Consider the following 51,849-nt stretch of genomic DNA (forward strand, 5'->3'; position numbering starts at 1 on the left):
CTGCGTTTGCCGGTTTCCGCAAAGTGGCGGAGCGCCGGCAGCAGCTGGTCAATTTGCGCTGACGTCAGGTGATAGCCCATCCGGTCGAAGACGCCGTTAACCGCCTGGCGACCGGAGTGTTTGCCCAGCACCAGCCGATAGCCGCGGCCCAGCAGGGCGGGGTCGATCGCCTGATAGCTCTCGCTGTCGCGCAGCAGCGCCGCGACGTGCACGCCGGACTCATGGGTAAAAACCAGCTCGCCCACCAGCGGCTGCTGGGGATCGACAGGGCGGCGGGTGGCGAGGGCCACCTGTTCGCACAGCGCCGGCAGGGCGGTGAAACGCACCCCGGTCTCGACGCCCAGGCAGCGCTCCAGCCCGAGCGCCACCGTTTCCAGCGCCGCGTTGCCCGCCCGTTCGCCCAGGCCCAGCACGGTGGTGTTTACGCTGGTGGCCCCGGCGCGTACCGCCGCGAGGGTGTTGGCGGTGGCCAGCCCGAGATCGTTATGGGCGTGCATCTCGAGTTCGCCGGGCCAGACGTTACGCAGGGCGGCGATCTGCGCCGCGGTGGTAAACGGGTCGAGGATACCGACGGTGTCGGCATAGCGCAGACGGGCAGCCCCCGCCTCGCCGGCCTGCCGGGCAATATCCCGTAGCGTCGCGTCGCTGGCCCGCGAGGCGTCCTCACAGCCAATGCAGACCTTCAGGCCAAGGGTATGGGCGAGGTGGATCAGACCCGTCAGCCGCTCCAGCAGCAGCGGTAAGCTCTCGCGCAGTTTGTACTGCCGCAGCTTGTCGGAGGCGGGGATGGAGATATCCACCCAGTCCATGCCCAGCTCGGCGCTCAGGCGAATTTCGCCGGCCTGCATCCGGCACCAGGTCATCAGCGTGGCGCCCGGAAGCTGACGGCGCACCAGCCGGATACGGGCGCACTCCTCCTCGCCCATCGCCGGGGTGCCGACCTCCAGCGCCTCGATCCCCGCCGCGTACAGCGCCTCGGCGATGGCGATTTTTTCGCTGGCCTGGAAGGCCACGCCGGGACTCTGTTCGCCATCGCGCAGGGTGGTGTCATTGATCAGTACGCGTCCCATTTTCGTCTCTCCGTCTTAACCGTAGACCGGCGCGAAGGCGCCATCCTGCAGGAGCGGCTGGCCGTTTCGCCAGTAGGGCGACAGGGCGCGCAGCCGGTCGATAACAGGAGGCAGGGCGGCGATGACGTAGTCGATCTCTTTTTCCCGGGTGTAGCGCGAGAGGGAGAAGCGAACGGTGCCGTGGGCCGCGGTGTAAGGAATATTCATCGCCCGCATGACGTGCGACGGCTCCAGCGAGCCGGAGGTGCAGGCGCTGCCGCTGGAGGCGGCGATCCCGGCCTGATTCATCAGCAGCAGGATCGCCTCGCCTTCAATGCACTCGAAGGCCAGATTAAGCGTGCCGGGCACCCGCGGCTGGCTGCCGCCCATCACCGTTACCGCCGGAATGGCGCTCAGGAGATGATGTTCAAGGCGATCGCGCAGCTGGCTTATCTGCGCCATGCCCGGGAGGTGGACCTGCGCCAGCTCGCTGGCGGCGCCCATGCCGACAATGCCGCTGATATTTTCCGTCCCGGCCCGCCGGCCATGCGCCTGGTGGCCGCCGCGCAGCAGCGGGCGAAAACGCGTTCCCCGCCGCAGCCAGAGGCAGCCCACCCCTTTGGGGCCGTGGAATTTATGCGCCGAGCAGGAGAGCATATCGATCCGCGTCTGGCTGAGCGCCATCGGGATTTTGCCCACCACCTGCACGGCGTCGCAGTGAAACAGCGCGCCCTGCTCATGGGCCAGCTCCGCCAGCTCGGGCACCGGGAACATGACGCCGGTTTCGTTATTGGCCCACATGATGCTGACCAGCGCCACGCGTGGGCTAAGCGCCGCCCGAAACTGCGCCATATCCAGAGCGCCCTGCCGATCCACGGCGATACGGTGGATCAGGTATCCCTGGCGCTCCAGCTGTTCGCACACCGCCAGGGTGGCGGGATGTTCGACCGCGCTGGTGATGATCTCGCGCCGCTCCGGCATCAGGGCCACCGCTGAGGCGATGGCGGTGGTCGTGGCCTCGGTGGCGCAGGAGGTAAAAATGATCTCGCTGGGGTAGTCGGCCCCGAGCAGAGCGGCCACCTGCTGGTGCGCCCGTTCAAGGGCGGCCTGCGCTGGCAGACCAAAATCGTGAATCGACGAGGGATTGCCGTAAAAGTCGGTCAAAAAGGGCATCATCGCGTCGAGAACCATCGGGTCGAGACGGGTGGTGGCGTTGTTATCGAGATAAACAGGTTTCATTGTGTCCCCCTGGGGTTAGTTAACCGCGGCCGGGGCCGCCACCACGTCCATGTAACTTCCGGTGCGCTCCATCAGCTTTTGCTGCAGCCAGGCGAGGGTCATGTCGGTCATCATGCAGCCGCTGCAGCTGCCGGAGAGGCTGACGGTGACCTGGCGCGGGGTGACGCTCACCAGCGTCATGTCGCCGCCGTCGGCCTGAATGTGCGGGCGCAGCTCGTTGATGGTATCGACCACGCTTTGCCACTGCGCATCGTGGGCCGTCTCCGCCGGCAGGGGGGCGGGCTGCTGTTGGGCGAGGATCGCCGCCAGCGCCAGCTCAATTTTTTCATGGCAGGCGGTACAGCCCCCGCCGGCCTTGGTGTAGTTGATCACCTCCTCGAGGGTGGTCAGGCCGTTGTTCACCACGGCCCGGCGAATATGTCCTTCGTCGACGCCGAAGCATTTACAGATCAGCTTGCCCTCCTCATGCTCCTCCTCAAGGCTTTCGCCGCGAAAATGGGCGATAGCCGCACGCAGCGCCTCCTGGCCCATCACCGAGCAGTGCATTTTCTCCGGCGGCAGGCCGTCGAGGTAGTCGGCGATCTGCTGGTTGGTGATCTGCCCGGCTTCGGTCAGGGTGTGGCCGATAATCAGCTCCGTCAGCGCGGAAGAGGAGGCGATGGCGCTGCCGCAGCCGAAGGTCTGGAAGCCGGCCTCCTCGATGATCTCGGTGTGCGGATCAACCCGCAGCATCAGGCGCAGCGCATCGCCGCAGCTTAATGAACCCACATCGCCCACCGCGTTGGCGTTGTCGACCACGCGCGCGTTGCGGGGATGAAAAAAATGGTCTTTCACTTTCTCGGAGTAGTTCCACATGCTGTCAGCTCCAGGGATGATGACGAAAACGCCGGGGCGCGGTGCACCGCAGACTGGCGGTGGTACTGTTCCCCAAGCAATTGCGGTACCAACGCATAAAAACCTTATTTGTTAATGACCTGGTGGGTTAACCACCCCCGACAGAGCCGACACTGTTGTGGCGTTTTGTGGGCTTTGTCACATAAACGACAGGCTCAGGGCTGCGGGTCGGGCTCCTCCCGCCACGTCTGCTCCTCCAGCAGGCGGTTAAAGCGCTGCGGATCGCGTTGCCGCGCGCTGCGGCGCTGCGCTTTTTCATACCAGGAGAGCTGGATCTCCTGCAGTAAGCCGAGGATGGTGGTCTGATCGGGAACCCGTTCGGCGCGGACGCCCACCTGCAGCAGCTGGCGAAAAACCGCCTCGCCAATCGCCACGCAGAACAGGGTGACGCAATCCTCCAGGGCGTGGATACGCTCGGCAATTTTCTCGGTCTGATGGCCGCTGACGACCGGGAACTCCACCACCCGCAGCAGGGTGACCCGATCCGCCTTGACGCCGTAGACCACCAGCCGCGGCGTGGCGCCAAAATGCTGATCGACATGGCGGTAATCGGAGCTGGCGAAGGCGACTTTCATCGACCACTCGTCGGCGTGGACCATCTCAAACTGACGGTTAATGAGCGGCATAATCGTCTCCTGGAGCTTGCTGGGGGTCGGCGCCCTGGCGAAGCGGCGATCGGTAGAGGTCGGTGTGGTGATGGCGGTCGCGCAGCAGATTGGCCAGCTCAAACAGCGTATCGCGCATGCCGGCGTACCCCTGGCGAACCCGGCGAAACTCGCCGAGCCGATCGAAAAGGGGAAAGCCGACGCGGATCAGCGGCAGGGCAAACTGCTCCGCCAGATCGCGGGCGTGAGAGTTAGCCACCAGCAGATCGGCGGGTTGCTGGCTCAGCAACTGCTGGAGATCCTCCAGATCCCCCGGCACCACCCGCTCGACCGGCAGCTGGCGCAGGCTGGGGTGGCTGGTGGGGGCGACCAGCGGGCCGGGCTGTATCCCCTGGCTGCGGGCGAAATCACACCAGGCCGCCAGCAGGTCGCCCTCCGCGGCCATCGCCATGCGCTGGCCCTGCAGCCACATATGGCAGTCGATCATCGCATCCTGCAGCTGGCCGCGCTGGCGCTCAATCCAGGCCGGTACGCGGCGCCCGGACAGCTTCGCCAGCTGATGGATAAAGGTATCGCAGTGGTCGAGGGTCATCAGGTGCGGCAGGGCGATCACCTCTCCGCGGCTGCGCTGGCTCAGGAGCGATGCCGCCCGCTGCAGCGACACGCCGATGGCGAAGCTGCCCAGACTCTGGCCCATCTGCGCAATCTGGCGCAGCGAGGCGCCGCCCTGGGTCAGGGGCGTAAAATCCCCCTGACCCAGGTGGCCATCCATCGACAGGGAGAGGTCCGGCAGGACCACCGGCTGCAGGCCAAAGGCCTCCACGCAGCGGCTCAGCCATTCGATATCCCCTGGCGAACAGAGGTGGCTGACCAGCAGGTTGACCCGCCGGGGACGCTGCCCCGGACGCGGCCCCGGCGCCACCCACTGCTCGATGATGCTCTCGATCACCGCGCTGTAGCCGTTTTCCATGGAGCCAAAAAAATCCGGGGTGTTGACGGTGAGGATCGCCACGCCGTGATGGCGGGGATGCGCCTCGCGAAACTGGCGTACCACCCGGGCGATATCGCTGCCCTGCGCCTCCGCCAGTCCGGTGCTGAGCAGCACAATGGCCTGCGGACTGTGGCGCTGGCAGAGGGTGTCGAGCGCGGTGAAGATATTGCCGTCGGCGCCCATGATCGTGGCGGTCGGATCCATGGCCGTCGACTGCAGGGGCACCGGGTCATGAAAATGCTGAATAAAGAAAACTTTGGCGAAGGCGCTGCAGCCCTGGGCGCCATGGACCAGCGGGATGGCCTGGGCCAGCCCAAGGCTGGCGAGGATCGCCCCGAGCGGTTGCCCGGTTTTAATCGGGCTCACCGCCAGCGGTTTTTCGCTACGGATAAGGTCTGCCATGGTGTTCTCCTAGCGCCACGGGGCGCGGGCATGCGTTTGCGGCCAGACGGGGCTGGCGAGGGTCAGACAGAGCTGGCGGGCGAGGGTGATGATGCCCTGGTAGCCAGCGTAGGCGTGCTCCCGCTCCTGATTGATATCGAGGAACGGCAGCCGGGCTTTCCAGGCGGTGTACATATTGCGTCCGCCGGCGATCATCAGATCCGCCTGATAGCGGTACACCACGTCGAGCAGGGTGCGGGCGTTGCCCTCCTCAAGCATCACCGCCTCGTCGCCCATCAGCTCCCGGATCCGCTGTTTGTCCTCCTCGGTGGATTTCCGCGTGCCGGTGGCCACCACGGTCATGCCGAGATCCTGCAGGGCCGAGACCACCGACCAGGATTTCACGCCGCCGGTGTAGAGCAGCACTTTGCGCCCGCGGAGCTGCTCGCGCCACGGCGCTAGCGCCTGCTCCGCTGCTCGCTCCTCGCGGGCGATCAGTGCCTCGGTGCGGCGGCACAGGTCGTCATCCCCCAGCAGCGCCGCCAGCTGGCGCAAGGCGTCGGAGGTGGCGCGGATCCCGTAGAAGCTGCCCTCAAACCACGGCGTGCCGTAGCGTAGCTCCAGCCCCCGGGCGACGTTGATCAGCGCTCGCGAGCACACCAGCATATTGGCCTGCGCCCGGTGCAGGGTCTGGATCTCGGCAAAGCGGCCGTCGCCGGAGAGGCTGCCGAGGACGCGGATCCCCAGCTCGTCGAGCAGCGGCTGGACCTGCCAGAACTCGCCGGCGATATTGAATTCGCCAATCAGGCCGATATCGTGGCGCTGGGCCGGGGCAAAGGGCGTGTTGTCCGGCCATGGGGCGGGTTCGCGCTGGCCAATCACCTGCCTGAGCATTACGTCGCCCGCCATCCGGTTGCCAAGATTTTTGCTGCCGTAGAAGCCGGCGGCGTCAATGGCGATGACCGGGACGCCGGTGGCGGTCTGCGCGGCCTGGCACACCGCCTCAATGTCATCGCCTTCCATCGCCGGTACGCAGGTGTTGTAGATAAAGACCGCCGCCGGGCGATAGCGGTCGACGATGTGACGCACGGCATGGAACAGGCGGCGTTCGCCGCGGCCCATAATCACATCCTGTTCGTTGAGATCGGTGGTAAAGCCGAGCCGGTTGAGGGCCGGGCCGGCGCTGACGCTGCCGCGGTTATCCCACGAGCTTCCCGCGCAGCCGATAGGGCCGTGCACCAGGTGCGCGACATCGGCGATGGGCAGGAGCGTTATCTGCGCGCCGTCGAAGGCGCAGCCGCCGGCGGTGGCGCCGGGCTTAGGGGCGCTGCAGCCGGATTTTTGCTTCTGGTTGTGCTCGCAGGCGGGTTCGTCCAGCAGCGCCAGAATTTCCTTTCCCTTCATAGTGACCTCGTTGACGGTGGGAGACCGGGGAGGTGATGCAATTCGCGCTCCAGGGAGAGGGGGGTTGATTTTTAAGGAAAAAGGGTTGTGGGCTTTGCGACAAAGGCAACAATCAGACAGGGGGGAGGCATGATTTATCGCGCTGATAACTGGATTTCAGACTGGTGAAAGGCGGGAAGGATCGATAAGGTGGAATATTCCGTTCACCGACCTTCCTCACTATTTCATCGCGCCCTCTGCGGGTGAACGGCATGGGGGGCGTTTCGCCCGCCCCCCATGACCCCCCGCATGGCGCTGAAAATTGCCGCTGCGCGGTCCGCTCCACTCCGGCTTCATCTGGCGGAACGGGCGGACTCGACATCCTTGTCTCGACCGCCCTCTGGCCGCCGTCCTGGCGGCCAGTCCTGGATGCGCGCCTGCGTTCTCGCCAATTTTCCTGATGCGCCTAACCCCCCGCTGTCACTTTTGTCCCTGTCCTGCGGCGCTTGCCTTGCTGAAAGAAATTACGCCCCCTGCGGGGGCAAAAAAAGGCCCGCGGGGTCGGCGGGCAACAAGCACAACACAACGATTAAAAAACACGCTCCTCCAGAGGGTTATCCCGGTTGAGGCGCTTCGCCAGCCACGGCGGCAAACGGCCGGCCAGCAGCGTATTGATCGCCTCGCACTGGGCCTGGATCGTCGTGCCCGGCGGCGCTTTCATCGGGTGGATCCGGTGGCGGATCAGCCGGGCGGCGGCGGGCCCGCCGATCTCCTGGCAAAACAGCAGCTGACAGTCCTCTATAAGCCGGGCGCGCATCTCGCTGGCGTCAGACGTCGCCGAAGGGGAGGCATAGCGGCGCAGATCCGCCAGCCAGCCGCCCTGGTCATCGAAGGCATAGATAAAAAACAGCCGGTTCTGGCCAAAATGACCATTGATGACCAGGCCATCCTGTGAACAGAAGGCGACCCGCAGCTGGGGCGTCCGCTGGGGTGACCGGGCGATGCGCAAATGGCCGGGCAGCACCCCCTGCAGGCAGGCGATGACCCGCGCCCAGCGGGCCGGGGACATCACCGCCGTCGCCGAAGGAAAGCTGGCGGCCAGCTGAGGCTGCGTCAGGGTGGTTAACCGTTCCGGGGTCAAGGTTTCGCCGCACTCCTGCGCCAGCCAGTCGACGACTTGCACCGGCTGCACCTCCGGCAGCGTCTGGAACAGCGCCAGCAGACGCCAGAAAAGGGTATCGTTATCGGACATTTCCAGCTCCTTATAGCAGCGTGCTGCGGGTGGCGCGCAGGCTTATCGGAAAGACCGGCCGCCCCGGCTGCGGATTGACGTAGTAGCGACGTCCCCCTTCAAGGGCAATCGCGCCGCCCCAGCGGTCCGTCTCGTCATGTTCGACCTGAAGCACCCGGGCCTCCAGATCCTGTTTGGCGATATAGGCATACAGCGCCTCGCCGCGCTCACGGAAAATCACGATGGGCATACTCCCTCCTGGCCCCGCCTGCGGCGGGGCGCCTGATGGTTAACGAACGAGGTCGAAGCTGTAATCGGTTTTGCCCAGCTGGCTGGTGTCGTGGTCCAGTTTTTCCAGCACGGCGTTCACCAGCGTCGTGACGATGTTCATCGCGCCTTCATAGCCCCAGGTGGTCTGGCGGTGCAGATGATGGCGGTCGAACAGCGGAAAGCCGAGACGGATCAGCGGCACTTCGAAGGCTTTGCCCTTCGCCAGGGTATCGCGCTGGATAAACTTGCCGTAGGAGTTACCGATCATAAAGTCCGGCTGACGGGTGAACATCAGCGACCGGAAGTGCCACAGGTCGCAGTTGATGAACACTTCGCTGTCCTGGCCGTAGGGCGAGGCGTCGAGCATTTTCTTCATCGCCTTTTGCCAGCGTTTATTGGCGTTATGGCTGAGGATCACCGTCGGCTCGCAGCCCAGCTCCAGCAGGAAGCGCGTCAGGCCCATCACGAAATCCGGATCGCCGTAGAGGCCGAATTTTTTGCCGTGCAGCCAGGTGTGGGAGTCCAGCATCATGTCCACCAGCCGGCCGCGCTCAAGGGTCAGGGCGTCGGCGATCGGTTTGCCGGTCAGCTGACTGACGGTCATCAGCAGCGCGTCGGTAGCGGCCAGACCCAACGGAACGGCTACCTCCGTGGCGGGCTGATTCCACATCTCCTGAACCACCTTTTTGCTTTTCACCAGCTGCCATGGCTGCAGCAGCAGGGTGTCAATGGCGTCCGGCGCGGTTTTGATCTCCTGCTGGCTGGTGCCGCCGGCGTACATCCGGTAATGGCCGTCGGCGGGGGTGTCGAGCACCTCTGAAGGGTCGGAGAGCAGGCTGCAGGGGACATCCATCTGCGCCATCATCCGCTTCAGCACGCGGAAGTTGCCGAGATAGGTCTCAAATCCGGTCACCAGATTGAGCTTTTGCAGTTTGCCCGGCTGCCCGGCGTAGTCAGCGGTAAAGGTCTTCGCGAACCCTTCGAACATATTGTCCCAGCCGGTGACATGGCTGCCGATAAAGCTGGGGGTATGGGCGTAAGGAATGGCGATACTGTCGTCAACAAATCCCTCTTTTTTGGCGTTGGCGATAAACGCCTGCAGATCGTCGCCGATCACCTCGGCCATGCAGGTGGTGGAGACGGCGATAATCTCGGGTTTATACAACGCGCTGGCATTCTGCAGGCCCAGATTCATGTTGTTGTTGCCGCCGAACACCGCCGCGTCCTCGGTCATCGAGTCGGAGACGCAAGCCACCGGCTCCTTAAAATGGCGGTTAAAGTAGGTGCGGAAATAGGCGACGCAGCCCTGAGAGCCGTGGACGTAGGGCAGGGTGCCGGCGAACCCCAGCGCGCAGAGTACGGCCCCGAGCGGCTGGCAGGCTTTGGCCGGGTCGACGGTCAAAGCCTCGCGCTGGAAGTTCAGCGCTTCATACTCGGCGGTGGTGGTCCAGGCAAATACCTCCTGGACGCGCTGCGCGTCGTGCGCCTCTTCAAGGCTCTTTTTGTTCTGGAACAGGGTCTGGTATTCATCCTGTTCAAACAGCGGATAACAGCTGTGAATTTTATCGATCGTTTGGCTCATGGTGTTCTCCTCCCGCGCCACAAATCGGTGGACTGACGGGACAGTGAAGGGGCAATCACGCAGACTTCAGCCACGGGGCAGTCAGTTCGTTCCACGCCGGATTGTTCAGGGTCATATCCATATCGCGAGCAAAGATGGCGAAGCCGTCATAGCCGTGATAGGGGCCGGAATAGTCCCAGGAGTGCATCTGGCGGAAAGGCACCCCCATTTTCTGGAAGATATATTTCTCTTTGATCCCGGAGCCGATGAGGTCGGGCTTCAGCGCTTTGACGAAGGCCTCCAGCTCATAGCTGCTGGCATCGTCAAACAGCAGAGTGCCCTCTTTCAGGTCCGGCAGGGTGCGGTCGTAATCATCGTTATGGGCAAACTCGTAGCCGGCGGCGATGATCTCCATCCCGAGATCCTCATAGGCGCCGATGACGTGGCGCGGCCGCAGCCCCCCCATGTACAGCAGCACTTTGCGCCCCTCCAGCCGCGGGCGATATTTGGCGATGATGGCCGCCATCTGTCCCTCATATTTGGCGATCACCGCTTCCGCATTGGCGCGAATGGCGTCATCAAATTGATCGGCGATTTTGCGCAGCGATTCGGCGATTTTGGTCGGGCCGAAGAAGTTATATTCCATCCACGGGATCTGATGTTTCTCCTCCATATGGCGGGCGATATAGTTCATCGAGCGGTAGCAGTGGACGAGGTTTAGCTTAACGAACGGGGTGTTCTCCATCTCCACCAGAGTACCGTCGCCGGACCACTGCGCCACTACCCGCAACCCCATCTCCTCCAGCAGAATGCGCGAGGCCCAGGCGTCGCCGCCGATGTTGTAATCGCCAATGATGGCGACATCATACGGGGTGCTGGCAAACGGCTGCCCTTCGCGGTTGTTCAGCACCCAGTCGCGCACCACGTCGTTGGCGATATGGTGGCCCAGCGACTGCGAGACGCCGCGAAAGCCTTCGCAGCGCACCGGGATCACCGGTTTATCCAGCGCCTTGCTGCTGGCGTTGGCCACGGCGCTGATGTCATCGCCGATGAGGCCCACCGGGCACTCCGACTGAATAGTGATCCCTTTGGTCAGCGGGAACAGCAGCTCCATCTCTTCAATCAATTTGCTCAGCTTTTTATCGCCGCCGAAGACAATATCGCGCTCCTGAAAATCTGAGGTGAAGTTCAGGGTGCCGAAGCTGTCGACGCCGCTGACGCCGGTATAGTAGTTGCGCCGTCCGGCGCGCGAGTACTGGCCGCAGCCGATGGGGCCGTGCGAGATATGGGCCATGTCTTTAATCGGCCCAAACACCACCCCTTTCGAGCCGGCGTAGGCGCAGCCGCGCACGGTCATCACCCCGGGCTGCGATTTACGGTTCGAGATAATGCACTTGCCGACGCTCTCCATCTGCGGATCGCTGATCATCATGTGCTTTCTGCGCTCTTTGCGCGCGGTTTCGGGAAACACTTCCAGGACTTCCTGGATGAGCGCAAGGTTACGTTCGCCTGTTGCGTTGGTCATGGTGAGGATCCTGTGCTCAGGCCGCGTTTTCTTCAGCGGCGGTTTTACCAATGATGCTGGTGTCTTCTTCTTCCATGATGCCGAACTCCATCAGCAGCGACTCCAGCTCGTCCATGGTGCAGGGGGTCGGCACCACTTTTTTGGTGTTATTGACGATCTTCTGCGCCAGCTGACGATATTCGTTGGCCTGCTGACAGGTCGGGTCGTACTCGATCACCGTCATTCGGCGGATCTCTGCGCGCTGCACAATGTTGTCGCGGGGAACAAAGTGGATCATCTGGGTGCCGAGCTTTTCCGCCAGGGCGATGATCAGCTCGTCTTCGCGGTCGGTTTTGCGCGAGTTACAGATCAGGCCGCCGAGGCGTACCTTGCCGGATTTGGCGTACTTCACGATCCCCTTGGAGATATTGTTGGCGGCATACATCGCCATCATCTCCCCGGAGCAGACGATGTAGATCTCCTGGGCTTTGTTTTCGCGGATCGGCATGGCGAAGCCGCCGCAGACCACGTCGCCGAGGACGTCATAGAAGACGAAATCCAGATCTTCTTCATAGGCGCCTTCTTCCTCGAGGAAGTTGATGGCGGTGATCACCCCGCGCCCGGCACAGCCGACGCCTGGCTCCGGGCCGCCGGATTCGGCGCAACGTACATCGCCATAGCCGATTTGCAGCACGTCTTCGAGCTCCAGATCCTCGACCGAGCCCACTTCCGCCGCCATCTCCATAATGGTGTTCTGGGCTTTAGCGTGGAGGATCAGACGGGTGGAGTCCGCCTTCGGATCGCAGCCGACGATCATTACTTTCTTACCCATCTCGGCGAGGGCCGCGACGAGATTCTGGGTGGTGGTGGATTTACCGATACCGCCTTTACCGTAGATAGCGCATTGACGCATGGTCATGGTGACTTCTCCTGTTGTTGAGTGTTTGCCAGCAGAGAAGTGCAGGGAACATACCAGCTGTGATTTTTTATGCAGTTATTTGATAAATAAGTATTTTCTGTAAACCGGCCGCGCCGGGGGCCTGCGCAAACGGCACAATAACGCCACCAAATGTGCGAAACAGAACAATTTCCCGCCACCGGCCCGGCGCGGCGCTTTGTCGCCTGTTCAACAGCTTGTCGCGCCCTGTGTCTTATTCCCCGCAATTCCGCCGGACGGACCTGCGCCTTTCTTCCCTTAACCTGTTGAATTAATAAGCGACAGGCGGCAATCCGCGAGCTGGCACAGGCTGTGCTTGAAGAGGAAACAGGGTTTGCCGCGGGCTGTCGCGGTAAAGAGAACGCTCACCTTCGAGGATTGAACGATGTCCGGAAACATGAAAACAATGGATGGCAACGCGGCGGCGGCCTGGATCTCCTACGCCTTTACCGACGTGGCGGCCATCTATCCCATTACCCCCTCCACGCCGATGGCGGAGAATGTCGATGAATGGGCCGCTAAGGGGAAAAAGAACCTCTTTGGTCGGCCGGTGCGCCTGATGGAGATGCAGTCTGAAGCCGGCGCCGCCGGGGCGGTGCACGGCGCGCTGCAGGCGGGGGCGCTCACCACCACCTACACCGCGTCGCAGGGGCTGCTGCTGATGATCCCCAATTTGTACAAAATTGCCGGGGAGCTGCTGCCGGGCGTCTTTCACGTTAGCGCCCGGGCGCTGGCGACCAATTCGCTGAATATTTTTGGCGATCATCAGGATGTGATGGCGGTGCGCCAGACCGGCTGCGCCATGCTGGTGGAGAATAACGTTCAGCAGGTGATGGACCTGTCGGCGGTGGCGCATCTGGCGGCGATCGCCGGGCGGATACCCTTTATCAACTTCTTCGACGGCTTTCGCACTTCGCACGAAATACAGAAGATCGAGGTGCTGGAGTATGAGCAACTGGCGGCGCTGCTGGACCGCCCGGCGCTGGAGCGCTTTCGTCGTCAGGCGCTGCATCCGGATCACCCGGTGATCCGCGGCACCGCGCAAAACCCGGATATCTACTTCCAGGAGCGGGAGGCCGGTAACCGCTTCTACCTCGCGCTGCCCGATCTGGTGGAAAGCTATATGGCGAAGATCACCGCGCTCACCGGGCGGGAATATCACCTGTTTAATTACCACGGCGCGCCGGACGCCGAGCGGGTGATTATCGCCATGGGCTCAGTGTGCGACACCGTCCAGGAGGTGGTGGATGCGCTGAATGCGGCGGGGGAGAAGGTGGGGCTGCTCAGCGTTCATCTCTATCGCCCGTTCTCGCTGGCGCACTTCTTCGCGCAATTGCCCGCCAGCGTGCAGCGCATTGCCGTCCTTGACCGCACCAAAGAGCCGGGGGCGCAGGCGGAACCGCTGTGCCTCGACGTCAAAAACGCTTTCTATCAACGCGACGATGCGCCGCTGATTGTCGGCGGCCGCTACGCCCTCGGCGGTAAGGATGTGCTGCCCAACGATATCGCCACGGTGTTTGACAACCTCAGGCAGCCGCTGCCGAAGGACGGGTTTACCCTGGGCATTGTCGATGACGTCACCTTTACCTCGCTGCCCGTCCGGCAGGAACCGCTGGCGGTCTCCCACGCCGGGATCACCGCCTGCAAATTCTGGGGCATGGGCTCGGACGGCACCGTCGGGGCGAACAAAAGCGCCATCAAGATCATCGGCGATAACACGCCGCTCTATGCTCAGGCCTACTTTTCCTACGACTCGAAAAAGTCCGGGGGGATCACCGTCTCGCACCTGCGCTTTGGCGACCGGCCAATCACCTCGCCCTACCTGATCCACCGGGCCGATTTTATCGCCTGCTCTCAGCAATCCTATGTCGACCGCTACGACCTGCTGGAGGGGTTGAAGCCGGGAGGCACCTTTTTGCTCAACTGTAGCTGGTCCGAGGCGGAGCTGGAGCAGCACCTGCCGGTCAGCGTCCGGCGCTATCTGGCGCAGGAAAAGATCGACTTTTATACCCTCAACGCCGTGGACATCGCCCGCGAGCTGGGCCTCGGCGGGCGCTTTAACATGCTGATGCAGGCGGCGTTCTTTAAGCTGACGGCGATTATCGATCCGCAAACTGCGGCGGACTATCTCAAGCAGGCGGTGGAGAAAAGCTATGGCAGCAAAGGGGCGAGCGTCATTGAGATGAACCAGCGGGCGATCGAGCTGGGGATGGCGGCGCTGCGTCGGGTGACGGTTCCCGCCCACTGGGCGACCCTCGAGGCGCCGGCGCCGAATGCGACAACCCTGATGCCGGACTTCATCCGCGATATTCTGCAGCCCATGAACCGCCAGCGTGGCGACCTGCTGCCGGTGAGCGCCTTCGCCGGGATGGAAGACGGCACCTTTCCCTCCGGCACCGCCGCCTGGGAGAAGCGCGGCATTGCCCTGGAGGTGCCGGTCTGGCAGCCCGACGGCTGCACCCAGTGTAACCAGTGCGCCTTCGTCTGCCCGCATGCGGCGATCCGCCCGGCGTTGCTGAACGCTGAAGAACAGGATACGGCGCCCGCCGGGCTGCTGAGCAAACCGGCCCAGGGGGCCAAAGACTACCACTATCATCTGGCTATCTCGCCGCTGGACTGCTCCGGCTGCGGCAACTGCGTGGAGAGCTGCCCGTCGCGCGGCAAGGCGCTGCAGATGGCCTCCCTCGACAGCCAGCGCGCGATGGCCCCGGTCTGGGACTACGCGCTGGGGCTGGCGCCAAAAGACAACCCGTTTCGCAAAACGACGGTCAAAGGCAGCCAGTTCGAAACGCCGCTGCTGGAGTTTTCCGGCGCCTGCGCGGGCTGTGGCGAAACGCCCTATGCCCGGCTGATCACCCAGCTGTTTGGCGACCGGATGCTGATCGCCAACGCCACCGGCTGCTCTTCGATCTGGGGCGCCAGCGCGCCTTCGATGCCCTATACCACCAACCACCGCGGCCACGGGCCGGCCTGGGCAAACTCGCTGTTTGAGGACAACGCCGAGTTCGGGCTGGGCATGATGCTCGGCGGCCAGGCGATCCGCCAACAGATCGCCGGGGAGATGACCCGCGCCCTGGCGCTGCCGGTCAGCGACGCGCTTCACGCCGCGATGCGGCAATGGCTGGCGCAGCAGGACGAGGGGGAGGGGACCCGCGAGCGTGCGGACCGCCTTAGTGCGTTGCTGGCGGCGGAAAAAGAGGGGGTTCCGCTGCTGGAGCAGCTCTGGCAGAACCGTGACTATTTCGTCCGGCGTTCGCAGTGGATCTTCGGCGGCGACGGCTGGGCCTACGATATTGGCTTCGGCGGTCTCGATCATGTGCTGGCCAGCGGGGAAGACGTCAATATTCTGGTGTTCGATACCGAGGTCTACTCCAACACCGGCGGCCAGTCGTCCAAATCGACCCCGGTGGCGGCGATCGCCAAGTTTGCCGCCCAGGGGAAACGCACGCGGAAAAAAGATCTCGGCATGATGGCGATGAGCTACGGCAATGTTTACGTTGCGCAGATCGCCATGGGCGCCGATAAAGATCAGACCCTGCGGGCCATCGCCGAGGCTGAAGCCTGGCCGGGACCGTCGCTGGTGATCGCCTACGCCGCCTGTATCAACCACGGCCTGAAAGCCGGGATGCGCTGCAGTCAGCGCGAGGCGAAGCGGGCGGTGGAGGCGGGATACTGGCACCTGTGGCGCTACCATCCACAGCGCGAAGCCGAGGGCAAAACGCCGTTTATACTGGACTCTGAAGAGCCGGAAGAGAGCTTCCGCGACTTTCTGCTTGGCGAGGTGCGCTATGCCGCGCTGCACAAAACCACCCCGGATCTGGCGGACGCGCTGTTCCGGCAAACGGAGGAGGATGCCCGGGCCCGTTTCAGGCAGTACCAGCGGCTGGCGGGGGAGTAGCAGGCAGCAGGTTAGCGATTTACGACTGCTGCATCACGTTCAGCAGCGTATCCAGCAGGCCGGGAAAACGGGCGTCCAGATCTTCCCGGCGCAGCGAAATCATATTCTCCCGTCCCTGAGGCCGCTGCCAGATCACACCGCTGTCGCGCAGGACGCGCCAGTGGTGGGTCATGGTGGACTTGGCCACCTCTTCCTGACGCAGAGCGTTACAGCTCTGCTCGCTGCCGTCGGCCAGCGTGCGGATGATCTCCAGTCGCAGCGGGTTGCCGAGCGCGGAAAGGACATTTTCCAGGCGAATTTGTTCTCGTTCAGGGTGATTGGCGATCATAATAATCCTGTGTCGGCGGTGGCGCGGCGCATGGCGGCCGCAGCCCGTATCGGCGGCTGGCGGCTACTATACCCAAACTCCTGTTCTCATGCCACGCGCGCCGCCGCAACCTGACCAATCATAATAATAGTAAAAACAGTTCGAATATACTCGTACAATTGTACTATCATAAGCGGCAGTGAAATGAACTGCGGATCATTCCGACCGCAGACTGACAGTCAAAACGACTAAGGACGCATCATGCCCCGACCCATCCCCCTCGAACGTTATCGCAACATCGGTATCTCCGCGCATATCGATGCCGGTAAAACCACCACCACCGAGCGCATCCTGTTTTACACCGGGATGAGCCATAAGCTGGGTGAAGTACACGATGGCGCGGCAACCACCGACTGGATGGCCCAGGAGCAAGAGCGCGGGATCACCATTACCTCGGCGGCGGTGAGCTGCTTCTGGCCGGGTATGGACCGCAGCTTCGAGCCGCACCGGATCAATATCATCGACACCCCGGGGCACGTGGATTTCACCATTGAGGTGGAACGTTCCATGCGCGTGCTCGACGGCGCGGTGATGGTGTATGACTCCGTCGGCGGGGTGCAGCCCCAGTCGGAGACCGTCTGGCGCCAGGCGAATAAATACCATGTCCCGCGGCTGGCCTTCGTCAACAAGATGGACCGCCCCGGCGCGGACTTCTTCCGCGTGGTGCAGATGATGATCGACCGCCTGAAGGCCAACCCGGTGCCGATTGTCATCCCCATTGGCGCTGAAGAGCATTTTACCGGCGTCGTCGACCTGGTGAAAATGCGCGCCATCCTGTGGGATGACGCCACCCAGGGCATGACCTTCAGCTACGGGCCGGTCCCTGACGATCTGCTGGCGACGGCCCGCGAGTGGCGGGAGAAAATGGTCTCGGCGGCGGCGGAAGCCAGCGACGCGCTGATGGACAAATATCTCGAAACCGGCGAGCTGGACGAGGCGGAGATCGTCGCCGGTCTGCGCCAGCGCACGGTGAAGGGTGAAATCCAGGCGGTGCTCTGCGGTAGCGCCTTTAAAAACAAAGGTGTGCAGCGCATGCTCGACGCGGTGGTGGAGCTGATGCCGTCGCCGCTGGATATTCCGGCGATACAGGGCGTGGATGAGAAAGGCCAGCCGGCGGAGCGCCATCCGAGCGACGATGAGCCGCTGTCGGCGCTGGCGTTCAAACTGATGACCGATCCCTACGTCGGCCAGTTGACCTTTATCCGCGTCTACTCCGGGACGCTGAAGAAAGGCGATGCGGTGTGGAATCCGGTGAAGGGCAAGAAAGAGCGCATCGGGCGTATCGTCCTGATGCAGGCCAACGATCGCCACGAAGTGGACGAACTGCACGCCGGGGATATCGCGGCCTGCGTTGGGCTGAAGGATGTCACTACCGGCGATACGTTATGCGACCCGGATGCGGTGATTACCCTTGAGCGGATGGAGTTTCCGGAGCCGGTGATTTCGCTGGCGATTGAGCCGAAGACCAAAGCGGACCAGGAGAAAATGGGCATCGCGCTGCAGCGGCTGGCGGCGGAAGATCCGTCGTTCCGTCTGCATACCGATGAAGAGTCCGGCCAGACGATTATCTCCGGCATGGGCGAGCTGCATCTGGAGATCGTTGTCGACCGGATGAAGCGCGAGTTTAACGTCGAAGCCAACATTGGTCGTCCGCAGGTCACCTACCGCGAAACCCTGCGCAAGAAAGTGACGGACGTGGAGGGCAAATTTGTGCGCCAGTCCGGCGGTAAAGGACAGTACGGGCACGTCGTGCTGACCCTGGAGCCGCTGGAGCCGGGCAGCGGTTTCGTCTTCGAGGACGCCACCAAAGGCGGGGTAGTGCCGCGCGAGTACATCCCTTCCGTGGAGAAAGGGCTGCGCGAAGCGATGGGCACCGGCGTGCTGGCGGGCTATCCGGTGGTTGACGTGAAAGCGACCCTGACCTTCGGATCGTACCACGATGTGGACTCCTCGGAGATGGCGTTCCGCATGGCGGCGATCTTCGGCTTTCGGGAAGGGGCGCGCAAAGCGGACCCGGTGATCCTTGAGCCGGTGATGCACGTGGAGGTGGAAACGCCGGAAGAGTACGCCGGGAATATCATGGGCGATCTCTCTTCCCGTCGCGGGATGGTGCAGGGAATGGAAGAGCGCTTCGGCAGCCAGATCATCCGCGCCGATGTGCCGCTGGCGGAGATGTTTGGTTATTCCACCACGCTGCGCTCGATGTCTCAGGGACGAGCAACCTACAGCATGGAGTTCCACCACTACGCGGAAGCGCCGCGCAACGTAGCGGATGAAATCATCGCCAGCCGCGCGAAAAGTTAAGCCAGTCATCCCGGGTAGCGGCTTCGCCTTACCCGGGCTACTCTGGCACCAGCGCCCAGGCCCGGTAAGGCGAAGCCGCCCCCGGGCAAAAAGGTAAGCACGAACCGGGGATGCAATGCCCGGCGGCGCTGCGCTTGCGCGGGCCTACGGTCAGGTGTCCTCCCCGGTCATCGTTTGTAGCCCGGGTAAGGCGTTAGCCGCAACCCGGGAATTTCAGCCAATCAGACAATATCCTGCGCGTACTGCCACAGCGCCTTCAGCTGCGCCAGCTTCTCTTTATCATCCGCGTACTGCTGATACAGTTTGTAGCCCGGGTAAGGCGTTAGCCGCAACCCGGGAATTTCAGCCAATCAGACAATATCCTGCGCGTACTGCCACAGCGCCTTCAGCTGCGCCAGCTTCTCTTTATCATCCGCATACTGCTGATACAGCATCTGCAGTTCATCGGCATAGGCCTGCAAAAACTCAGGCGTAAATACCTGACGACGGTGCTCTAACCAGCGCTGCTGCTCGGCTTCATCGAGCGTGCCGGGAAAGTTGCGCGCCCGGTAGTTAAACAGCAGGCGTTCGATGCGCTTGTCGGCGAAGGTGATATCCAGCGCCGGCAGATTGCGCGGTTCCGTTTCCAGCACGATTTTCATCGCCGCGCGGTCGGCATCGCTAAAGAACCCATTGTAAAGCTGGGCGTCGACGTTTTCGGACGGCACGAACGGCTCGGCTTCGGCATAGACCGCCACCACTTTCTCCCGCACCTGCGGATTCGCCCGCAGCAGCTGGGCATTCTCCAGACAGCGCTGAATGGAGATCCCCAGCCGGTCGGCATCCTGCGGGCGCAGGGTATTGGCCTGGGCCAGCACCGGACATTTGTTCAAATGCACCAGCTTGATCGGCGCCGCCGGCAGATCGCCAAGCTCGGCGCGCGGGGTGTAAAGCCGCTCGCGCAGGGCGTCCGCATCCAGCTCCAGCAGCGGCGCCATATCCCCCGCCAGATCGACCATAATCACCGCATTGCGGTTTTCCGGATGCCAGGCCAGGGGCGCCACCAGGCTGGTGTTGCCGCGCGCGGCGCCGAACATGCCGGAGACATGCACCAGCGGCTTCATCTGCGGCACGTCGATGAGCGTCGCCAGCTTGCGCTTATTGCGGTGGCTGTAGAGATAGTCAAACAGCCGCGGCTGCCGGGTTTTCACCAGCTTCGCCATGGCGATGGTGGCGTACACGTCGGCCATCGCGTCATGGGCGTTCTGGTGTTCAATACCGTTGGCGACGGTCAAATGTTCAAGGCGGAAGCTCGGCAGACCCTCGTCATTTTCCGGCCAGGCGATCCCTTCCGGACGCAGGGCATAGCAGGCGCGCATCACGTCGAGCAGATCCCAGCGCGAGTTATCGTGCTGCCAGCTCCAGGCATAAGGGTCATAGAAGTTGCGATAGAAGATATTCCGCGTCACTTCGTCATCAAAGCGCACATTGTTATAGCCGACGATGCAGGTTTGCGGCACCGTGAACAGATCGTGGATGCGGCGGGCAAACGCGGCCTCGTTATCCCCTTTGGCCAGCGCTTCCTGCGGGGTGATCCCGGTGATCATTACCGCCTGCGGCTGCGGCAGGTAATCGTCAGCGGGCTTGCAGTAAAACACCTCGGGCTCGCCCAGCACGTTTAACTCCGCGTCGGTGCGGATGGCGGCGAACTGTGCCGGCCGGTCAAGGGAAGGGCTGGTGCCGAAGGTTTCATAATCGTGGAATAAAAATCCGGGCTGGTTGACGCTGTCTTGCATAGTCTGTTCATTATCCGTGGTGGCGTGCGACCGGTATGGTAAACGATTTGCCCGGTCATCAGAAGGGTAACGGCAAGCAACATCCTCCGCCGTGTCATATTTTCTTGCAATTAAACCCTGATATGAAACGCGAAGTTCCGTAAAAAGGACGGCGGATCTGTAAATCTAGAGGATATGCCGTTGAAAGGCCGTTTGTTTATTGCTGTATCTTTGCTCGCTTCGAGCGTTTCCTGCGCATTTGCCGTCGACTTACCTGCTACGGTCGCGCCGCCTTCCATTCAGGCTGGCTCCTGGGTGCTGATGGATTACACCACCGGTCAGGTACTGACCGCGGGTAACGAACATCAGCAGCGCAATCCTGCCAGCCTGACCAAATTAATGACCGGCTACGTGGTCGATCGCGCCATCGACAGCCATCGTATCACCTTTGACGATATCGTCACCGTGGGGAAAGACGCCTGGGCGAAGGGCAACCCGGTGTTCGACGGGTCATCCCTGATGTTCTTAAAGCCAGGGGATCGCGTCAGCGTCCGCGACCTCAGCCGCGGGCTGATTGTCGACTCCGGCAACGACGCCTGCGTCGCGCTGGCCGACTATGTCGCCGGCGGTCAGCCGCAGTTTGTCGCCCTGATGAATCAGTATGTCGAAAAACTGCATCTGCAGGATACCCATTTCGAAACCGTCCACGGCCTCGATGCCCCGGGCCAGCACAGTTCGGCCTATGACCTGGCGGTGCTGTCGCGGGCGATTATCCATGGCGAGCCTGACGTCTACCACATGTACAGCCAGAAAAGCCTGACGTGGAACGGCATTACCCAGCAAAACCGTAACGGTCTGCTGTGGGATAAAACCCTGAACGTCGATGGCCTGAAAACCGGCCACACGTCGGGCGCCGGGTTCAACCTGATTGCCTCGGCGGTGGATGGCCAGCGCCGGCTGATCGCCGTGGTGATGGGGGCCGACAGCCCGAAAGGCCGCGAGCAGCAGGCCGCGAAACTGCTGCACTGGGGGCAGCAGAACTTCGACACCGTGCAGGTGCTGCAGAAGGGGCAGAAGGTCGGCAGCGAGCGCATCTGGTACGGTGATAAAGAGCAGATTAAGCTCGGCACCGATCAGGATTTCTGGTTAGCGCTGCCGAAGGCGGAAGTGTCGCGGATTAAGGCGAAATACGTGCTGGATAAAAAGGATCTGGAGGCGCCGATCGCCGCCAACCAGCGGGTCGGCGAGATTTCGCTGTATGACGGCGACAAGGTCGTGGGCCACTATCCGCTGGTCACCCTCGAAAGCATTAATAAAGGCGGGGTGTTCTCGCGAATGAGCGATTACCTGCACCACGAGCTGTAACCACGCCAACCGCCTCTTTGCAGGCGGTTTTTTTTCGCCTGCCGCCCGGCAGACGCAGTGACAACATCGCCGTTTTTTTCATCAGCCGCAATGGCGACTCTGTGAATTCGCGCACATACTGAGGGGGGATCTCCTGCTAGATTGGCTGTACATTTATACAGTAATTTGTTCGCGAAGGAGGCAAGATGAACTACAGCGTCACCCCCCTCGGCAAGAAAACCATTGCCGGTTTCCATCTGGTCGGGCCCTGGGATCAAACCGTCAGGCAGGGGTTTGAGCAACTGATGATGTGGGTTGAGGGCCGGCAGGTGCCCGCCCGCGAGTGGCTTGCCGTCTACTACGATAACCCGGAGGACGTGCCGGCGGAAAAACTGCGCTGCGCCACCGTGGTCGCCGTTGACGAGGATTACGTCATTCCCGCCAACAGCGAAGGGGTGATCATAACGGCGATTGCCGGCGGGGATTACGCCTGTGCCCGCGCGCGGGTGGTGGATCACGACTTCGCCACCCCGTGGAGGCAGTTTTTCGACAGCCTGCTGCAGAGCACGGCGTATCGCATCGCCCCCCAGCCCTGCTTTGAGGTCTATCTTAACGACGGCAACCACGACGGCTACTGGGATATCGACATGTATGTTCCCGTCGCCCGCGTCGCGTCGTAGCGATTTACCCCTGTTCCGGACAAGGATTTTTACATTCCCGGCACGCTCCGGGCGAAAAAGCAGTTACAATTGGCCTTTTCGTTTTGCCGGAGAGGGTTGTGCGCGCTGATAAATCACTCAAGCCATTTGAGATCCGCTTGTATCGCCATTATCGGGTGGTGCATGGTGTGCGGATTGCGCTGGCCTTTGTGCTCACCTTTTTGCTGGTGCGGCTGCTGAACGTGCCTGAGGGGACCTGGCCTCTCATCACCCTGGTGGTGGTGATGGGGCCGATCTCCTTCTGGGGCAACGTCGTGCCGCGGGCGTTTCAGCGCATCGGCGGCACGATCCTCGGCTCGGCGCTGGGGCTGGTGGCGCTGAAGCTTGAGCTTATCTCCCTGCCGCTGATGGTCCTCTGGTGCGCGGCGGCGATGTTCCTCTGCGGCTGGCTGGCGCTGGGCAAGAAACCCTATCAGGCGCTGCTGATCGGCATCACCCTGTCGGTGGTGGTCGGGGCGCCGCCGGGCGATATGCATACCGCCCTGTGGCGAAGCGGCGACGTGATCTTCGGCTCGCTGCTGGCGATGCTGTTTACCGGTATCTGGCCGCAGCGGGCGTTTATCCACTGGCGCATCCAGATGGCCAGCTATGTCACCAACTTCAACCGCCTCTACCAGGCCGGCTTCTCGCCAAATCTGGTGGATCGACCGCGGCTGGAAAAGCATCTCCAACAGGCGCTCAACGACGTCGTCAAAATGCGCGGGCTAATCACCCCCGCCAGCAAAGAGACGCACATCCAGAAGGCGATCTTCGAGGCTATCCAGACCGTCAGCCGCAACCTCGTGTGCATGCTGGAGCTGCAGATCAACGCCTGGTGGGCAACCCGTCCGGGCCACTTCGTCATGCTGAACGCGCACACCCTGCGGGAGACGCAGCAGATGACCCAGCAGACGCTGTTGGCCATCGCCCACGCCTTGTATGAAGGGAACCCTCAGCCTGTGCGCGCCAACAATGAAAAGCTGAATGAAATCGTTCTCGAACTGCGCCAGCTGATGAAAGAGCAGGGTGACGATAGCCTGGCGGAAACCCCGATCCATGGCTATGTTTGGCTCTCTATTGAACTGGCGCGCCAGCTGGAGCTGCTGTCGCATCTGATCTGCCGCGCGTTGCGCAAATAAGCACCAGATGCACCGGGTAACTGCATGGGTTGTTTCGATTCAGCAGCGTTTAGGGTTATGATAAACGCAAAGGAAAAAACATTGTCATCAGCGACTGCTAGCAGTTATGTTAGCCCTATAACGCAGTCGCTTTACGAATCCGAATCTCAATTATTAGGGGTGTAAAAATGGAAACAACTAAGCCTTCTTTCCAGGACGTACTGGAGTTTGTTCGTCTGTACCGTCGTAAGAACAAACTGCAGCGTGAAATTCAGGACGTTGAGAAAAAGATCCGTGATAACCAGAAGCGCGTTCTGCTGCTGGACAACCTCAGCGACTACATCAAACCGGGCATGAGCGTGGAAGCTATCCAGGGCATCATCGCCAGCATGAAGAGCGATTACGAAGACCGCGTTGATGACTACATCATCAAGAATGCCGAGCTGTCCAAAGAGCGCCGCGACATCTCTAAAAAACTGAAAGTGATGGGTGAAGCCAAAGTCGAAGGCTAATCCCAGCTGTCCGGCGGCGGTCAGCGTCGCCGGGCTGTTCTGCACTACCACCTCCCGTCTCTTTTTCTGCGAAAACTTTGTCCCGGCAACTGCCTCTCTCCACCGACTCTTTGCTATACTGCCCCGCGAAAACGTATTGATATCGGAAAGGTTTCTCTCATCCTGGCCGGGCATCTGACGCAGCGGCGTCAGGGCGATATCTCAACACCTCTCACCTCTCCGACGATCGATTCGCCAGAAGACAAACTCAGGTGCTGACCGGGCGCGACAGAATCTCTTCCGCTGCTTTCGCCGACAGGAGTCAACCCCACGTGATTAAGTCATTCTTTGCCGCACTCTCGTTTATCAGCCGTCTGCCGGTCCCGGCGCGGTTATCTCAGGGCCTGGAGATCGAACAGTACCAGCGCAGTATCGTCACCTTCCCGCTGGTCGGTTTATTACTCGGCGCCATCGCCGGCGCGGTGGTGTACCTCCTGCAGCCGTGGTGCGGCGTCCCGCTGGCGGCGCTGTTCGGCGCGCTGGCGCTGGCGCTGCTCACCGGCGGATTTCACCTTGACGGGCTGGCCGATACCTGCGACGGCATCTTCTCCGCCCGCACCCGCGATCGAATGCTGGAGATCATGCGCGACAGCCGGCTGGGTACCCACGGCGGGCTGGCGCTGATTTTTGTGCTGGTGGCGAAGGTGCTGGTGGTCGGCGAACTGCTACTGCGCGATGTCAACCCCATCGCGGCGCTGGCGGCGGCCTGCGCCGTCGGTCGCGGAATGGCGGTGCTGCTGATGTATCGCCATCGCTATGCGCGGGAAAAAGGGCTGGGCAATCTGTTTATTGGCAAAATTAGCCTGCAGCAGACGCTGGTGACGATGGCGCTGGCGATCGCGCTGGCCACCGCCCTGCTGGGGCTGCATGGGCTGCGCGCCGCGCTGATCGCCCTGGTGCTGATCTGGGGTCTGGGGTGGGCGCTGAAGCGAACCCTCGGCGGGCAGACCGGGGATACCCTCGGAGCGGCGATCGAGCTGGGTGAATTACTCTTTTTACTGGCGCTACTGTAAGGCCTGGCATCAACGGTGAGGAACAGAATGGAAACACTTTCGGCGTTACTGGCTGCCATTCCGCAGCCCGATGTGACGGGCATGGCGCGCGCGCAGCAGCATATTGATGGCCTGTTAAAGCCGCCCGGCAGCCTTGGCCGTCTGGAGAGCCTGGCGGTACAGCTGGCCGGTCTGCCGGGGCTGCAGGGGCAGCTGGCGCTGACTGAAAAAGCCATCGTGGTCATGTGCGCCGACCACGGCGTCTGGCATGAAGGCGTGACCCCTTCCCCGCAGGCGGTGACGGCCATTCATGCCGGCAATATGGTGCGGGGCAACACCGGCGTCTGCGTGCTGGCGGCGCAGGCTGGCGTGAGAGTGGAGGTGGTGGATGTCGGCATCGACGCCGAGCCGCTGCCGGGCCTGATCAACCTCAAGGTGGCCCGCGGTAGCGGGAATATCGCCCGGACGGCGGCGATGAGCCGTCAGCAGGCGGAGACGGTGCTGCTGGCCAGCATGCGTTTCGCCCGCCAGCTCGCCGCCGACGGGGTGAACGTCTTTGGCGTGGGGGAGCTGGGGATGGCCAATACCACCCCGGCCGCTGCGACGATCAGCGTCCTGACCGGCAGCGACCCCGACGCGGTGGTGGGCTGCGGGGCCAATCTGCCGCTGGCGCAGCGGGGCCATAAGGTGGCGGTGGTGCGCCAGGCGATCGCTCATAACCAGCCGAACCCGGCGGACGGGCTGGACGTGCTGGCGAAGGTGGGCGGTTTTGATCTGGTGGGTATGACCGGGGTGATCCTCGGGGCGGCCTCCTGCGGTCTGCCGGTGGTGCTGGATGGCTTCCTCTCCTACGCTTCGGCTCTGGCGGCCTGCCGCATGGCCCCGGCGGCGCACCCGTATCTTATCCCTTCGCACCTGTCGGCGGAGAAAGGGGCGCGGATCGCCCTCGACGCGCTGGGTCTGCGCCCGTATCTCGATATGGACATGCGCCTGGGGGAGGGCAGCGGCGCCGCGCTGGCCATGCACCTGCTGGATGCCGCCAGCGCGATGTACCACCAGATGGGGACCCTGGCGCAGAGCAACATTGTGCTGCCCGATAGCGCGCCAGCGTCCTGATGATAAAGCGCATCGTCTCGAGGATGGGGGACGGTGCGCCGGGTTTACAGCGCCTGCTGCCAGACCGCCTGCGGCAGCAGGTAAACCTGCGCCGGGGCGCGCATACCGTCGCTGACAATATGGCCGATACCGCTGGCCATCACCGCCAGGGTGACGTCAAAGGCGTTAAGGCTGTCGCCGAAGCCGGCGGTCAGGTTGAGCATCGAGCCATTGGCCATCAGGTAGACGGTTTTGTCAGCCATGCGGTAGGCGTTGATATACGGCATCACCTCTTCCTGAGGGTACTGGCGCAGGTACTCGCCGTCGATCTCTTCCGCCACGTGGCCGACGTTAAGGATAAACACGCCCGCTTTCGCCCGGTCCAGCGCCTGGCGATTAACCACGTTTTTACCGCCTGTCGCGGTGGCTACCACGTCCGCCGAGGCGATAGCCTCCTGGAGATCGACCACGTGCCAGCCGTCATAGGCCGCCTGCAGCCGACGGGCAGGATCGATCTCCGCCACCATCACCTGGCCGCCAAAGGCTTTTGCCGCCGCCGCGACGCCCTGGCCAACCAGGCCGTAGCCGATCACCAGCACTTTTTTCTCATGCAGGGTGAGATGAGTGGTCTGGAAGAAGGTGTGCCAGGCGGTGAGTCCGACCATATGGCGGTTATGCAGCCCCTCTTTGACCGGCAGATCGTCCCAGTTAAAGATCGGATAGCCGGGCTGAATATCCCCCAGCCGATTGACGCCGGAGCCGGTGGCTTCCAGACCCGCCACGATGTTGCCGAACTCGCCGCGCTGATGGAGGAGGGTGGTGATATCGGCTCCCATTTCGCACAGGTGAGTGGGCTGCCAGGCGATCGCTTTTTCCCATGACTGTTGCCAGTCGGCATCGCTCATATTGCGCCAGGCGCAGGCCTCGGCGCCGCGCTCCACCAGCCAGGCCACCACATCGTCCTGCACGGTGGTGGGGTTACAGGTGGTTAAAAAGACCTGAGCGCCCTTGTCGAGGATCCCCTGCACCAGCGGGATCATTTTCATGTCGAGGTGCATACAGCAGGCAAGGCGGACGCCGCTGAGGTCGGGCAGGGCGGCGACCTGACGCAGGGTACGCGGCATATTCTGGCTGGCCCATGCCACTTCTTTCGCTAAAGAGATTTTATTATTCACTGGGTTATGACCTTCAGTTCGCAAAAGGGGTATCCCCCTGATAGAAAAGGGATTCTATCAGCCCGGGCGAGAATTCACAGCCCTGGGCCGCCCGGAAATCGCCGCCCGCGCGATCCCCTGCTAAATACAGGGTTGTTAATGTAAGGTTAAAAAAAGAAAATAAAATATAAGTAACTCCTATGATCTGAGCGATAAAGCGATGTTGAGCGTTATTCCCGCAGGCCTGTTTTCACGGCTGCGGATTTTCCTTGGGCGGCTGAAGCCGCACGCGCTGCCGGTGGCTCGTCGGCATATTGTGCTGGGCTCCATCGGCGCCGGCACCGGGCTGGCGGTGACCAGCATGTTCAGCCACTGGCTGCTCGGCGAAGTCAACCTGTGGTTTATTGCCCCCATGGGCGCATCGGCGGTACTCCTGTTTGGCGTGCCGAGCAGTCCGCTGGCGCAGCCGTGGTCGATTGTCGGCGGCAATGTGCTGTCGGCGCTGATCGGCGTCACGGTGGGTATGCTGGTGCCCGACCCGGCGCTGGCCTGCGGGCTGGCGGCGGCGCTGGCTATCGCCGGGATGTATTTTCTGCGCTGCCTGCATCCTCCCGGCGGCGCGGTGGCCCTGACGGCGATCCTCGGCGGCGCCGGGGTGCACAGCGAAGGCTATCACTTTGTGCTGACGCCGGTGCTGCTCAACTCGCTGATGCTGGCGCTGTTGGCCATCGTGTTTAACAATCTGGTTGGCCGCCGCTACCCCCATCCGCTGGCGGCGGAGGAGGTCAAATCCCGTGCGGTGCCGCTGGGCATTTCGGTTACCCGGGAAGATATTCACGCCGCCCTGCTGGAAGGCCAGTTCCTCGACATTGACGAAGACGATGTCCAGGAACTGCTGGAAAATATCGAACAGCAGGCGCGCCAGCGCATCGCGGCGGCTGGCCGCCGCTGACAGCGCCCTCCCGGCCGCGGGTTAGAGATCGCCGGTTAGATACTGCGCGACCCCGCGGCCAAAACTCCAGTCGCCTTTCTGGTTGCTGATAATCGACACCATCACATCATCGCCGCTCAGGCCGCAGTGTTCCGCCAGCTCCTCCTGCAGAATGGCGAAGAAACGCTGCTTCTGCGCGTCGCTGCGCGGGCTGGTATAGACCCGCACCACCACCTGATCCCGCGTGCGGGTCAGTCCGAGGCCGGTATCTTCAATCACCATATGATGGGCTTTGTTTTCGTGAACAATCTGGTAGCGGTCGCGTTCCGGTACCTCGAAGGCGCGCAGCACGGCGCGATGAGCGGCATCCAGCAGGGTTCTGATCTCCTGTTCCGTACGGCCTTCAATCAGGTCAAATGTCAGTAATGGCATGCAGGTGGTCCTTATCGTTAGGGAATAATCGCTGTCTGATATGGATGCTAGCCGATGCCGTCGCGGGCAAAAACCGCTATAGTTGAATACATTGTTTTTACTGGTGAACAATCAATATGAGCGAGAGTCGTCCGGAGAGTTACTGGGCCCATCTCTACTGGCTGACGGTGCTGGAAGAGCAGAAAAGCTATACCCGGGCCGCGGAAAAGCTGGGGATCAGCAAGTCGGCCATCAGCCAGAAAATCAGCGAGCTGGAGCGGGTGACCGGTAAAACGCTGGTCAATCGCACCACCCGCAGCGTCAGCCTCAGCGACGACGGTCTGCGGCTGGTGGCGGAGCTCAGTGAGCCGTTTGGCCAGCTGCGGGATATTTTCACCGGCGCCTGCGATGAGGGCGGGCCGCTGCGGGGGACGCTGCGCCTGACCGCGCCGGTGGCCTTTTCCCGTCAGCAGCTGGTGCCGGCGATCGCACCGTTTTTGCACCAGCATCCCCAGCTGCATCTGCAGCTGGAGGTGACCGACCGGCTGGTCTCTCTCGGCAGCGAAGGGTTCGACCTCGCCATCCGTCACTGTCGGCGCGAGGCGCTCCCGGACACCCACGTCGCCTGGCCGCTGTGCCACACGGCCACGCTGATCGTCGCATCCGCCGACTATATTCGCCGCCATGGCCGGCCGGAGACGCCTGACGATCTGCGTCAACACCAGTGCCTGACCTATCCCCGTGGGCCCCAGCGTCCGCAGTGGACGTTCGCCTCCCGCCAGACGCCCGATGAGCGGGTGACCATCAATGTGCAGGGGCCGTTCGCCACCAACAACAGCGAGTCGCTGCGCGATGCGGTGCTGGCGGGGTTGGGGGTGGCGCTGCTGCCGGATTTTAGCGCCCGGGAGGCTATCGGCCGCGGGCTGGTGCAGGAGCTGCTGCCGGCGTGGCAGCCGGTGGAGGTGTTCGCCGATCGACTGTACGTCATCCGGCCCTATACTCCGCGGGTGTCGCGCGCGGTGGAGACCTTTAGCCGCTACCTGAAAGCGACCTTCAGCGAGCCGCGTCCAGCTCCCGGGCCAGCGCCTCGCTGAAGCGGGGGAGCAGATGGCGCTCGCCGGGAAGCAACTGCGCCAGGGTGACGGTTTTGTCGGCGCGGTAGACCCGCCCGCTGCCGAGCTGCGCTTCGAAGGCGTTCGCCGCCTGATGCGCCGCGCTAAGGTCGGCGTCAATAAGGATCACCGCATGGGCCAGCACCACATGGCCGCCGCTCGCCGTCTGCGGCCGCCAGTACTGGGCGGTACCGACAATCTTGCGCGCCTCCTCTCCCTCTCCGCAGGCGAGGTTATACCGGCCATCGCAAAAGGAACCGCTCACCGCCCGGGCGTGGCTGGCAACGCCGAAGCGCGCGAGGGTGCGCTGCAGCACAGCGCACAGGGAGTGATAGATGGGTTCGGCGGCTTCGCCGAGCGGCTGCTGCACCGGCCAGGCGAGGCTGAGGTTGATAATCCCCGGCCCCTGGGGCACCAGACCGCCCCCGGAGCGGCGGAGCCATACCGGCCAGCCCCGCGCGGCAAAACGCGCGCTGACCGCCGGCAGGTCCGCAAACTGACGATAGCTCCCCGGCACCACGAATCCCTGCGGCGCCTGCCAGAGCTGGGCGACGGCCTCGCCGGCGCCGGCTTTGGCAAACAGCGGTTGTTCCGCCTGGGTGGGGTCCTCGCAAAACTGCAGCGCCAGCGAGGCGGGGGTAAAGCGGCGTGGCCAGCAGTCGGCCAGGGGCAACAGAGACATGCGTTCTCCTTACCGGAGGGCGCGGGTCGCGCCCTCCGAAGGCTGGTCAGTCGACAGTATGCTTTTTCATCAGCAGCGCGGTGAGCGCTGACAGCAGGCATCCCGCGGTCAGATAGAGGGCCACGCTGTGCCAGGAGCCCCCGGAGAAGGTGACCAGCGCCGCGGCGATAAAGGGCGTAAAGCCGCCGCCGACCACGCTCGCCACCTGGTAGCCGACGCCGGCGCCGCTATAGCGATAGCTGGCGCCGAACAGCTCGGTAAACATCGGCTGCTGGACGCAGACCACCATATCATGGGCGATATTGGCCAGCATCAGGGCGAAGAACAGGATCCAGAAAACGGACTGACTCTCCAGCGCCATAAAGAACGGAAAACCGCTCAGCGTGCCGATCAGCGCCCCGGTAATATAGATCCGCCGGCGGCCAAAGCGGTCTGCCAGCCAGGCGAAGCAGGGGATAGTCAGACAGCTGAGGCCGCCCACCAGCAGGCCGATGTTGAGGAACAACTCGCGCGGCAGGCCGAGGTTTTGCGTCGAGTAGTTGAGGGCGAAGGCGGTGACGATGTACATGGTCAGCAGTTCGCACAACCGCAGGGCAATAATCAGTAAAAACGCCCCGGGATGGCGAAGCAGGGCTTCCACCACCGGCAGTCGCTTTTTCACCTGCGGCGCGTTGGCCTGGCTCTGCTGGGCTTCAAACTCCTGCGATTCGGCCATACCGTTACGGATCCACAGCGCTATCAGGACCAGCGCCACGCTGAACAGGAAGGGTAAGCGCCAGCCCCAGCTGAGGAACTGCTCGTCGGTGGTCAGGCTGCTGATCAGCGATACCAGCCCGGTGGAGAGCAGCAGGCCGACGCCGTAGCCCACCTGCACCCCGCTGCTGTAAAAGGCTTTTTTTCCCTTCGGCGCGTTCTCCACCGAGAGCAGCGCCGCGCCGCCCCATTCGCCGCCGACGGCAAAGCCCTGAACCGCCCGCAGGAACACCAGCAGCACCGGCGCCCACCAGCCGATCTGGCTGAATGAGGGGAGCAGGCCGATGCAGGCGGTGGCGATACCCATCATCCAGACGGTCATCATCAGCATCCGCTTGCGCCCGAGACGGTCGCCGAAGTGGCCAAAGATAATCCCGCCCAGCGGGCGAAAAAGAAACCCGACGCCGAAGGTGGCAAACGCGGCAAGGGTGCCCATCGCCGGGCTGATTTGCGGGAAAAATTCGCGGTTGAACACCAGCGCGGCGGTAATGCCATAGAGAAGAAAATCGTACCAGTCGACCACGGCGCCGGCAAAGCTGCCCCATGCCGCCCGCCGGGCCCGATGCAGCGAATCCGGCGCCTCGCCGGGCTGCACGCTTATTGTTGAATCCATACCCTGTCCTGTCAGTCACGTAATTCGTTGTTATTGGAATGAGACGCTTTTCGCGTAGCGTCTGCACTGAGACTACCGCGCAGCGGCCGCGGAGGAAAGTAGTTTGCCTGCTAAGCGGCGAGCTGGTGCAAAAATAAGCGACCGGAAAGGCGGGCGAAATCACACCCTTTACTCAACATTCTGGCAATTTGCCAGCAAGCTTATACTTTTAATTAAATCAACGGATAACAAAGAGGAGCACCTTTTAAGAATTGACGTAAATGGTTTACACTTAACATGTCTCCTTCTCTGGAATGGTGAGTTAAATGCGTCTACTTCTTGCAGTTTTATTTTGTTCTGTCATGTTGCCTTCTGCTTATGCTGAAAAACTGCCTGCGCCGACAGGAAAACCTGTACTGACCATTTCCGGCAAAATCGGAAATACGAACGTCGGTGACAAGGCTGTTTTTGATCTCGCGATGCTGGAAAAGCTGGGCATGAAGACGGTGGAAACCACCACCCCCTGGTACACCGGCAAGGTCCGTTTTGACGGCATTCCCCTTAATAAACTCATGGATTTAGTCGGCGCTAAAGGCCAATCCGTCCGCGTGCTGGCGCTTAACGACTATACCACCATTATCCCGATGGACGATTTTTATAAATTCCCGGTCATTATGGCGTTAAAAATGAACGGCCAATATATGCGCGTTCGGGATAAAGGCCCGTTATTTATCGTCTACCCTTACGACAGCAGCGCTGAATTACAGAACCAGATCTATTATTCCCGATCGGCCTGGCAAGTTTCTAAGATTATAATAGAGTAAGGGTCGGATCTTGAATCGAATACTCACGGCTATTATTTTGTCGTTGTTTATTGTGACTGGATATATTACTTATCTGGTGCATGAGCGACAAAGTGAGTTGCAAAAATTTACCCGCTATACGGACTCGTGGTCAATGTCGCAGATGGTATCGGAATATATGCGACTGGAGTCTCGTCTGGCGGGAATGGCGATTGGGGCCGAAGGGGCGGACCACGATGAGGTGCGCCTGCGCCTCGAGATCATGATGAGCCAGATCGAACTCCTGCAGGAGGGCGATCTGGGTCGCTTTATTAATAAAAGCGAACAGCGGAAGGCGGTGGTCGCCACGCTGATCCGCAATCTCCATTTGCTTGATAAACAAGTTGATACCATGACACCGGCGCAGGTTAAAGCGATCCTGCCGGTGTTAAGCGAACTGGATGGTCCCCTGACCTCAATGGCGGCCGCCACGCTGACGCAAGATATTAATATCGTTAATATCACCCATGATAAAATTCAGCATCTCTATTATATCTACTCGGTGATCTCCATTCTGCTGATCGCCATGTGTATTTCCCTCGGCCTGCTGATGCTGCGGCAGAATAATAACCTGCGGCGCGCCCACGTTCGTATGAAAACCCTGGCCAACGATCTGCAGGCCTCGAAAGAGAAGCTGCAGGTGCAGAACCGTCGACTGCAGTACGATGCCTACCATGATTCGCTGACCGGTATGCCAAACCGTCTCTCTTTCTGGCAGCGTCTGCAGGAGATCGTCAATCAGGTGCGCCCCTATAATGGCTGCGCCGTGGTGATGCTTTTCGACCTCGACAGCTTTAAGGATGTAAACGATACCCTCGGGCATGACGCCGGCGATAAGCTGCTGCAGGATCTGGCCAGCCGCCTCTCTTTTTTCCGTAAAACCTCTGAGACGCTGTATCGTCTCGGCGGCGATGAGTTCGCGATGCTCTCTTACGATCTGACCGAAGAGATGGCGCTCGAGCGGGCCAATGTTATCCGGGAGAAGATCAGCCAGCCCTATCAGATCTACGATGCGCAGATTAATATCGACGCCTGCATCGGGATCGTGATCTCTGATGGCGAAAGCCGGACCGATTATCTGTACAAGTGCGCCGACCTCGCCCTGTATGAGGCGAAAAAAGAGGGCAGCGGCCATGTGCAAATCTTCCGGCCGGGAATGCTGCAGCGTCTGCAGGAGAATAAATCGTTTGAAGACGATCTGCTGCAGGCCCTGGCCCATGACGAATTCAAAGTCTACTACCAGCCGATCGCCGATACCGTTACGCGCGAAATCTACGGTTATGAAGCGCTGGTTCGCTGGTTCCATCCGGTGCGCGGCGCCGTGCCGCCGACGGTGTTTATCCCGGTGGCAGAGAAAATCGGCCTTATCAATGCCCTCGGCGAGTGGGTGCTGAAAACCGCCTGTGCCGAAGCGGCCAGTTGGGCGACGCCGCTCAAGGTCTCGGTCAACGTTTCACCGATTCAGCTGATGAACACCTCGCTGACCGACACCATTATCAGCGTATTGCAGCAGACTGGACTCGATCCACGACGGCTGGATCTGGAGATCACTGAGTCGGATGTGTTCAATGAGAACACCCGTTCGCTGGAAATTCTCAGCCAGCTGCGCGAGCAGGGCATTCAAATCTCCATCGATGACTTTGGTACCGGCTATTCTTCGTTGTCGCGTTTAAGCTACTTCCCGTTCGATAAAATCAAAATCGACCGCTCGTTTGTTATCAATATTCCGGAGCAAAAAGACGATCTGGATATCGTGCGCCTGATTATCAGCATGGGAAAGAGCCTGCATATGCGCATTGTGGCTGAAGGTGTGGAGACCGAAGAGCAGTTGGCCTCGCTGCAGGCGCTGGGCTGCGACCTGGTGCAGGGCTATTTAATCGGCAAACCGAGTCCGCTGCGCTAAATGAAATATGAAGGCCCTTAAAGATATTATTCCGGGCGATTTCAGCAAGCTGGAATCGCCTTTTTTATTTTCCCTTAGCGCTAATCCCAGAGGGGTATAAAAAGGAGTAGAGATAAAATTCGCCAGGAAAATAATATCCTTCACCTTTGAAAGAGGTATATGATATGCATCATATAGGCTATTTCTGACCGTATCCTTTGCGACGGTAAAGTGAGGCGCAATCATGCAGCGAATTATTATTCCCACCCATTACGTTCATACCCGCAGCACGCCGCTGTGGACTAAGGAGACCGCTCCGGCCTCTATCTGGCGCCGCCATCTGGACGCTGGCACCCGCCAGGGGGTCTATCCCCGGCTGTCGGTGATGCAGGGGGCGATCCGCTATCTCGGCTATGCCGATGAAACCAGCCCCGAGCCGATTGAAACGCTGACCATTGAAGCCGGCCAGTTTGGCGTTTTTCCGCCGGAAAAATGGCACTGCATTGAGGCCCTCTCAGAGGACACGGTATTTAATGTCGACTTCTATGTTGATCCGAAAATTCTCATCGAGGGATAAAATTATGAACAGTGAAAATAAAGGTTATACCTTAGCGGTAGAGAATGGCCGGCTTCAGCGGAAACAAGAAAAAATATTCCTCAAACCGATGGTCTTGTATATTCCGCAGCAGGCGGTAGAGGCCGTTAATGGGCTGCTGAGCGATCTGCCGGACGACAATTTAGAGGGGGAGTTTGTGCTGACGGTCACCAATAACAATAACGGCGTCTCGGTCGATAAAAGCTTTTCCTCGCTGGCGGCGCTGCGCGACCCGCTTACCGCGGCCGATGCGGTGAAGGAGCTGATCAATATCGTCCGCGGCTATGAGTCCGACGAAGAGACCAACGTTTGCGGCTGGTAAGGCCGCTATCCCGCTGCCGGCTGGCCGCTGTCGACCAGGGCCATCTGACCCACCAGCCACTCCCGCAGCGCGATAATATCCGCCCGCTGCGCTGCCGCTTCGGTGGTGACCAGATAGTAGCTGGCGCCCGGCAATGCGCCGCTGAATGGCGCGGATAACACCCCGCGCTGCAGCAGATCCCGCGCCAGCAGTTCGCTGGCGATCACCGCCCCCTGGCCGGCCACCGCCGCCTGCAGGGCATGGGTTTCATCGCTAAAGGTTAACCCCGCGTCAATATTCAGCGTCGGCGGTCCATAGCGGCGACGCCAGTTCTCCCAGCTCGGCGAATCGGCCGGTACGTGCCGGTTGGCGACGTGAAACAGCGTCACCTGCGCCAGATCGTCAGGCCGGCTGAGGGCCAGCGTCGGGCTGGCGACCACGATAAAGCGATCCTCATGCAGCAGGGTACAGCACAGATCCGGCTCGGGCGTTTCGCGATAGCGAATCGCGGCGTCCACCGTGCCCAGTTGCAGATCCACCCGTTCGACGCTGGTGTGCAGACGCAGGTCGATAGCCGGAAAGCGGGCGGTGAAGTCCGCCAGCCGTGGCACCAGCCAGTGGGTGAGAAAATTGGAGGTGGTGGTGACGGTTAAGGATGGCGGCTGGCGGGCCTGGGCTATCTGGACGACAGCCTGCTCCAGGGCGCTGAAGGCGCGCTGGGTGGCGGCGTAGAGGATCTCGCCATCGGCGGTCAGGCTGACGCCCTGCGCGCTGCGTTCACAGACCCGGCACTCCAGGACCGATTCCAGCAGTTTGATCTGATGGCTGACCGCCGTCGCGCTGACGCCGAGCGCCCCGGCGGCCAGTTTAAAACTACGGTGGCGGGTGACGGCGTGAAAGGCGCGCAGGGCGCCCAGCGGCGGCAGGCGAGGGGTTCTCATGGCTGAGTTTTTCTCATCTATGGCTGAAAACTATGCGTTTGTGTGTCCCTGTATAGTGGCGATAGGCTACGGACATGTAAAGACGATGACATGAGTTATTTTCATGCCGTTTAATGTGTCAGGAGCTGAATATGCACGTTTTACACCACCATGCCGCCGCGAACGCGGGGGGAACCATCGACCCGCGCGGCCGCGCCATCGCCCTCAGCGTGGTCTTCGCCGCCGGGGCCTTGCTGTTCATCATGGCCCCCGTTATCGGGGCGAGCGGCACGCTGGGTCTGCTGGCGCTCCTGATCGCGGCCTTCGGCGCCGGATGGGGATTCGCGCGCGCGCAGCCCTGGCTCTATCGGGCGCCCCTGACGGCGACGCGCTGGGCCTTCCTGGTGTCGGCGGCCGGCTGGCTGCTGGCGCTGGTGGCCTGGTATGGCGGCCAGGCCTGGCCGGCGCTGCTCCCCGGCGTGATGTTCGGTAGCGCGGGGGCGGCTGTCGCCTGGCGCGTTGCCGCGGGACGGGCGGCACTGTCGGGTCGCCGCGTCAGCGGCGCCACGGCGCTGAGCGTGGCTGTCGCTATCGCGGCGACGCTGCTGACCTGGCACACCGCCGGGGCAGGACGCGGCGGCGTGAACTTTGCCTTCGCCGTGCTGCTGGACTGGGCGCTGCTCGGCGCGCTGATTGTGCGCATACGCCAGCAGGAGAGTGCGGCGTAGTTGCTGCCGCTTGCCGGGTTCAGGCGAGCCGATCAAGCGAAACGGGATAAGTCGTCCGGCGGGGTGATAAATTTCTTCTACACTGTTACTGGCATCACATTCCTGCGCGGCTGGCATCTCAGCCGGCCGCCGTCGGCATTCAGTCCAGGCACGGGCCTGCAGGCTGGTTATCCTGAAAGAGGAGTCTGTAACATGGCATTTGTCACCACCCAAGACGGCGTCAATATTTACTTCAAAGACTGGGGTCCGAAGGAAGCTCAGCCGATTGTTTTTCATCACGGCTGGCCGTTAAGCGCCGACGACTGGGATAACCAGATGTTGTTTTTCCTTGCCGAAGGCTTTCGGGTCATCGCCATCGACCGCCGGGGCCATGGCCGCTCCGATCAGGTCAGCGAGGGGCATGATATGGACCATTATGCGGCAGACGTCTCGGCGGTAGTGGAGCATCTGGATCTGCACAATGCGGTCCACGTCGGGCACTCCACCGGCGGCGGTCAGGTCGCCCGCTACGTGGCCCGCTACGGCCAGCCGCAGGGGCGGGTGGCGAAGGCTGTGCTCATCAGCGCCGTTCCGCCGCTGATGGTCAAAACCGAACAGAATCCTGGCGGCACGCCGATCGAGGTGTTTGACGGTTTCCGCAAAGCGCTGGCGGCTAACCGCGCCCAGTTCTATCTCGACGTCGCCTCTGGCCCGTTCTATGGCTTTAATCGTGACGGAGCGGAGGTGTCGCAGGGGACGATCCAGAACTGGTGGCGACAGGGGATGATCGGCAGCGCCAAAGCCCATTATGAAGGTATTAAGGCGTTTTCAGAAACGGACCAGACCGAAGATCTTAAGTCGATTACGCTGCCGGTGCTGGTCATGCAGGGCGATGACGATCAGGTGGTTCCCTATAAAAATGCCGCTATCCTGCAGGACCAGCTGCTGCCCAACAGCCAGCTGATCGTTTACCCTGGCTTCCCGCACGGGATGCACACTTCCCACGCCGATACCATCAACGCCGATCTGCTGGCGTTTATCCGCGCCTGATCTTCCCTTTCGCCGGGCGGAATGCCGCAATGGCCTTCCGCCAGCGCCCCGGTCGCCCGTCGCCGGGGCGCGCCGGTTGACGAGCAGGGGAAATCTGCTTAACTCATGGGATACCTGACGACTATTTTCCCCCTGGCAGGATAAAACGCCGGGTTTCCCGCGGGAAACCCGGTGGAATTCTGCGCAAGAGACAAGAGAGAGACAATGAAATTAGCCGGACTTCATCCCGACGAGCAGCGTCGCCTGCAATCGCTTCGCTCTTCCGGGCTGTTGAATAGCGGGAAAGAAGAACGCTTTGATCGCCTGACCAGGCTTGCCCGTTCGCTGTATAACCTGCCGGTGGCGTCCATCAGCCTGGTAGGGGAAGATCTGCTGCATATCAAATCCTGTGCCGGTCTGGATGTGGACACGGTGCCGAGAGATATTTCATTTTGCGCCCATACCATTTTGCAAACCGACCCGCTTATCGTTAACGACATGCAGCAGGACGAGCGTTTTCACGACAACCCGCTGGTGATCCAGGCGCCGTTTATCCGCTTTTACGCCGGGTACCCGGTGCAGCTGCCGGATGGCGCGACGGTGGGGTCTTTTTGTCTGATGGACCATCAGCCGCGTTCGTTTTCCGCGCATGAAATGCAGATCTTAAGCGATCTGGCGGCGATCGTGGAGGATGAGTTCAAGGTGCTGGATGCGGCAACCTCTGATGAGCTGACGGGACTGTTTAACCGCCGGGGATTCCTCACCCTGGCCGAGTATGCCCTGCTGACGGCCCAGCGCCGTCATGAGCCGGTCAGCCTGGCGTTTGTCGACCTCGATCGCTTTAAGCACATCAACGATACCTGGGGGCATGAAGAGGGCGATCGCGCGCTGATCGCCATCGCCGATTTGATGAAAGCCGCCTTCCGTGAATCCGATATCCTCGCCAGGCAGGGGGGCGATGAGTTTATTATTCTGTTCGCTAATACCAGCCGCCACGATGCCGCGGCGGCGATGGAGACGCTCAGCCACAACGTGGCGCGTTTCAACCAGCAGGCGGCTCACCCCTGGCAGCTGGCGTTCTCCTGGGGCTGCGTGGAGTACGATCCCGCCAGCCACCCCAGTCTCAACGCGCTGGTGGCCACTGCCGACCGCCTGATGTATCAGGCGAAGCAGAAACAGGGGCGCGAGCGCCGTTAATCCTTTGCGGCGGCGGCATTCAGCAGGTACTCCTGCGCCTGCTGCCGCTTCTGCGCATAGTCACCGAGCAGCGCCTGCTGCGATTTCCCCGCGTTGTCATAAAACAGGCCGCCCTGATCGGCGATAAAGTCATAATGCTGTTCCAGCTGGCCTATCACCCAGTCGATACGTTGCAGGGTGAGCAAGGTGCAGGACTGGCCATGCAGGTCGTCTTCAATATCCAGCACGTGTGAGCGGAAGGCCTCCAGGGCAAATAACCGGCTCAGCGCGGCAGGGTCCGCCAGCGCCGTCTCCCAGCGCGCCGTTATCTGCTGAAAATGAGCCTGCACCTGCGGAGATGCCCGCCGGGCGCGAAGCCACACCAGCTTGCGCCGGTAGCTTTCGACCGCCAGCCGCTTCATCTCGCGATACTGCGCCAGCTGCTGTTCGGCATCGGGCACCCGGGTCATCAGCCAGCTAAAAAAGAAGCGGGTCTCAAAGCGCTCGACAAAGTGAAACAGGGGATCGGCCAGACCGTTGCTGTTGAATTCTCTCAGCGGGTCGAAGGGATACATATAGCCAAAATCGAACAGCCACAGCTGCTCCTCCCGGTCCACCAGCAGGTTCCCGCTACAGAGATCCCACTCCATCAGCCCCTGCTCCTCACAGGCTTCCAGCGTGGTGAACAGCTGAGCGATCAGCGGCGGGGTCAGCTGGTGAATCGCCTCGCCATCGATCCAGGGGGAGAGGAGGATGCCGAGGCGATAATCGGCATACAGCGTCGGGACGATGTGGGTGAAGCGCGGTGCGGTATTTGGGTCATCCTTCAGCCGTTGCAGCGCCTGCCTGCGCTGTACCTCGTTTAAAAACGACAGCTGCCCGTTAAGGTTGGCAACGCCGGCGACGGCGCGTCGTTTCTTTAAATTGTACTCCTTGCCGGCGATGCGCAGCCGGTAAACCTCGCCGGTCAGCCCCGAACCGTATACCTGCACCACATAGGGTGAATCCGCAGCCAGCGCGGCGAGGGTCTCCGGCGGCAGTGGACAGTGATTGACGTCGCCGACGATAAGAGGTTCTCCGCTGCGATCGAACGCCTGCTGCTGCTGTTGTCTGAGGTTCATGGCGCCTCCTTAAAAGTCATGGGACAGAGTGATTCATCCACGCTATCTCACCCGCAAGCGTCAGCAAAATCATCCTACCGCCGGGCGCTTTTTCAGGCTGAGCGGTGGCGCGTTCATGGAGGATACCTGGGGCGTAGGGCGGCGGCCCTGACGCCGTTGTCAATGAGGTGTTTGCCAGGCTGGGTGCGATTCAGAGTTAACGCCAGAGACGCAAGAAAGCAAAAAGCCTGCTCGAAAGCAGGCTTTTTAAATTTGGCTCCTCTGACTGGACTCGAACCAGTGACATACGGATTAACAGTCCGCCGTTCTACCGACTGAACTACAGAGGAATCGTGTGGAGTCGTATCTTAGCGGCGAAAAATCTTTTGTCAAACATCAATTCGCCCGTTCAGGTGCAACTGCCGCTTCCATCAACAATTTGTTGTCATTTCCGACAATGATTACGGAAAAATACTTTGCAGGATATCCATTTCTCGATCATCATTTGAAATGTTGTTTCAACATCTCTCACTAAGGTCTCTCTTGAACGTCACCTCCGCCGTACGCCAGGCCGTCGAACGGACATCCTGGTTTAAAAAACGTCAGCGTTATCGTGTGCTGTACTGGCGCGAAATCAGCCCTCTCGCTGTGCCCATTCTGCTGGAAAATGCCTGTGTGCTGTTGATGGGGGTGTTGAGCACCTTCCTTGTCAGCTGGCTGGGCAAAGAGGCCATGGCCGGGGTGGGCCTGGCCGATAGCTTTAACATGGTGATCATGTCGTTTTTTGCCGCTATCGATCTGGGTACCACGGTGGTGGTGGCTTTTAGCCTCGGCAAGCGAGATCGGCGGCGGGCGAGAGCGGCCGCGCGCCAGTCGCTGGCCATTATGACCCTGTTTTCCATTGTGCTGGCGGGAGTGATCCACGCTTTTGGTCAGGAGATTATTAATTTTGTCGCCGGCGATGCCACCCCGCAGGTGAAGGACCTGGCGCTGACCTATCTCGAGCTGACGGTGCTGAGCTATCCGGCGGCGGCGATTGCGCTAATCGGCAGCGGGGCGCTGCGCGGCGCCGGGACCACCAAAATCCCGCTGTTGATCAACGGCGGGATGAACATCCTCAATATCCTAATCAGCAGCGTGCTCATCTATGGCCTCTTCTCCTGGCCGGGGCTGGGCTTTGTCGGCGCCGGTCTCGGGCTGACCATTGCCCGCTATATTGGCGCCATCGCCACTATCTGGGTGTTGATGGTAGGCCTCAATCCCGCGCTGCGGCTGTCGCTGAAGGGCTACTTCAAACCCTTTAACTTAGCCATTATCTGGGAGGTGATGGGGATCGGCATCCCGGCCAGTATCGAATCGGTTCTGTTCAATGGCGGTAAGCTGCTGACCCAGATGTTTGTCGCCGGGATGGGCACCAACGTTATCGCCGGCAATTTCATTGCTTTTTCGGTGGCCTCGCTGATTAACCTGCCGGGCAACGCCCTCGGCTCCGCCTCGACGATCATTACCGGCAAGCGGCTGGGGAAAGGGCAGATTGGCCAGGCGGAATTCCAGGCCTGGCATGTGTTCTGGCTGTCGACCATTATTCTGACGCTGATTGCCTGGGGCAGCGCCCCGTTCGCGGGCTTTATCGCCTCGTTCTATACCCATGAAGAAGACGTAAAAGAGGTGGTGAAGCAGCTGCTGTGGCTCAACGCCCTGTTTATGCCGATCTGGTCGCTGTCGTGGACTTTACCCTGCGCCTTCAAAGGCGCCCGTGACGTACGTTATACCATGTGGGTGTCGATGCTCGGCATGTGGGGCTGCCGGGTGGTGGCGGGCTATACGCTGGGTATCGTGCTGGGGATGGGGGTGATTGGCGTCTGGTTAGGGATGGTGCTCGACTGGGCAGTGCGCGGCGCGCTGTTTTACTTCCGCATGGTGAGCGGTCGCTGGCTGTGGAAGTACCCGCGGGTGAAGGCCTCAACGCCGGAAACCTGATCCGTTTGCCGGATAAACGCCATTTTTTGCGCAAAGTGAGGAATTATTCGGCAAACGATTCATTTTATTAAAAACAGGCTTTACAGCGTCCTGCGTCATCGTTAATATGCGCCCCGTTCACACGATTCCTCTGTAGTTCAGTCGGTAGAACGGCGGACTGTTAATCCGTATGTCACTGGTTCGAGTCCAGTCAGAGGAGCCAAATTCCTGTTTTCAGGCGTGCTTATAAGTTCCTATTTAATTAGGTTTCAATGAGTTAGCGTGAAAATCTTTCCCGATGCATATCTGATTTTCCCTCCGCATCCGGCGAAATTGGTGGTCTGATTTGGGGTCATTTCAGTTCGATAATGGAATGACCACCATATGTCCCTTTCCGACGCGAAAATCCGCACTATCAAGCCTTCTGATAAACCCTTTAAACTGACTGACTCTTAAGGTCTGTATCTGCTTGTCAATCCGGGCGGTTCACGCCTCTGGTATCTCAAATATCGCTTCAACCGAAAAGAATCCCGTATAGCATTAGGTGCCTATCCGCAGGTCTCGCTTTCTGACCCCCGTCAACAGCGCGACGGTATCCGTAAACTACTGGCGCAGAACATCAACCCAGCGCAACAACGTGTTGCCGAAAAAGCCGCCGCTTCACCGGAAAAATGCTTTGAAGCCGTGGCACTCGAGTGGCATAAGACCAACAAAAAGTGGTCGGCTGACTATGCAGAGCGCATCCTTGCCAGCATGAAAAATCATATCTTTCCGGCGATTGGTCATCTGCCCGTCACGATGTTAAAAACACAGCATTTCACGGCGTTGCTGAAAGTTATCGAGGACAAAGGCTTTCTTGAAGTCGCGTCCCGAACCCGGCAGCAACTCTGCAACATCATGCGTTACGCCGTTCAGCAGGGGCTGACTGAAAACAATCCGGCGCTGCATCTGGAAGGCGTCACCGCGCCGCCGGTTTAAAATCACTATCCGCCCTGCCGCTGGAGCGGTTGCCCGAACTGCTGGAACGTATCGGTGACTATCAACAGGGGCGACAGTTAACACAACTGGCGGTAGCGCTGACTTTGCATCTGTTTATCCGTTCCAGCGAACTGCGCTTTGCCCGCTGGAGCGAGATAGATTTCAGACATAAAATCTGGACCATTCCCGCCACTCGCGAGGCAATCGACAAAGTTCGTTTTTCAGGTCGTGGCGCAGAAATGCGTACTTCGCACATTGCGCCGCTTTCCCGACAGGCAATTGCTATTCTGAAGCAGATACAAGAGATTTTCGGCCATCTGGAACTGGTGTTCCCCGGCGCACAGGCCAATAGCCCTTGTTTTTTGTTGGGGCTGCGAACGATACCCGAGCGCCGGGGCGGCAGCCGTTGAGGTGTGGTGGGGCTTCGGTTGTGCTCTCTGAGCAACCGCCCGCTTGCGCGGGTTATCCCCCGGATCGTCCAGATCCTCCTCGGTATCGATTCATGTTCTCCTTATGGGTTAAATGGCCTGAAAAGGCAGTGTCAGAATCCAGCCATGAGCTGGCGCAGTTGAGTTATCTGGTGCAAGTCGAAAGGACTGCGTGCGTCACTTTCTCGCGACTTTGCGGTTAAAGTGACGCACTGGTACTGGTGCAGCATCTGAAAATTTTTCGTCTGGTGCAGTTTTACGGTCACGCGGCAGCAAAGCCTTCGGCAATGCAGACCACTGCCCGTCATGAAGGAATTGACGCTCCGGTTCAGGGAGCGTCAGTGTTTACAGTACAAATCCGTAGTGAGAACCATCCGGCAGTTCAACATCAAGACGTAGCTTGCCGCCAGTCGCTTCAACGTAGCGTTTGAGAGTGGAAAGCTTCAGATCGCGCCCTGGTTTTTCCATTCCTGCAACGGTAGGTTGCCTGATGCCCAGCGCCTGTGCCATCTCCACCTGCGTTTTCTGTACTTTCTCACGCAGTTCGGCAAGGTGAATGTTGAGCAGTATGTCCGTCGCCATCGCCTGAGCTTCGGCCACGACTTCAGGTTTTTCATCCGCAATAAGCTGTTCCAGCGTTCTGCCCATCGCGTTACTCCTTCTCTTTTAATGTGTTCAGCCAGTTCGTGAATTCCCTGTCAGCAACAGGGAGCATCTCATCGTAAAAACGTTTTTCATTGCCGACCTTATTTCCGGCACAAAGCACAATGCCGGTACGGGTCGGATCAAAAGCAAAAAACGCTCGTATCGGCTCGCCCCGACTCTGAATACGTAGCTCTTTCATGTTGCTGTAGCGGGAACCTCTGACCGTATCGGCATAAGGTCTGGACAAACCTGGTCCCTTTTCCCGCAGGACCAGCAGCGCTGCAAGCATGCTGACCCTGTCGGTATCGCTGAGCGAGGCAAACCAGCGATCAAACGTATCCGTTGTTTTAATTGTCCACATGGGACCCCCTAATAAATATAGGTTAAATGCTATATAGATGTAAAGCTATAAAGCGGATTATGAAGTGATGGGATGAGGGATTCATGCGTCATTACTTCAAAGATGAAGACGCATTCGGGTATTTCAGTGAATAACATGCAAGACATTTACCGTTTTACGACCTGTACCGAAAAACCAGTTCAGGTATTAACGCAGTGTGAAGAGTGACCTTAACTGCAACGCAGTCCGACATTTTCAAAGGTATTGTCGGTAACGGGACGACCAGCCTGAAATCAGGCCGCTTCTTGCAGGTCGTGAAGCGTAAGGGCAGCCCGGAGGGCCATTCGTAGCATGGGGGAAATTATACGAATGCTACTGGCGCAGAAAGAGGAAACTGTTTTTGCCTGAAAAACATTTCCCGTTGATTTGATTAGATGCTGAGTTGCCGCGCGTCACTGGCGTTCTCTCGATCTCCCACCCGCAAGGGCAGGCAGAAGATCGGGAGGATCTGTTTACCTTATCGATATTCTGATTTACGGTAGCGCGATGGCCAGATGTCCTCAGGCGCAACATCTAACGCTTCAGCAATCAATCTTTCGCCTTTGGGCCAGTGGCGGGTAAGCGCATTAGCCAGCGTGGAGGACGCCAGCCCGGCATTACGGGAAACCGCCGCCAGCGACATTCCCCGCTTTTTCAGCGCCGCAATAATGTCGGCAGAATGCCAGTCCTGTCGCATCATGCGGCCACCTCGTCGATAAACTTCACGCCATCGGCAGTGCGGAGCCAGCGCGGCGCTTTCATTTCCGCAGCGAAATAGTTGATCAGTTCATACAGCAGGCAGCTAAGGTGTTTCTCCATTTCAGAGTAAAAGCCTTGCCCTGCCAGCATCTGCGTCAGGGAGAGACAGTAGCGACAAAGCTCTGTGCATTCAGGCTCGAAACGGGGGAAATTTGCAGGGAGGGTGTCAACGGTCAGGCTTTCAATAAGATGGGGCGGGACGGGCTCTAACAACGTGTGTTGTAACAGCGTCAGACAGGCATTGAGCCTGCCGCATAGCGCCATTTTCAGTGTGGGATCGTTGCTTTCAATCAGTGTTTCGGCGAAGTTTTCGCAGTGGTCGGCAAGGACGGTGAAGTCCGTAGCGGCGCTAAAGGGAACTGTAAGCAGCTTGTCGGACGATTGACTTAAAGGAAGTAAAAAAATTAGGCATAATAACCTCGTTAGTTTCTTTGAGAAAAGCACCACCAATAGGGTGCCGGGAGGCTCAAAACGGTCTAACGAAACCGCGGACTTATTTCCCCAACGGGTGTTGTATTCGTCGCCCTCCCGACCTTGATCGGGTAGCATACACCCGCCGTCCTTACGAACGGAGGGTACAAAAAAGCCAACACTGACGGGGTTGGTTTTGGCCGCGTTAAATGAGGTTTTGAGTCCTCAGTTCAGAGGGTATTACAACCAAATGCGGCAGGTAAGAATGGCGAGGAAATATTACTGATTTTCTGGAGGTTTATTCCAGCAACCGGAACTTTCGCTGTCGAAAAACTCTATGCGGACATCCTGCCCCAGATTCTCTTTGATTAATTGGCTTGCCCTGTTGCAATAAGCATGATCTCTTCTAAAAACAGATACCGCAACTCGCTGTATTCCTGTTCCCGCCATGCGTTTTAACAGATGTATATCATGCTCTCCCATTCCCCAGCCCAAAATCACCAGACTTTCTCGCGGCTCGACGAGAACTTCCCTATAAACCGTTGAAAGATAGAAACTATTTTGAATGGAGTTTACTTTTTGCTTATGCGTTCCTTCACTTACGAACAGAGGAATAACTTCCTCGCTCTGCCATCGTTCCAGAATGGATTCAAGCAGCCCCGCTCCGCGGATATGAATTTTATGTTCATGTTCAATACGGTTTCGACATAATACGAGACTGCCATGCGGATAAAAAACAAGCGTATTGGATTGTTCATCGCCGTATGGCGCTCTTAACCGCTGCCAGTCTTCTGCAAAAACGCCTCTGGCAAGAAAACAATCCTTAAATCGGTGACGATCGTTTTTATCCAAGCCGTAGGTCATCGTCCAGTAAACAATAAGGTCATAGTTGAGCGAAATAACCGTATCGAATCTTTTCAAAAAATCATAAATACAGGGCAGTTGCCCGCTAACTTCATGGTGTTCGGGGTGCACATCGCGAACGGCCTGAATAAGGCATTCACGAATACTGAGGTAGGCTTCGTGAGTACGCGCATCCTCAATTCGTAAAGATTTATTGACGTTTGTAGCTTGCCAGACAATGCGGAGGATAAGCTCAAAATCTTCGGTTTCAAAAAAATCAAACAGCCTACGCGCGTCTTCCGCCAGACTCTCTCGCTGTCTGACGCATTCAAGCAGAGATCTATACGCAAAACGAGAGCTTACGGCGATACTCGCGCCATTGCCTAATAAGATCGTTCCATCATAGCTTTGCTCAAGCTCAGACCAGGGACGAATAACAGACTCCATACTCGGTTTTCCTGTCTATAAATAAATTATTTCTTTAAATATAAATATGTTATGTCAATGACACAACCACGCGAATAAAATCAGACGTTCTGTTTCGCTATTCGAATCAGAAACATACCATTAACAGTTAAGGGATAGTTCATCATCGCACTCAAGTCCAGGTAATAAGCCGTATGTCCATGTAGCTATTATCCTCATGATTTTATAGACTATCTCACCGACAGCATCGTTTTGCGGCAGTTAAACGCCCCTCCGATTCAACAACATAAATTTATGGTCAGGCAATGAAAAAAGAAGCCGTCACGGGCAAGAACGGATCAGAATCAGAAGAGGCGCGCGAGGCGGAATTCGGCTTCTATGAGTTTTTCGCTGGCGGTGGTATGGCCCGAGCCGGTCTGGGAAAACTGTGGCGATGCCTGTTCGCCAACGACATGGATCCGATAAAAACGTCAAGTTATATCGAGAACTGGGGAGCCGAACATTTTGATGAGCGCGATGTGCGTGAAATCAAACCAAGCGATCTGAACGGACGCGCTGATTTAGTCTGGGCCTCCTTTCCCTGTCAGGATTTATCGCTGGCCGGCAATGGGCTTGGGATAGGCAAGATCAACGCCAGCCAGAATGAAACTACGCGTTCCGGCGCGATATGGCCTTTTCTAGATTTAGTAGACAAACTTGGAGAGGAAAATCGGCAGCCGCCTATACTGGTTCTTGAAAATGTCCTTGGGCTGCTGACATTGGATCAGGGACGCCATTTCGCTGCGATATGCCGTCAGTTAAGTAAAATGGGCTACCGCTATGGCGCGATGATCATTGATGCAAAGCTCTTTCTGCCTCAGTCCAGACCCCGCGTGTTTATCGTTGCGATTAGTCGTCAGTTCTCCGTTCCTGCATATTTACTTTCAAAAGAGCCTCTGACGCAATGGCACTCATCTTCGCTTCTTCGCGCCTGCGAGGCGCTTCCGGCGGAGACTCGCGGTGACTGGATCTGGTGGACGCCCGGCGACGCGCCGGATTCGAGAACAAAGGAACTTGCCGACCTTATTGATTGTGAAGATCAAAACGCGTTATGGCACTCTGCCGATGAAACCCAAAGACTGATCGATATGATGGCGCCGGCGCATCTGACACGTCTGACGAAAGCGCGCGAATCAGGGGAAACGACAATCGGCAGTCTTTATCTTCGCATGCGTAGAGAAAAAGGTGTCAACCGGCAACGAGCTGAAATCACGTTTTCTCCTGTTATCGGTTGCCTGAGAACGCCGAAAGGCGGCGCATCGCGCGCCCGTATTATCGTCGCCGATAAAGGCGAGGTGAAAACGCGCCTGCTGTCGGTTAAAGAAGCGGCGGCATTAATGGGGTTGCCAGAAAATTTTATCCTTCCGACCGCGTATCAATCATCTTTTAAGATCATTGGCGACGGACTTGCCGTTCCTTCCGTCCGTTTTCTGGCCGAGCGCGTACTGGAACCTCTGGCGGCATCGGTCCGAAACGACAGCCATCAGATAGAGGACAGATAAGCATGAACTGGACGCTGCCCGTTACGCCCGATGGTTGGGAAAGTAAGCTAGTCGATTATTTTCTCCGGGTCGGCGCTGACGGCGATGCACAGGATATTCGTTGGTTTGAAGTGACGCCGTCGACGCTCGCGGCGGCATTCGCCGACAGCGGCGTCGGCGCGGATGAAATAGAAGAAGCATTTCGGACCTGTATGTCGAAAATACCGGATCTGCCGCTGCGTCTTGAAAGCGGCATGATGGAAAGATCCAATGACAAATCGCCCGGATATTTCACTTATCTTGTCATGACGCTGCTTATCAGCAGTCAATTCGATGCCCAAGAAGGACACAATGACTTTCGCCTGAAATTACAAAACTGGCTGCGGACAGAACATAGCTATCAGAATCTGGCAGGCGTTAACGCCATGTGGGAAGCGCTGGCCGGGTGGCTTGAACGACGAATTCAGAAAGGAGAATCCTATCGCCGCCTCTGTCTGCCAGAGATCCCCGCAAGCTGGAGCCATATCGGCTATACACTGCGTCTGGCTTTCCCCGGGAAAGCGGATCTGCGTTTGATGCGCCGTGTTCTTACAAGCCATCCGCAAGCCGTTTCCAGTCCCAGACTATTAATTGATTATTTCCAGGCAGCGATTCAAAAAGAGAATGCCTCTCATGCGCTGAGAGAGGCGTTTAGCGAGTTCAGAGAAGCCTGGTTTTCAGGACGCAGAGCGCTTGCCGACATGCCTTTCTGGCGTTTACGTCAGCGGGCTATGTCATTGATCTCCGATGTTGATACGCGTAAAGCAATCATTGATATGCGCGTCGATTTCGACGGTTCGCGATGTTACTTCAGCGCCGCCAGCGAGAATGACGAAATCGTTTTCGCCCCTTCGTTGTCTGATGCGTTATTATCGGCTTCTGCGGGAAATAGCTATAATTTGGGCATCGCCACGCAGAGCGGCCTGCTCTTTTTCCATCAAGTCGGCCATGGATGCTGGAGAGCTATAGCCGCTCCTGATGAGTTTTCTTTCAAATTTCACATCGCGCTATCCTGTAAATACGCTGCGCGCGCGAGCCAATATTTTGACGATGCGGTCACAGAAAACGACTGGATTCTGACGTCGCGTCCGCAGAGTCGTCATGCGGCTATGGAAATATTTCGTGCGCTGAAAACATCCTCGACTACGCTGGATGAACAGATTTCTCGCTTACAGCTTTCCGGCGGCATCCGAGTGCCGGGCGGGTGGCTGGGACTACCCGCTTTTCTACCGACCGTCCATTCAGACACGCAAAATTACAGAATTTACTCGCCCCAGGGAAACGGCGCGAAAGTTAGCGTCAGGGAGAAAGATGGTCGCTTGACGTCATCAATGCCTCTTAACGGCGAGTTTATTATCGAACCTGAGCTGGAAATCGGCGAGAAAACGCCGCCATGGCGACAACGGGCGCGTTTTTTCGAGCGCGCCGTTCCGCGTCCTGCGCAGGAAGATAGCGCCAGATATCGCCTCGAACCTCTTACCGATTGGAAGACGTCTCCCCTGACAACGCCGGCATTCCACATTGAACTCCCCCTGACGACAGAAAATAACGATGAACGTCTCGAACATCTCCTTGAAGCGATTTACGCAAGCGGCGCCAGCGGATGGGAGGAAATCGAATTGGTCGCGCTTCTGGAACGCACCGCAGACAGAGTCAATGTGTGGCATTTGATTCGCTGTTTGCATGACGCAGGTCTTATAGAACCGCGCTTACGCCAAGGCTGGAAAGGTCGGGTATGGACGTTAGTCAAACCTTCGCTGCTTCGTATCCGCAATGGGGATAACAGCATGATCGTCGTGGAAGGCGCTACCTGCGCCAGCCTTATGGATGATTTTCAAAAAGCGGTCTCCGGGCTGGGCGGAAAATGCTTTCGTCGCAGCGGCGTAAGCGTCTGGTCTCCTCCCGTATGCGGCGCAGAGATCGATGATCCTGTCGAGTTGTCCCGAGTTATGGAATGGCCGCTTATTGATACATCGTCAACGCCTGATATGACGCCGCTTGCGTTAACCTCGACCTGTCGTACCGCCGAATTTCACCTTCAAGCGGCAGTGTGGGACTGGCGTTCAGGGCGTTTCTCTCCGCATGCGGCCTCCGATAACGCCTCGACGCTTTTAACGCGCCATGTCCATCCAGGCGGGCGCGATCATGACGTATTCAAGGTTGTTTCCCGGCGCAAAATGGCGTTTTTCTTATCCCGAACCGCCGCGATTATTGCCGCGAATGTGAGTGCGCGCCGTCCGACATTCAGACGCGTCGGGAATCATCGCTTTATTTGCCTTGCCGACGATTGTGGTTTGCCTGACGCGTTAGCGATGGGATTACGACGCAGCGTGCTCAGAAACGGCGGCCCGACGGAAGTCGGGTACGCTTATCCTATCGACGACGTCGCTTTCCGCTGGCTGAATCGACTGCTTCCCGGATGCTTCGCTCCATTCCCGCCGGATGGCAGCGATGACGCAAATCGTTTAGTTGCAGCAGCGCGCCATTCCGGCGGGAAAACGCGCCTGCGGTGGCAAAACGGACGGCTGGCGTTATAGGCTGAAAAATAAGGAAAAGAATAATGAAAGATCTTCCCTGGTATATTGGCCGATACGATCGACGAAACGATCGGTTCTCGTATTTTAAAGTCGTCGCTCAGCAAACGGAAAATGGTTGGCACGCAATCGACAACCCTAAAAAAATGTTTCCTCGTACAGGTGAAGTCGAACTTACCGGATTCGACGCGTCTCAGCTTCGTCCAAACGACTGGATCGTCTTTCAGGTAGATACCTATACGCGCAGCAAATTGACGAGAGCGAAACATCCTCGCCGTATTTATCCTTATTATGATTTATCCTCGGCGCAGTCTCTTCAGAACGCTCGCCATCGTCTGAGCCTGGAAGGCATCGAAACGTGCGGCGAACCGGGGCAATGGACTATTCGCTTCGAGGCGGGCGGAGTCATTCTGGCGAATCTGACAGAGTCGAAACCAGGTTGTTTTATTCTGTCACGGAATCAGCATGTTGCCGAATATGCGTTTAATAACAGCGGAATCATCTCCGTATCCGGTCTGTCTGAAAATAACAAAATATTTTATATGCCGGACGCAGATGCCTCGCCCACGCGACGC

46 protein-coding genes, 2 tRNA genes and 3 pseudogenes (1 of these 51 running past the window's edge) are annotated in these 51,849 nt (G+C 59.5%); 24 read left to right on the top strand and 27 right to left on the bottom strand.

Annotated elements, in window-relative coordinates; translation table 11 throughout:
• From nifV to nifH, 11 genes are all read right to left on the bottom strand, one after another.
• Positions 1–1,070, bottom strand: the 5' portion of a protein-coding gene (gene nifV / locus ACOI7D_RS08640) for a homocitrate synthase (RefSeq protein ID WP_023290345.1). It extends 73 nt beyond the left edge of the window; 1,070 of the gene's 1,143 nt are visible here — the first part of the coding sequence; it begins with the start codon at positions 1,068–1,070; its stop codon lies off the left edge, out of view.
• A gap of 15 nt (positions 1,071–1,085) precedes the next feature.
• Positions 1,086–2,288, bottom strand: coding sequence for a cysteine desulfurase NifS (gene nifS, locus ACOI7D_RS08645; RefSeq protein WP_049015431.1), 1,203 nt, complete (start codon positions 2,286–2,288; stop codon positions 1,086–1,088).
• 15 nt (positions 2,289–2,303) lie between these two features.
• Positions 2,304–3,143 (bottom strand): Fe-S cluster assembly protein NifU, encoded by an 840-nt coding sequence (gene nifU, locus ACOI7D_RS08650; RefSeq protein WP_109547131.1) that lies wholly within the window; start codon positions 3,141–3,143, stop codon positions 2,304–2,306.
• Between the two features lie 194 nt (positions 3,144–3,337).
• The gene (locus ACOI7D_RS08655) at positions 3,338–3,808 is read right to left on the bottom strand and encodes a NifB/NifX family molybdenum-iron cluster-binding protein (protein WP_072422155.1); all 471 of its coding nucleotides are present in this window, start codon (positions 3,806–3,808) and stop codon (positions 3,338–3,340) included.
• Positions 3,795–5,180, bottom strand: coding sequence for a nitrogenase iron-molybdenum cofactor biosynthesis protein NifN (nifN, locus tag ACOI7D_RS08660; protein ID WP_109547132.1), 1,386 nt, complete (start codon positions 5,178–5,180; stop codon positions 3,795–3,797). The genes ACOI7D_RS08655 and nifN overlap by 14 nt, the downstream gene beginning before the upstream one ends.
• A gap of 9 nt (positions 5,181–5,189) precedes the next feature.
• Positions 5,190–6,563, bottom strand: a complete 1,374-nt coding sequence (nifE, locus tag ACOI7D_RS08665; RefSeq protein WP_032454924.1) for a nitrogenase iron-molybdenum cofactor biosynthesis protein NifE — start codon at positions 6,561–6,563, stop codon at positions 5,190–5,192.
• Between the two features lie 568 nt (positions 6,564–7,131).
• Positions 7,132–7,794 (bottom strand): NifB/NifX family molybdenum-iron cluster-binding protein, encoded by a 663-nt coding sequence (locus ACOI7D_RS08670; RefSeq protein ID WP_109547133.1) that lies wholly within the window; start codon positions 7,792–7,794, stop codon positions 7,132–7,134.
• A 10-nt stretch (positions 7,795–7,804) separates the two neighbouring features.
• A complete protein-coding gene (nifT, locus tag ACOI7D_RS08675; protein WP_004203557.1) occupies positions 7,805–8,023 on the bottom strand; it encodes a putative nitrogen fixation protein NifT in 219 nt (72 codons plus the stop codon).
• A gap of 39 nt (positions 8,024–8,062) precedes the next feature.
• Positions 8,063–9,625 carry a nitrogenase molybdenum-iron protein subunit beta gene (nifK, locus tag ACOI7D_RS08680; protein WP_023290338.1) on the bottom strand — a complete coding sequence of 521 codons (1,563 nt, stop codon included), beginning with the start codon at positions 9,623–9,625 and terminating at the stop codon, positions 8,063–8,065.
• A 55-nt stretch (positions 9,626–9,680) separates the two neighbouring features.
• The gene (nifD, locus tag ACOI7D_RS08685) at positions 9,681–11,129 is read right to left on the bottom strand and encodes a nitrogenase molybdenum-iron protein alpha chain (RefSeq protein ID WP_023290337.1); all 1,449 of its coding nucleotides are present in this window, start codon (positions 11,127–11,129) and stop codon (positions 9,681–9,683) included.
• A gap of 16 nt (positions 11,130–11,145) precedes the next feature.
• Complete coding sequence (gene nifH / locus ACOI7D_RS08690) at positions 11,146–12,027, bottom strand: nitrogenase iron protein (protein WP_004203553.1); 882 nt, start codon at positions 12,025–12,027, stop codon at positions 11,146–11,148.
• A 403-nt stretch (positions 12,028–12,430) separates the two neighbouring features.
• Here nifH and nifJ point away from each other — a divergent pair, with 403 nt between their 5' ends.
• Positions 12,431–15,943, top strand: a complete 3,513-nt coding sequence (gene nifJ, locus ACOI7D_RS08695; protein WP_109547134.1) for a pyruvate:ferredoxin (flavodoxin) oxidoreductase — start codon at positions 12,431–12,433, stop codon at positions 15,941–15,943.
• Positions 15,944–15,962: 19 nt separating this feature from the next.
• Here nifJ and ACOI7D_RS08700 read toward each other — a convergent pair whose 3' ends face one another.
• Positions 15,963–16,271, bottom strand: a complete 309-nt coding sequence (locus ACOI7D_RS08700) for an ArsR/SmtB family transcription factor (RefSeq protein ID WP_023290335.1) — start codon at positions 16,269–16,271, stop codon at positions 15,963–15,965.
• A gap of 240 nt (positions 16,272–16,511) precedes the next feature.
• Between ACOI7D_RS08700 and fusA the strand changes: the two genes are divergently transcribed.
• On the top strand, positions 16,512–18,614 hold the full coding sequence (gene fusA, locus ACOI7D_RS08705; protein WP_109547135.1) for an elongation factor G: 2,103 nt from the start codon (positions 16,512–16,514) through the stop codon (positions 18,612–18,614).
• Positions 18,615–18,835: 221 nt separating this feature from the next.
• Here fusA and ACOI7D_RS08710 read toward each other — a convergent pair whose 3' ends face one another.
• Both ACOI7D_RS08710 and sbcB read right to left on the bottom strand, forming a co-directional pair.
• Positions 18,836–18,964: a hypothetical protein gene (locus ACOI7D_RS08710; RefSeq protein WP_021313317.1), complete on the bottom strand. Its 129-nt coding sequence runs from the start codon at positions 18,962–18,964 to the stop codon at positions 18,836–18,838.
• On the bottom strand, positions 18,965–20,389 hold the full coding sequence (gene sbcB, locus ACOI7D_RS08715; RefSeq protein WP_023290333.1) for an exodeoxyribonuclease I: 1,425 nt from the start codon (positions 20,387–20,389) through the stop codon (positions 18,965–18,967). It lies immediately after the preceding gene.
• Positions 20,390–20,569: 180 nt separating this feature from the next.
• Between sbcB and dacD the strand changes: the two genes are divergently transcribed.
• The 6 genes from dacD (at position 20,570) to cobT (ending at position 26,187) form a co-directional block, all read left to right on the top strand.
• Positions 20,570–21,733 (top strand): serine-type D-Ala-D-Ala carboxypeptidase DacD, encoded by a 1,164-nt coding sequence (dacD, locus tag ACOI7D_RS08720; protein ID WP_023290332.1) that lies wholly within the window; start codon positions 20,570–20,572, stop codon positions 21,731–21,733.
• A 185-nt stretch (positions 21,734–21,918) separates the two neighbouring features.
• On the top strand, positions 21,919–22,392 hold the full coding sequence (gene sbmC / locus ACOI7D_RS08725; protein WP_048336055.1) for a DNA gyrase inhibitor SbmC: 474 nt from the start codon (positions 21,919–21,921) through the stop codon (positions 22,390–22,392).
• Between the two features lie 98 nt (positions 22,393–22,490).
• Positions 22,491–23,549, top strand: a complete 1,059-nt coding sequence (locus ACOI7D_RS08730) for an FUSC family protein (RefSeq protein WP_004203544.1) — start codon at positions 22,491–22,493, stop codon at positions 23,547–23,549.
• Between the two features lie 167 nt (positions 23,550–23,716).
• On the top strand, positions 23,717–24,040 hold the full coding sequence (locus tag ACOI7D_RS08735) for a DUF496 family protein (RefSeq protein WP_002911883.1): 324 nt from the start codon (positions 23,717–23,719) through the stop codon (positions 24,038–24,040).
• 311 nt (positions 24,041–24,351) lie between these two features.
• Complete coding sequence (cobS, locus tag ACOI7D_RS08740) at positions 24,352–25,092, top strand: adenosylcobinamide-GDP ribazoletransferase (protein ID WP_050533842.1); 741 nt, start codon at positions 24,352–24,354, stop codon at positions 25,090–25,092.
• 27 nt (positions 25,093–25,119) lie between these two features.
• Entirely contained in the window at positions 25,120–26,187 is a 1,068-nt protein-coding gene (cobT, locus tag ACOI7D_RS08745) for a nicotinate-nucleotide--dimethylbenzimidazole phosphoribosyltransferase (RefSeq protein ID WP_044524049.1), read from the top strand.
• Positions 26,188–26,231: 44 nt separating this feature from the next.
• Here cobT and ACOI7D_RS08750 read toward each other — a convergent pair whose 3' ends face one another.
• Positions 26,232–27,341, bottom strand: a complete 1,110-nt coding sequence (locus ACOI7D_RS08750; protein WP_004203536.1) for an adenosylhomocysteinase — start codon at positions 27,339–27,341, stop codon at positions 26,232–26,234.
• A gap of 199 nt (positions 27,342–27,540) precedes the next feature.
• Between ACOI7D_RS08750 and ACOI7D_RS08755 the strand changes: the two genes are divergently transcribed.
• On the top strand, positions 27,541–28,272 hold the full coding sequence (locus ACOI7D_RS08755) for an HPP family protein (RefSeq protein ID WP_023290328.1): 732 nt from the start codon (positions 27,541–27,543) through the stop codon (positions 28,270–28,272).
• A gap of 21 nt (positions 28,273–28,293) precedes the next feature.
• On the opposite strand, the gene ACOI7D_RS08760 is transcribed toward ACOI7D_RS08755, so the two are convergent.
• On the bottom strand, positions 28,294–28,683 hold the full coding sequence (locus ACOI7D_RS08760) for a tautomerase family protein (RefSeq protein ID WP_023290327.1): 390 nt from the start codon (positions 28,681–28,683) through the stop codon (positions 28,294–28,296).
• 116 nt (positions 28,684–28,799) lie between these two features.
• Between ACOI7D_RS08760 and ACOI7D_RS08765 the strand changes: the two genes are divergently transcribed.
• Positions 28,800–29,756, top strand: coding sequence for a LysR family transcriptional regulator (locus ACOI7D_RS08765; RefSeq protein WP_281166504.1), 957 nt, complete (start codon positions 28,800–28,802; stop codon positions 29,754–29,756).
• Here ACOI7D_RS08765 and ACOI7D_RS08770 read toward each other — a convergent pair.
• Positions 29,716–30,456 carry a lipoyl protein ligase domain-containing protein gene (locus ACOI7D_RS08770; protein WP_032453426.1) on the bottom strand — a complete coding sequence of 247 codons (741 nt, stop codon included), beginning with the start codon at positions 30,454–30,456 and terminating at the stop codon, positions 29,716–29,718. The genes ACOI7D_RS08765 and ACOI7D_RS08770 overlap by 41 nt on opposite strands.
• Before the next feature lie 46 nt (positions 30,457–30,502).
• Positions 30,503–31,822 carry a shikimate transporter gene (gene shiA, locus ACOI7D_RS08775; RefSeq protein WP_023290324.1) on the bottom strand — a complete coding sequence of 440 codons (1,320 nt, stop codon included), beginning with the start codon at positions 31,820–31,822 and terminating at the stop codon, positions 30,503–30,505.
• 305 nt (positions 31,823–32,127) lie between these two features.
• Between shiA and ACOI7D_RS08780 the strand changes: the two genes are divergently transcribed.
• Together ACOI7D_RS08780 and ACOI7D_RS08785 are read left to right on the top strand one after the other, a co-directional pair.
• On the top strand, positions 32,128–32,625 hold the full coding sequence (locus ACOI7D_RS08780; RefSeq protein ID WP_032428930.1) for a molybdopterin-dependent oxidoreductase: 498 nt from the start codon (positions 32,128–32,130) through the stop codon (positions 32,623–32,625).
• 10 nt (positions 32,626–32,635) lie between these two features.
• A complete protein-coding gene (locus ACOI7D_RS08785) occupies positions 32,636–34,546 on the top strand; it encodes a putative bifunctional diguanylate cyclase/phosphodiesterase (protein WP_032428929.1) in 1,911 nt (636 codons plus the stop codon).
• Here ACOI7D_RS08785 and ACOI7D_RS08790 read toward each other — a convergent pair.
• Positions 34,517–34,771, bottom strand: coding sequence for a hypothetical protein (locus ACOI7D_RS08790; protein WP_048297843.1), 255 nt, complete (start codon positions 34,769–34,771; stop codon positions 34,517–34,519). The genes ACOI7D_RS08785 and ACOI7D_RS08790 overlap by 30 nt on opposite strands.
• Between ACOI7D_RS08790 and ACOI7D_RS08795 the strand changes: the two genes are divergently transcribed.
• Both ACOI7D_RS08795 and ACOI7D_RS08800 read left to right on the top strand, forming a co-directional pair.
• Entirely contained in the window at positions 34,770–35,102 is a 333-nt protein-coding gene (locus ACOI7D_RS08795; RefSeq protein ID WP_048297842.1) for a DUF1971 domain-containing protein, read from the top strand. The two genes, ACOI7D_RS08790 and ACOI7D_RS08795, sit on opposite strands and share 2 nt — an antisense overlap.
• Before the next feature lie 4 nt (positions 35,103–35,106).
• Positions 35,107–35,442 carry a DUF1869 domain-containing protein gene (locus ACOI7D_RS08800; protein WP_043520610.1) on the top strand — a complete coding sequence of 112 codons (336 nt, stop codon included), beginning with the start codon at positions 35,107–35,109 and terminating at the stop codon, positions 35,440–35,442.
• Between the two features lie 5 nt (positions 35,443–35,447).
• On the opposite strand, the gene ACOI7D_RS08805 is transcribed toward ACOI7D_RS08800, so the two are convergent.
• The gene (locus ACOI7D_RS08805) at positions 35,448–36,362 is read right to left on the bottom strand and encodes a LysR substrate-binding domain-containing protein (protein ID WP_109547136.1); all 915 of its coding nucleotides are present in this window, start codon (positions 36,360–36,362) and stop codon (positions 35,448–35,450) included.
• A 131-nt stretch (positions 36,363–36,493) separates the two neighbouring features.
• Between ACOI7D_RS08805 and ACOI7D_RS08810 the strand changes: the two genes are divergently transcribed.
• The 3 genes from ACOI7D_RS08810 (at position 36,494) to ACOI7D_RS08820 (ending at position 39,274) form a co-directional block, all read left to right on the top strand.
• A complete protein-coding gene (locus tag ACOI7D_RS08810; RefSeq protein ID WP_109547137.1) occupies positions 36,494–37,069 on the top strand; it encodes a hypothetical protein in 576 nt (191 codons plus the stop codon).
• Positions 37,070–37,261: 192 nt separating this feature from the next.
• Positions 37,262–38,098: an alpha/beta fold hydrolase gene (locus ACOI7D_RS08815; protein ID WP_023290318.1), complete on the top strand. Its 837-nt coding sequence runs from the start codon at positions 37,262–37,264 to the stop codon at positions 38,096–38,098.
• Between the two features lie 204 nt (positions 38,099–38,302).
• Complete coding sequence (locus tag ACOI7D_RS08820) at positions 38,303–39,274, top strand: sensor domain-containing diguanylate cyclase (protein WP_023290317.1); 972 nt, start codon at positions 38,303–38,305, stop codon at positions 39,272–39,274.
• On the opposite strand, the gene ACOI7D_RS08825 is transcribed toward ACOI7D_RS08820, so the two are convergent.
• Positions 39,271–40,374, bottom strand: a complete 1,104-nt coding sequence (locus ACOI7D_RS08825; protein ID WP_048297839.1) for an AarF/UbiB family protein — start codon at positions 40,372–40,374, stop codon at positions 39,271–39,273. The two genes, ACOI7D_RS08820 and ACOI7D_RS08825, sit on opposite strands and share 4 nt — an antisense overlap.
• A gap of 253 nt (positions 40,375–40,627) precedes the next feature.
• Positions 40,628–40,703, bottom strand: a tRNA-Asn gene (locus tag ACOI7D_RS08830).
• 5 nt (positions 40,704–40,708) lie between these two features.
• Between ACOI7D_RS08830 and ACOI7D_RS08835 the strand changes: the two are divergent.
• The 4 genes and pseudogenes from ACOI7D_RS08835 to ACOI7D_RS08850 form a co-directional block, all read left to right on the top strand.
• Positions 40,709–40,807, top strand: a pseudogene (locus ACOI7D_RS08835) (DUF5951 family protein); the annotation flags it as partial.
• 89 nt (positions 40,808–40,896) lie between these two features.
• On the top strand, positions 40,897–42,333 hold the full coding sequence (locus tag ACOI7D_RS08840) for an EmmdR/YeeO family multidrug/toxin efflux MATE transporter (protein ID WP_080901773.1): 1,437 nt from the start codon (positions 40,897–40,899) through the stop codon (positions 42,331–42,333).
• Between the two features lie 126 nt (positions 42,334–42,459).
• A tRNA-Asn gene (locus tag ACOI7D_RS08845) sits at positions 42,460–42,535 on the top strand.
• Between the two features lie 161 nt (positions 42,536–42,696).
• Positions 42,697–43,628 (top strand): annotated as a pseudogene (locus ACOI7D_RS08850) (tyrosine-type recombinase/integrase); the annotation flags it as partial.
• Between the two features lie 435 nt (positions 43,629–44,063).
• On the opposite strand, the gene ACOI7D_RS08855 reads toward ACOI7D_RS08850, so the two are convergent.
• From ACOI7D_RS08855 to ACOI7D_RS08875, 5 genes are all read right to left on the bottom strand, one after another.
• Positions 44,064–44,366, bottom strand: a complete 303-nt coding sequence (locus ACOI7D_RS08855) for a helix-turn-helix domain-containing protein (protein ID WP_000533827.1) — start codon at positions 44,364–44,366, stop codon at positions 44,064–44,066.
• Between the two features lie 4 nt (positions 44,367–44,370).
• A complete protein-coding gene (locus ACOI7D_RS08860; RefSeq protein ID WP_023290313.1) occupies positions 44,371–44,724 on the bottom strand; it encodes a type II toxin-antitoxin system RelE/ParE family toxin in 354 nt (117 codons plus the stop codon).
• Positions 44,725–45,220: 496 nt separating this feature from the next.
• Entirely contained in the window at positions 45,221–45,442 is a 222-nt protein-coding gene (locus ACOI7D_RS08865) for a helix-turn-helix domain-containing protein (RefSeq protein ID WP_047738806.1), read from the bottom strand.
• Entirely contained in the window at positions 45,439–45,870 is a 432-nt protein-coding gene (locus ACOI7D_RS08870) for a hypothetical protein (protein ID WP_109547589.1), read from the bottom strand. Before ACOI7D_RS08870 ends, ACOI7D_RS08865 begins: the two co-directional genes overlap by 4 nt.
• Before the next feature lie 321 nt (positions 45,871–46,191).
• Positions 46,192–47,202 (bottom strand): DUF4917 family protein, encoded by a 1,011-nt coding sequence (locus ACOI7D_RS08875; protein WP_109547139.1) that lies wholly within the window; start codon positions 47,200–47,202, stop codon positions 46,192–46,194.
• Positions 47,203–47,486: 284 nt separating this feature from the next.
• Here ACOI7D_RS08875 and ACOI7D_RS08880 point away from each other — a divergent pair, with 284 nt between their 5' ends.
• The 3 genes and pseudogenes from ACOI7D_RS08880 to ACOI7D_RS08890 form a co-directional block, all read left to right on the top strand.
• Positions 47,487–48,722, top strand: coding sequence for a DNA cytosine methyltransferase (locus ACOI7D_RS08880; protein WP_109547140.1), 1,236 nt, complete (start codon positions 47,487–47,489; stop codon positions 48,720–48,722).
• Positions 48,723–48,724: 2 nt separating this feature from the next.
• Positions 48,725–51,277: a hypothetical protein gene (locus tag ACOI7D_RS08885; RefSeq protein ID WP_109547141.1), complete on the top strand. Its 2,553-nt coding sequence runs from the start codon at positions 48,725–48,727 to the stop codon at positions 51,275–51,277.
• Positions 51,278–51,300: 23 nt separating this feature from the next.
• Positions 51,301–51,849, top strand: a pseudogene (locus ACOI7D_RS08890) (hypothetical protein); the annotation flags it as partial.

This window comes from Klebsiella sp. C360, assembly GCF_048822415.1.
Taxonomy (GTDB): Bacteria; Pseudomonadota; Gammaproteobacteria; order Enterobacterales; family Enterobacteriaceae; genus Klebsiella; species Klebsiella quasipneumoniae.

Excerpts from the sequence above, each read along its gene's own strand:
- nifS (WP_049015431.1), bottom strand. The coding sequence starts at position 2,288 with ATGAAACCTGTTTATCTCGATAACAACGCCACCACCCGTCTCGACCCG.
- nifU (WP_109547131.1), bottom strand. The coding sequence starts at position 3,143 with ATGTGGAACTACTCCGAGAAAGTGAAAGACCATTTTTTTCATCCCCGC.
- ACOI7D_RS08655 (WP_072422155.1), bottom strand. The coding sequence starts at position 3,808 with ATGCCGCTCATTAACCGTCAGTTTGAGATGGTCCACGCCGACGAGTGG.
- nifN (WP_109547132.1), bottom strand. The coding sequence starts at position 5,180 with ATGGCAGACCTTATCCGTAGCGAAAAACCGCTGGCGGTGAGCCCGATT.
- nifE (WP_032454924.1), bottom strand. The coding sequence starts at position 6,563 with ATGAAGGGAAAGGAAATTCTGGCGCTGCTGGACGAACCCGCCTGCGAG.
- ACOI7D_RS08670 (WP_109547133.1), bottom strand. The coding sequence starts at position 7,794 with ATGTCCGATAACGATACCCTTTTCTGGCGTCTGCTGGCGCTGTTCCAG.
- nifT (WP_004203557.1), bottom strand. The coding sequence starts at position 8,023 with ATGCCCATCGTGATTTTCCGTGAGCGCGGCGAGGCGCTGTATGCCTAT.
- nifK (WP_023290338.1), bottom strand. The coding sequence starts at position 9,625 with ATGAGCCAAACGATCGATAAAATTCACAGCTGTTATCCGCTGTTTGAA.
- nifD (WP_023290337.1), bottom strand. The coding sequence starts at position 11,129 with ATGACCAACGCAACAGGCGAACGTAACCTTGCGCTCATCCAGGAAGTC.
- nifH (WP_004203553.1), bottom strand. The coding sequence starts at position 12,027 with ATGACCATGCGTCAATGCGCTATCTACGGTAAAGGCGGTATCGGTAAA.
- nifJ (WP_109547134.1), top strand. The coding sequence starts at position 12,431 with ATGTCCGGAAACATGAAAACAATGGATGGCAACGCGGCGGCGGCCTGG.
- ACOI7D_RS08700 (WP_023290335.1), bottom strand. The coding sequence starts at position 16,271 with ATGATCGCCAATCACCCTGAACGAGAACAAATTCGCCTGGAAAATGTC.
- fusA (WP_109547135.1), top strand. The coding sequence starts at position 16,512 with ATGCCCCGACCCATCCCCCTCGAACGTTATCGCAACATCGGTATCTCC.
- sbcB (WP_023290333.1), bottom strand. The coding sequence starts at position 20,389 with ATGCAAGACAGCGTCAACCAGCCCGGATTTTTATTCCACGATTATGAA.
- sbmC (WP_048336055.1), top strand. The coding sequence starts at position 21,919 with ATGAACTACAGCGTCACCCCCCTCGGCAAGAAAACCATTGCCGGTTTC.
- ACOI7D_RS08735 (WP_002911883.1), top strand. The coding sequence starts at position 23,717 with ATGGAAACAACTAAGCCTTCTTTCCAGGACGTACTGGAGTTTGTTCGT.
- cobT (WP_044524049.1), top strand. The coding sequence starts at position 25,120 with ATGGAAACACTTTCGGCGTTACTGGCTGCCATTCCGCAGCCCGATGTG.
- ACOI7D_RS08755 (WP_023290328.1), top strand. The coding sequence starts at position 27,541 with ATGTTGAGCGTTATTCCCGCAGGCCTGTTTTCACGGCTGCGGATTTTC.
- ACOI7D_RS08760 (WP_023290327.1), bottom strand. The coding sequence starts at position 28,683 with ATGCCATTACTGACATTTGACCTGATTGAAGGCCGTACGGAACAGGAG.
- ACOI7D_RS08765 (WP_281166504.1), top strand. The coding sequence starts at position 28,800 with ATGAGCGAGAGTCGTCCGGAGAGTTACTGGGCCCATCTCTACTGGCTG.
- ACOI7D_RS08770 (WP_032453426.1), bottom strand. The coding sequence starts at position 30,456 with ATGTCTCTGTTGCCCCTGGCCGACTGCTGGCCACGCCGCTTTACCCCC.
- shiA (WP_023290324.1), bottom strand. The coding sequence starts at position 31,822 with ATGGATTCAACAATAAGCGTGCAGCCCGGCGAGGCGCCGGATTCGCTG.
- ACOI7D_RS08780 (WP_032428930.1), top strand. The coding sequence starts at position 32,128 with ATGCGTCTACTTCTTGCAGTTTTATTTTGTTCTGTCATGTTGCCTTCT.
- ACOI7D_RS08795 (WP_048297842.1), top strand. The coding sequence starts at position 34,770 with ATGCAGCGAATTATTATTCCCACCCATTACGTTCATACCCGCAGCACG.
- ACOI7D_RS08790 (WP_048297843.1), bottom strand. The coding sequence starts at position 34,771 with ATGATTGCGCCTCACTTTACCGTCGCAAAGGATACGGTCAGAAATAGC.
- ACOI7D_RS08800 (WP_043520610.1), top strand. The coding sequence starts at position 35,107 with ATGAACAGTGAAAATAAAGGTTATACCTTAGCGGTAGAGAATGGCCGG.
- ACOI7D_RS08805 (WP_109547136.1), bottom strand. The coding sequence starts at position 36,362 with ATGAGAACCCCTCGCCTGCCGCCGCTGGGCGCCCTGCGCGCCTTTCAC.
- ACOI7D_RS08810 (WP_109547137.1), top strand. The coding sequence starts at position 36,494 with ATGCACGTTTTACACCACCATGCCGCCGCGAACGCGGGGGGAACCATC.
- ACOI7D_RS08815 (WP_023290318.1), top strand. The coding sequence starts at position 37,262 with ATGGCATTTGTCACCACCCAAGACGGCGTCAATATTTACTTCAAAGAC.
- ACOI7D_RS08820 (WP_023290317.1), top strand. The coding sequence starts at position 38,303 with ATGAAATTAGCCGGACTTCATCCCGACGAGCAGCGTCGCCTGCAATCG.
- ACOI7D_RS08825 (WP_048297839.1), bottom strand. The coding sequence starts at position 40,374 with ATGAACCTCAGACAACAGCAGCAGCAGGCGTTCGATCGCAGCGGAGAA.
- ACOI7D_RS08855 (WP_000533827.1), bottom strand. The coding sequence starts at position 44,366 with ATGGGCAGAACGCTGGAACAGCTTATTGCGGATGAAAAACCTGAAGTC.
- ACOI7D_RS08860 (WP_023290313.1), bottom strand. The coding sequence starts at position 44,724 with ATGTGGACAATTAAAACAACGGATACGTTTGATCGCTGGTTTGCCTCG.
- ACOI7D_RS08865 (WP_047738806.1), bottom strand. The coding sequence starts at position 45,442 with ATGATGCGACAGGACTGGCATTCTGCCGACATTATTGCGGCGCTGAAA.
- ACOI7D_RS08875 (WP_109547139.1), bottom strand. The coding sequence starts at position 47,202 with ATGGAGTCTGTTATTCGTCCCTGGTCTGAGCTTGAGCAAAGCTATGAT.
- ACOI7D_RS08880 (WP_109547140.1), top strand. The coding sequence starts at position 47,487 with ATGAAAAAAGAAGCCGTCACGGGCAAGAACGGATCAGAATCAGAAGAG.
- ACOI7D_RS08885 (WP_109547141.1), top strand. The coding sequence starts at position 48,725 with ATGAACTGGACGCTGCCCGTTACGCCCGATGGTTGGGAAAGTAAGCTA.